This is a genomic window from Brucella sp. NBRC 113783 (assembly GCF_040372265.1).
Lineage (GTDB): Bacteria > Pseudomonadota > Alphaproteobacteria > Rhizobiales > Rhizobiaceae > Brucella > Brucella teleogrylli.
In genome coordinates this window covers 1-57,671 of sequence record NZ_BAABRX010000009.1, presented here as the reverse complement: position 1 = coordinate 57,671, position 57,671 = coordinate 1, and the positions used below count along the sequence as shown (strand labels likewise).

Here is a 57,671-nt window from a genome sequence, read left to right as displayed (position 1 = left end):
GCGGAGATTTTAACGACATTGTTAGGCTGGTAGACGACACTGGTCACACGTGAATCGAGCGATCCAGCCCTTGGCGTTTGTGCTGCGTGGGCGTGCGAAAGGATGGCGGCGGAGAACGCCGCCGCTAAAGGCAAGCGGTTTCTCATCCCTTGCTCCCTTCCGTGACGGTTTCCTGATCCCGCCTGTAATTGTAAACCTGGAAGCCGAGGGGATTTTCAAAACGCCATTCGTTTGTGGCGGGTTCGTCCGTGTAGCGATAGCGCACGACAGCTATATAGTGTCTGGTGATGGCATCGGTATCGGACTTTTCAGTGGTTGAGAAACGAACAAGAGCGGTTGAATCGTTGGGGAAGGTGACAGACTTCACATCGACAAGCACACGCTTGTTTTTCCCGTAGACCTTCGCCGGATTGTTCGGATTCGCAGCGCTATATTGCTCTTGCAATTCGCGAGCGGCATCACCTGTCGACAATAGTGCCGCCGTGCCAAAGTTTGTATCGATCGCGTAAGGATCATAGCCTTCGCGCGTCCTGATATACCGAACGACGTTGGCTTGCGTGATTGCGCGTGAATCGGTCAGATTTTGCGCTTTTGTCAGTCCGCTTTTGGTTTCGATGTAGCCGGTAGCCTTGTCTACGACGACAATCACAGGCTCGAAAGATTTTAGCGGAACCAGCATAACGAGCGCGAGCAATGCGAAAAGCGCGACCAGCCCGAATATGATGGTTACGAACCATGCCACAGCCTTTGAACGTTTTGCTTTCCGGACGATTTCGTTCTCCCAACGATCACCGTCCTGAAAATAACTTCTCAATGCAGCTTCTCTGGAATCCGTCATGATCTGGCCTTTACCTCTTATGAACCTGCAGCATCAGCGAGGCAGGCTGTTGCTGCTTATTCGGTTTTGCATTGCTTCTTTTGCGCCCTGGCTTGTCGGGGAAATCGAGCCCCCGCCGCCGCCAAAACGATTGTAAAGTGAACGTCCGCCTCGGTAGCTCGCACCGATCCCCTTGAAGCCAGCTCGCGCAATCTGCATTGGGGCGGTGACACCGGTCATGCGAGCAATCCGTGTGGCGGCAGCGCCAATTCCAACGGCCAAGCCTCCTGCAATGCCCTGAGCAAGGACCTGGATGTTCAACAGGACGAAAGCGCCTGCGAAACAGAGCAGGAGGAACGCTGAAATATCACTCAGCGTAAGGCGTCGCTCCGCGGCGGCAGCAGATACCTTCGTCAGTTCAGGATCCATTGCGGCAATAAGGAAGGCGGCTACGACAAACACGAATAGCGGGATCAGTGCATATAGAAGAACTTGTTGGAACCACGCCTGCCCAAGACTGCGCGATTGTTCAAACAACATGCAGGCGATGAAGATAGGTGCGGCTCCGATCAGCACCCACAACATCACCTTGGCAAGCACAAGAATTGCGAGAGCAACGGCGATAAAGATTGCCACACAGGCCATAATAAGAAAGCCGACCATAGAGGGCAAAACTGAAAAATAGCCCGATTGCTCAGCAAACGCGGAAGCCGCCTCATTCGCGGTTTTCCAGATCATGGAAAGACCATTTGTCGGTTCGGTAATTCCCGTCCCAGTGGCGGTCAGGATGGCGCGACCTACATCTTCAGGGGTATTGTTCAGCCACTTATAGAAAAAATCGTTGAAGTATCCCCAATTGCTGATCAATGCCAGAATGAAGACCATGCGGAATACGCGTGTAACAATTTCAGCCACGCTAATCCGCGAAGTCCCCATTATTACCTGGATACCGTAATATCCAACATAGGCGATGAACATCACCTTGAGCAGCGGCGTGATTTCAGAGCCAATAATATTGTAAGCCTGCGATGAAAAATTCTCGCCGGAACTATCAATTCTCTCCAAAAGATCGCTCAAGAAATCATGCATAGCGACCCCCGATTATTCCGTTGCTATCGAATTGATCGCAGCAATGGCGGTCGCTGGATCGCCATTAACAAAGGCCATAGGTCCACAGTCTTGCCGAATGTCTTCGGCAAATGACGTGAGATTTGCGGGACGTTTGCAAGGAGCAGTCTTTTCCTTGACCGTTCCGCAGCCGGCAACGCCGGCTCCGATGGCGGCAAAGATAAAACACTTCAGGAAGTTGTTAGCGATGTTAGTTTGCACTGTACGTCAACACCTTCTTGGAATTGGAAATGTCGGTGAGGCGGCGCTGATTATCGGCCTGCAATGACGACACGGCACCGTTCATCACGCCGATCAGTTCATTGATGGTCAGACCTGCTTGGACTTGCAGCTGCGTGTTTTGGTCGATGGAACCTTTAATGTCCTTTGCCTGACCGATACTTTGCCCGGCCTGTTCAAAAGCACTTCGGCGCGTCGTTACCGCCTGTTGCGAACCATTTACGAGTGCGGCGACACCAAGCACAGTGCTGACCATCTGTTCATAGGACTTGTCTCCGCTGAAGCTGCTATTTGCTTGCCCCGACAAGTTCTTAACGAGCTGAAGCCCGTTGATGAAAGTGGACGCCACCTTGGCGATGTCACCGCCCATGCTGCCAAAATTTGGCACTCCGCCGGACATAAGGCTGTCGAAAGAGGGCATTGATGATACGCTAAAGCCATTCCCGACGGCCAGGTTTTGCATCTGGTTCGCATCGCCGCCGCGATCACCGGTAACGGCCTTCAATGTCTCCTCGACCGTCGTCAGGATTTCCTTGTTTGTCCCGAGGATCTTGTCGGTCGTAACCGAGGTTTGCTTGGCCACTTCATAATTGGCAGCGTCGATGACAGGGACGCCACCTGCATAAGCCGCCATGGGAGCGAACGATGCTAGAGCCACGGCAATCGCAGACGCCGAAATGATCAGTCGTTTCATTGTTAGTCTCCCTTATTGAGGAACAAGGTTGAGTTTGATGTTCGCCTCGCGTTCACGCTGTTGAACGCAAGCCTTTTCTTCCGGATTCCATTCGAGGCCGGTACGGGGATCGCAGACGCCGGTCATTTCTCGCGGCTTGTCGTCTTTCTTCTTGAACGAAGCCGATTGAGATGCGCCCGAAATGCCACTGGCTGAAACTGCATTGCGGCTGTTGAGCAAGTTGGCCATTGAATTGCCGAGGACAATCACCTGGTTGACCATTTCGAGGTTCGCATTTCGAGCGCCGGCGTTGTGATCCCAACTGTCCTGAATAGTGCCAGACTGCATACCGCCGAGCTGCGTGAGCCATGAGGCGACGTTGGCGGTACTTTCCTGTGTTGCTTGCGTCGTTGCCATCGAAATGATGGTCGAATCCCGCATACCGGAATATGCGGTGTCACCGCCGCCGTAGTTCATGGGCAGGTCTTTTGAACCGCCGAACGCCGGCGTCCATCGTTGTGTGATGTTTTTGACGTAACCCTGCGTTTCTTTGAAGGGTGGAATGCCGCCGTATTTATTCACGTTGCCCGCACCAGCATTGTAGGCGGCAAGGGCTAGGTTGGCGTTACCGTTGAAACGCTTGAGCTGCTGTTTCAGATAACGAGCACCACCGCGTAGGTTCTGTTCGATGTTGTGAGGATTTACGCCCAGCTCCTTTGCAGTGTCTGGCATCAACTGCGCCAAGCCGATGGCGCCGACGCTAGATTTCGAACACGGGTTGAATTGGCTTTCCTGATAGACGAGCCCAAGAAAAAGGTTCTCATCGACGCCTTCCTCACGAGCGACCCGCTTCACCAGTCCTGCGATCTCCGGATTAGCTTTGGCGGCTGCGACCGGATCATCCTTCCGACCTGGTCGATAGACAGCACATGTTACGCTCTTGTTGAGGGAAAACCGGTCTTTATCCGTTTTCTCGATTTCGGAAGTTTTTTGATCCCGAACTGTTCGTTCGGACAAATTAGATCCGTCAATGACAGGAACGCCACCAGCCCACGCCGACAATGGCATGGTTGCAGACGCCAAAAACATGCATAGACCAGCATTCTTATGCATCATTCCTCTCCCATCCGCAGAATTCAGCCAACCAGTTTTCAGGCTCATCGCCATATCGTTCGCGCAGGGCTGCGCATTCCTCGACGGTCTCTTTTCGACCAGACAGCACTTTGACGAGATCCGGCATGTTTGAGAGATCGAGACGGGCAATGACCGAGTCATTCCCATGCTTGACCAGGAAGGCTCGCTTTTCTGGCGGGGTGTTTTTGATGAAATTGAATTCTTTAACGGTCAGGCCAAAGCGCTTGATGTAGCTCTCTTCATCAGCACGGGGGTTCGGGAAATGAATATTCGTGGCCGACTGTTCGATAAGCGTGTGAGACGCCTTGGCCTTGGCAATATCGGCTGCTGACTGCGTTCCGAAGCCAACAATGCCGTTGAGCTTACGAATGGTTTTCATCTTATCGATGATGAAATGACTGAATGTTTCGTCCATAAGCAGCTGCCAGCCCTCATCCATGAAGAACATGACTGGATCGCCGTTCAGGAGCTCATCGAGACGGTGATAGAGGTACATCAGCGCGGGCGTCCGAATATCCTCGTTGCCGAGGATGCTGGTCATATCGAAGCCGAAAACACTGCGTCCCGAAAACGACAACACATCATGCTGCGCGTTGAAGAGCCAAGCTTTTTCGCCGTCGATCCAAGGACGTAGCCTTGACGCCAAGTCGTTCGCATCCGCACGCGAACGTCCCACCAGCAAGCCCGACAGGTTTGGCAAGTTGCGCTGCGCTGCAGGCTCTTCCATGATACGGGCGATCGCCCGTTCCAGCGTATCTGCGTCCTCCTGGCTGAAGTCGCGGTGATCGCTTGATCGCAACATCGATTTCAAAAGGCGCAGCAGGAAATCACGATTAGGGCCGGAGTTTTCCAGCTGAAGCGGGTTGAAACCACTAGGTGTTCCCGGTGAGAGGACTTCGTAAGCTCCTCCCATCGCACGCACGAAGATCTCGGCACCTCTATCTTTGTCAAAAAAGACAGCTTTCGGCGTTGGACTGACACGCATTGCCTGAGCCAGCAAGAATGTCAGAGCGACGGTCTTGCCGGAGCCTGTTGGCCCGGTGACCAAAAAATGGCCGATATCGCGACGGTGAAAATTGAACCAGTATGGTGTTTGCGAGGTGGTCTCGAGTATCGTTATCGGCGAGCCCCAATGAAGATTGTCAGATTGCCCGGTCGCGAAATTATGCATCGATGACAGGCCGGAGAAATTAGCCGATGACAGCATGGCCTTACGCGCACGATAGCTGTGGTTGCCTGGCAATTGCGCCCAGAAGGACGCTTCAAGATTCATATCCTCCCGCAGCCAGTTGATGTTCATATCTGTCAGGCAGCTACCGAGCTCGGAAACTGCCTTGCTCAAACCGTCAAGGTCGCGAGACAGGCAAAGCAAAGAGAAATGGTGAATGCCAAAAACAGCCTCCTGGTTCATAAGACTGTTCAGAGCAAAGTCGATATCGCTTTCGACCGCGCTACCGGATTCATCCGACGCGGCAATCTGGCGCTGAAGCCGGGTAATGCGCTCTTGCGCAATCGGCTTGTCCGAGATTGTGAAGCTTTGCGTCAGTATAAACTCGTGATTTACCTGTAGCAGACCGTCCAGCATTCCCGGACCGGTGTACGGCGGATATTCCTTTATGGAGAGCATTGCGCCAAAGCGATTGGCTTCATCGACAGCGGCTTGTGTTTGCATTGCTCGCTTGCCGAAATGCAGGCGTGATGTTCCGACGTAATTTCGAATCCCCATCCGCGGCAGTCGCATTTTGCGCGGTACACCGCAGGCAAGGATTGTGTTGATGAATTCGCACGGTTCAGAATATGGCTCCCCATCGCGATAGGTGATACCAAGCTCGCGTGCGCCATACTTTTGCAGCTCACGGGTCATATTGGCGACAAGTTCTTCTAGCTCGGTCACTATTTCCCGGGTTTGCTGATCTCGAACCTCAGCCCCGCCGGATCGCGTGAAAGCGCGGCTTACCACGTCGCTGAGGCCGAGGGCGCCGCGCATATTGGTTCGTACGATGGAGAGGTATATTTCGTTGGCGAACATGCGTTTATGGCGCAACTGGCTCATATACCGGCTGTTTAATTGATCGCAAAACGGGTCATCGAAAGCGCCACCAATTTCGGAATCGACCTGTCGGCGAATTACGGTCGACCAGACAGAGAAACGGCTCGATCCAAGCGCTCGAATGATCGTATTCTGAACATTCGAGCGCATGTTGAGTTCGGCTTGGTCTTCCGTTTGGAAAAAGAGGCCATCAAGCTTAATGACCGACATCAGAGCGCCGTTTTCCAAGCCAATCACAGTATCGGACAGATGCCGCAGATACGGGATATGTGTTGCCATAGGTTGCTCATTGTGAGCGACCTTGCCAAATCCGAGTTCTTCCCTGACGACTTTCAACATTTGCTATGGTCCGTACGAATTAGTTCCCCAGAAGGACTTGTTGCGTGTGCGGGGCGTTTTGCGTGCGGTGACTTCGAGAACATCGAGGATTTTGTTGTCCCAGGCGCAAAGGGAGAACAGGACCACATAGCTGATCGGGGCCAGGAGCAGCGTCCAGAAGGACTTGCTGACCAGCCATGCTATGATTGTGATCCCGATAACAACGACGACCGCCATATACGGAATGCCCCACATGGTAGGAGATCGGGTAAGTCCGATCACCAACGGGGTCAGTTGCGGCTTTACTTCCTCGTATTCGGCCATCGCTAGTTTCCGACCGTGCTGATCAGCTCGTCGACGATTGACGGAGCGCCGAAAACCAGTCCGATGCCGAGGATGACACCGCCTGCAAGAAACCAAGACAGTCGGCCCGCAAAGGCGAGGAAACCAAGCGCCATGACGGCGATGATTGCAAACAGCCGTCCGATAGGGCCGCTAATGAAGTCAACGATAGCTTGGAACACGGTCTGAACCGGCGCGAAGGCACCGCCAACGCCACCTGATTGTGCCATCGCCAAATTTGCCCCGGCAATTTGCGCCGCAGCCAGCAAGCCAAGGCAAAGAGCCAGCTTTGAAGCACTGATATGCCAAACCTTATTTTGTTCGTTGATCATCCTTCTCTCCTTTAAAAATGCATCACGCCACCAACGAAGGTGCCGGTTTTCTTGACTGCTATGACTCCGGATTCAGTGTCGCTCGCTATGACCGGCGAGGATCTCCGACCGCCGCCAACGAGCTTCTTCTTCGGCGCTGGCATAGCCACGCCGAGTTGGTAATTGACGACCTTGGCCACGTAGCCAACTGTTTCTTTGAAGGGTGGGACGCCGCCATACTCATAGATGCGGCTTTCGCCTGCGTTATAAGCGGCGGCAACAAGCAGCGGATTTTGGAACTCGTTCAAAAGAACACGTAGGTACTTAACGCCGCCGTCAATATTCGATGCCGGATCGCAGACGTCGCGGACGCCGAAGCGCTCAGCGGTCTTCGGCATGAGCTGCATCGGACCGCGAGCGCCCTTGTCTGAATTGCGAGAACGGTCGAATTGGCTTTCCGCCCAAGTGATTGCCGTCGCAAACAGAGCGTCAACATGATGTCGACGAGCAGCCTGTTCGACGAGTGATTTGATTTCGTCAGGTGTTAGGGGGGAGGGGCCGCATTCCGGTACGGAAATTGCAGCCTGTTTATCCAGAGCTAAATTACCGAATCGGGACAGTTCACTCGGATTAGAAATATCCGTATTGGTAATATAAGATGGAGAGGTAACGGACACATAGGCGCTCGACATATAACCAATATGGTTACTCGTTGTAGGCTCGTTTCCGCTTTTATCCTCGATGGCGGCGACGCCATTGGCGCCCATAACAAATTCTTTGCTTTCGCTTGGCCAGCGGCGATTGAAAACCGTCAAAAAAGATGGCGAGCCGGCTGCATTCTGAGCTGACGGCTTGACGCCATTATCTTGCACAAATGGCGCAATTACACCGGTTTCTTCTGCGCAAGCGGCGGTAATCCCGAGCGGAGCGTACAGTGCGGCGCTTAGTAGTAGCGCTTTGATTGATAGCCCTTCCATTCTAGCCCTTGTAGCTCTTGTCGCCGACCTCACACGCGCTGTTGAGATTGCGGCGAAAACCGATTAAGTTCATAATATCATGATACCGAATTGGCTAAGTGATACATGCTTTTTTGCAAATCATAAACCCCCTATGAGCAGGGAAAACGAATAAGCAAGACGGTAAGGGCTAGAAAATGAAGAGAACCATCGCAGTGGCAATGAGCAGTTGTATGTTGGCAACAGCCGCAATCGCCGCGCCAGCAATCAACAAGGATTACATCAGGTCGCTGGCATCGCCTGGTAAGACCGTGCTTGTCATTGAATATTATGACGGAGACGGAAAGGTTACAGCTCGAAAGGGGTTTGCATCCGCTTCGGGCTATAAGGCGACCTCACCGACCGAATTTCGGGTTGATGATAAGACCCTTCTAAATCTGTACGGGCTAGAAGCCTGCAAAGGCGAAATGGTTAACCGCAAGGATGATTTTGCTGGTTCTTGCACTGACTACGCCAAGCAGCAGCTGCAGATCATGTTGCAGTCGCCGAAGGTTCTCTTTTGTCGAGCATTTGTAAGTGAAGAGCGCGCACCCAAACAAAATGTGACGTGCTACGGCTATTACAATTACCCCGGAAGCCTGGACACCGTTGATATGCTCGAAGAGCAACTGCTCTCTCTCGGAGCGCTCCGCATTGCGACATCGAAGGACGGGAAGCTAGAGCGTCCCGATCTGGAGAAGGCGCAGAAGATTGGAGAAGACAGCTCCTATGGAATGTGGGCCGATCCGCGGGTGAAGGCCCAATGAAGCTAGCCTTATTATCGCTATGTATGATCCTTTTCTCGCCAACGGCTTTTGCCGCGCCGGAGGGATATTTCGACCTCCAGCCGGGCGTTACTTTGGAATCTGGCGATACGTGGGTCTCTGAAGGTCAGCGCTATCGGCTCTACGGTGTTCAGTCATGCCTTCGGGGAACTGTTTTCACTGATACGACCGGAAGAAAGAAGGACTGCGGCGAGGCATCGCTTGCCGTATTCGCCGCATATATCAAAGACACCACGCCGGTGTGCGCTCCGGTAGCGCAAACTGCCGATACTTCCTATGTCATTTGCTACGCCACAATCGGCGGAAATCGTCTCGATCTAGCGACGGTGTTGATAACGAGCGGTTATGCCTTTGCCGCGCTGAAGGCGGACGGTCTTCCCTATTATCCAGCATACGCAGTGGCCGAACAAGAAGCTCGTGAGAAGCGGGCAGGCCTCTGGCAATTCGAAGACGTTCAGCATCCTGCCATCCTGTTGAGCAAATCGGCAAACGAACGGACGAGGAATGCTCAATAATGAAATATTTGATTGTAGCAATATCATTTGCCCTCGCATCGACACCAGCATTCGCAGCTGATGCTATTAAACGCGCGCCCGCTGCCAACTTACCGGTGCACCCTAGCCAGCCGGTACCGCTTCCAATCTTCAAAGGTCGTGTCGCGGTTATTGATGGTCGAACTCTATGGTTTCCCACTTATGCCCAACGAGTTCGGCTCGCGGATATTGACGCGTGCGAATTGCCTCAATGGGCGTTTGATCCGAAATGGACGAACAGGGACGTTACGAAAGCACCTCCGCCTGTACCTTGTGGCCCCTTTGCAAAAGCTTGGCTCAAAAGAACGATCGGGGCGTCCGCCGTCACATGCGCTGTTGTTGGCTATGATGCTGAAGGCATGGCACGAGCGAGATGCGTATCACGAGGACTCGACATAGCACTCGAAATGCTTCGCGTGGGTTGGGCGAGGGTGGATTCACCATACCTCAGCCATACTCAATATATGGGCTATCAGCGGGCCGCTATGTCGGCACGATATGGCATGTGGGGAGCTTACGTTCTGGATATGAACGAGTGGCGGCGAAAGGCCGTCGACAATACGCTCGATCGTCAGCCAATCGCGGATTTCAACCTACTCGTAGAGCGCAAAAGCGAGATATCTCCCCCGTTCGCCGACGCGCACACAAAACCAAAAAGGACAGACCGATAGTTGTCAGAGATCGCTTATATTGCGCTCAATTTCTCGCGTGATCCCATGGCCTGCTTGTTGCTGGCCATCCTGCTATCGTTTTTGCTCATCATACCGTCGTCGAAAATCTGGTGGGTCCACGGGACAATCGCGGCCCTTTTCCTCACCGTATCGCTGTTTTTCCACGAACAACGGCAAATGTCGTTCGATGCGTTCTTGATCGGCGTCTTTGCCTATCCAGCGGTATGCCGCGATATTCCAAATCAGCTCTTGGTCTATCGCGTTGGTATTTACTGGTTTTCTGCGTTCACACTTATCGCCCTATGCAGCTACGCGGCCGGAGATCTCGTCACACGGTCCCCCTTACACGCCCGAGAGGTGTTGCCTATCGAGTTGATTTCAACAGCTACAATATGAGGATGACCTGAAATGAAGCAGTTTCTGTTTGCACTCGCTGGCCTTGGCACTATCGCCTTGATGCCATCCGCTGCAAAATCGCAGGAAACGGGAGGGACGCCATCTTGGGGTTGCCAGGTCCTTTTGTGCGCAGCATCATCAAACCCTTCGTGGCATGGTGTCCCTTATTGCGTCCCGCCAATGACCAAGTTGATCAAGGCCATGGCAAAGCCGGGCTTCTCATGGCCAATTTGCCATGAAGCTAAGTCTGACAAACCCGGATATCAGCCTTACGAGGATTGCCCGTCTGGTTTCAAGGAAGCCAGCAATATGAGTGATCGCGGCGCAATGCTGTCCAACCGCTGCGAAAAGACAATCAACGCCTGCACCAACAAGATCAGGGAACAGAACAAAGAACTTCAGCAGTACAAGGATGTTCAATATCGAGACATTGGCAACTCGGATCGCGGAAATAGTTGTCGAAAGGTCGTCTCCATTGCTCGTCCAATGCGAAAAGACCCTTACTTTTTCGACATTCCCGATTATCAAGGTCTGAAGGGGCGCTATTGGTTCAACTTGAAACTTTAAGGAGCTCCAATGAATCAGAACGCACTTCTCGCATTGGCAGCAAGCGCCGGCATCGCTGTCGGCGCGGGCGGTACTTGGTTCGTAGTCTCCAACGCTTCGAGCAACGCAACAGCCATTGCAAAAGCCGATATCGTTGCAGCGATCAATGCCGACCCTACACTTTGTCCCGTTCCCGATGAGCCAGCGGCGAGCGCCAAACTCGATGTGCCAACTCAAGCTGAAGCACTGCTTGCCGTGAGGAAACTGGAAGAAAAAAATCCGCTCTTGTGGGACGGAAGTGAACTCGAAAACCTCTCAGTCTCGTTGGCGAATTGTTGGCCAGTCGACGGTGCGACCGGCACGGTCGAGTGCGTTACCAACGTCAAAAAAAATCCGTCAGCGCAAGCTATTGCGAGGACGGTTGGATTTGCCAAGGATCAATCCTCTGGCGAATGGATTGCGACAGATCGCAAATAATGAGGCCCGGAGCGGGCTTCCATAACAGTTAGATATTATCGACACTCTTCAAAACTGTGGCCACTTCGTTTTTCGCGAGGGTTAGCCGTCCTGAGATAATAGAGGCTGCGAGATAGACCAGTTTGCCGATTGCGTCATCAACATCTTGTGGCTCATAATCAACGATCCGGCGAGGATCGTCAGCTAGGGACGATAGTTCCAGCAGTCGCTTTGTCGGGCCAGCATTACATTCGTGAACGCCGCCGCTTTCGTTCTCCCAACTTATCGCATTCCCAATTGCATCCATAATTGCCTCCGAAAGTCATTTTCAGAAGATGGGTGAAGCTCATAAGTGCAATTCTCAAAACTGACGCGTAGGTTGATAACGGCAAGAAGCACACTCACTGGAAGATCGAATGCTTCTTACTGTTCGATGCTCAGTTTCTTACCTCCATGCACCAATTTCTGACGAAACAGCCATCCCAAAATTAAATGATAAAAACGTTGATTAAGGTATCTTGCACGCTAGGATACGAAACGAAGTGAAACGCAACGAAATTTGAGCCGGTAAGAGATTGATAAAAAACGGAAAGTTTTTTTTCGTTCCACCGAACGATGGGAGCGATTTCAAGGAATTGTTCAAGCGCATCGCCGCTGAGGGCGCTGGCCGCCCTCTCGGTAGTGAAGGCGCTCGCAGGGGTCCATGGACGCCCGAGCTACTCGCGGAGGCCATCACGCTTGTCGATCCCAAGCGCGTCGGCGTTGATCTCCGGACTGTACAGCTCTGGTTTCAGGAGAATGAGAAAGGGATAAGCACTACCAACATCGGTTTGCTGGCGAGAGTTTTAAGCTGCGGTGACGCGGCTGCCAGAAGCGAATGGATTATGGAGCTTAGCGCGGCTCAGTCCCGGTTGGTGGCCAAAAGACGCGAGATGAAAAGGGCTGAAAGTGTCGCGCCATCGGAGCCAGGCCGTGGTGCAGATCAAATAGCAATCTCGGAATCCGTTAGAGATGAAGACGGTAAGCGATGGAACCTTGCCAGACACTCTGAGAAGCTTTTCAGCGAAGGTTCTCCCCTGAATCTGTCTGCTTCTGTTTTTGCGGGAATGTCCGCCCTTGGATTCCTTTCGTTCATCATAGGTATTCACAACGTTACATTCACCAGATTCGATGGCGTCATCAAGCAAGTCGGCTTCCTTTGGGCGGCGAACTGGACATTAGTGTTCATGGTTTTCCTTCCGCTGTTCCTAGCCTTTGTTTTTGAACTGGTGAATTCGTGGAAGCACGAAAAACGGAGGGGGCTTGTCAATGGCGCAATCGAGGACAGCGACAGCGCGTGGAAGCGAATTATTGACGCGTCATCCGGTTCATTCTGGGCAGTGTTCCTAATATGCTTGTTATTTGCGGGTGTTTTTCAGTGGATTGGCGTCTGTTTGATGCCTCTCATCAAAGGCGGAGGTAATTACGCCACCGATTGGGGCACAGTCGCGATAGTCCGGCCTGAAATCGTAACGATACCTGTTGCGATCTTTTTCACGGGGCTCGCCTACCTCTATATGTGCCTATCGTTTTATCTTTTTTTCGCCGGTCTTATTCTGCTCTATTCGGTCATCAATGACTTTTGGAAAATCCGCGACGCGGCAAAATCACGGACCCTCTTGGACGCCGGCGATCTAAGCGATACCGGGTTTTGGGTTATGCTGTGGGTTTTCCGCTGCACACTCTTAGGTATGCTGATCGCTACCGTTATGAAGCTGCAAAGCTCTTATCTGGCATCAAACGGCCCGAGCATCGTTGCATGGGTGATTAGCGACCTTACATCGATCCTATTCGAACGTGCAGATGTGCACAGTCGCATTAGCTATCGGATGCCGACACACTACAGCAGCCTGCTTATCGCAATATCGACCAGTTTTGTCTTTTTATATGGAGTGATCCGCGCAGGATCTGGAAGTCGTTTTAAAGTGGCTCTTTGGAAAATGACCGCAGTTGTGGCGCTGCTTTTCGCAAGCTATTTGTCTATCGACGCGTTTTCCGGCTTTACGGTCTTGATGTTTGCCGGGCTCCTAATCGCTATTTACGGTTTATTTGATCCGGCCTTCGGGCGCGGGCGTGCGAGTGAGGTTGGCAATCAAAGTGTTTCATAGTTGGCTTGATCAATGGGATGAGAAACGGGCACGACGCGGAGAAGACGATAAAAAGGCAACGATCGTCAGTCTAGATACAGAACGCGCGTTTCCGGGCGCTGCGAATGTTTCCAATATCGAGGAATTCTGCAAGCTCGGGGTAAAGGCAGCTGCCACGCCATCGTACTTCAGAGCGCCACTCGGCAACGATAATGATTATGAGCGGGCAGGGGATTTCCTCAAATTTCCATCTGACATTTTGACAGACGTTGAGGAAAATAACGTGGTCTGGTCGAAGATCACCGATAGCGGCTCGCGGGACAAGGCACTGGTGATCTTTCATCATTGGAACGCACGATCTCGCAACCGACAGATAGCAGGTTACTTGTCCAAAAGGGGCATCACAGTCGTTGAGATTGCTATGCCTTATCATTTCGAACGCAGCCGTCCGGGGTCCCACTACGCTGATTATATGCTTAGCGCGAATCTCGGTCGAACGATCCAGGCAGTGCGGCAGGCCGTGTGGGATGGACAGAAGCTCATTCGTTGGCTGAAAAGCGAAGGGTATCGAGAAATCTCCGTACTCGGAATGAGCCTCGGTTCATGGGTCGCAGGATTGGTCGCTGCCCATGATACCAATGTTGAGAAAGCCTCGCTGTTTCTCACAGGCGGCAGTCTGGCCGAAATGGTCTGGACCGGGCGAGCAACGCGAGCCATACGCGAGAGCCTTGAACCCACGATAGACCTTTCTCATCTGCACAGGGCTTGGGCACCGCTTGATCTGGGAAATTACGTCTACAGTCTCGCTCGTCCTGATCTGGATATTCAGATTGTTTTGGCAAAAAGAGACAAGGTTGTATTGCCGGAACTGTCAATTGCACTGTTGGAAAGTCTGAATAATGCTGGCGCGGAGCCCGATGTTCTGCAATTAAACTGTGGTCACTATTCACTGGCAATTCCGCCGTACATTATCGTCGCCGGATTGAATCTAAAGCGGTTTTTGTCGCAATCTGACAGTTCAGATCGTCAGATGTGACCTACCAATTGTGAATATTCATCATCAAGGGCAGGGGGCTTGCCCCAATCAAGGGGATCAATTTCACCATTTTCGGAGAGGAATTAATGGTCAAACTGCCTTTGAAGGCCCTGCTTTGTACGAGCTGCGTTGTATTAGGAACGGCAGGTCACGGTTCTGCCGGCGGTCTGGAACGCGGCGGCTATAACATAGATCTTCTGTTCAATCCGGACCGGTTCGCCACGGAGGCGAACTCCACCTATGTCATGCCAAACAGGAAGCTCAACAACGTCAGAGATAGCAGTCCATGGGACGGGCCGGTCGGAGGGGGACGAACCGACGGTGTTAAAGAATCTGAGGCTTACCAATATGTTGTAATGCTGAATTCTGACGAGTTCGAGAAGCTTCAATTCGGCCAGGACTTCAATGTAGAGGATCATGTTCTGCCCACCATCCTCCGGGACACGGAGGATGGTGGACTGTTCGGCTTCCGGTTCAAGTGATCACTTTCGGCCTCACTTCGTGCGTGATGCCACTATGTAGGTCGATCCGTGTCCATTGCGGACGAGGGGTATCGATAGGCGACCAAGCGCCTTCGCCTGAATGGACAACGGCGCTCCAAAATCATGCCGCATGCTTCCACCACTTGCCGTGGTCCGCCATGCCCCGAAGCCTTGGTCGAAAACCAGCGTCACCTTGATGCCGCCTTCGAACGTGATATCCATGTACCTTGCGTGCGGGATCTGTTCGAACTTAACCTTCAGACTCAGGCCTTTCTCCTGCGCATAGGCGAGAATCGTCTGCTCCGCCTCCGTTCCATCACGCCAATCATCGAAGACCCTATATTGCATGTTGTTACGAGGAGCTGGAGGCGAGGTGAGGAGTTCGACAGCGTGAGGTGATCCTTTCATCAGATCAGCCACCGTATCGATGAACAGTTTGGCCACGAGCGGCGACCGGACGTATTGATCACTATACCGGATCGATGTCGCCTTCAGACCTTTTGTGACACCGATCACGGCAACGAGACTCCGGATCCTATTTGCCATCGCAGCACCAAACAGCGTTGCAGGGCGATCGAGTTCGGTCGTGATGGTCTCATACTTCGACCCCGGCGACGGAAGAAGTGCAGTTTCGTTTAGAGGACTAGCGTCACGAGATGTGTTGACCGAGCCTCTGACGATGGGCCGAGCCACTGGGATTCCCCACATTTCGCCTGGAAGCCATGGACTTTCGTCCATACACGCCCAAACCAAGTTTTTGCCGCCGGTATCCACAGCAATGCCGACCATGCTTCCGCTGCCAACGACAGGAGTTTCCCCGACTAGAATGGGGAACGGCGCAGTATTCGTGGAAAACCTCTTGCCCAAGTCATACAAAGCGAGCCGCCCCGCCGTGTCGCTCGCCCTCAAGAACTCCTGAGACACCACAAATTCAATTGTGTGGCCATGTAGCCGCCACCTATCGAGCACGGAAATAAGGGGCCAAGCGGCAAGTTCGCCGGCATCTGTCTGTGCAGGCAGGTAAATCTGCAAGTTCGGCTTCAAGCCTTCCCGCAGCACTCGCTCGACTTCATCTAGAAGGGATGTTGAGATCGCCGAGTCCTTCGATATTCGATCCTCCTGGTTCAATTCCAAGTCAAACGAGAGGTGCTGCCGTACATAACGTAGGGCTCCGGTCCGATCGAGCGAACCTAGCTCGAATGGAGCATCGCGAACTAGGACGCAGGCCGCGCAGCCGCTCGTGCAGCCAGGATTTGAGCAATCAAGTATCTCCGTGGCTTCGAATAGAACCTTTGAGAGATGCCCAGGGATCGAGGCTGCAAAACCAGCACCTCCTGCCGCCCTGTCGAACACGAGCAATGAGGCTGCACGGCCGCCTAGAAATCCTTCCGATGTCTTGGTGGCGAAACCCATCTCGTCCGCTTCGATCCCAAGGACTCGAGCAGTACCTTCGCGGATCGCAATTGCCAGCGCCGTGGCACTCGCCTTGCTCAGAGAAGCCGATGGCTGGATCTCGAATACATCAGTCGTTATCTCGTAGCCAAGTTCCATGTTCCGCCGGACTGACCACGCGTTACTGTTACCTTCGCAAATGAGGGCGTTTTCGTCCTTTTTCCATCGAAGTGGTGCGTGACCTGATAGAGGCGATGGCGTGGCTTGATCTATCTCTCCCGTGTCAAGAACCGGGTGATCCGGCGCGGCTCTACCGCAATGAAGGCAGAGAGCATAGCCATTCTTCATCGAACCGCGATTGCTGTAATAGACAGCACCCTCGCGGGTGCTTCGCAGACGACCGAGTTCGGGAATGGGAAGCGAAACCCAGGGAGCTGCGCGAACGGAAACGCTTGGCTCCTCTGGTGCCACGTAAGAAATCATATCCGTTTCGGCATGAACCTTGTCTCGAACATCGACGGAGAAACCTGCCGGCCGCAGATATTGCGTGCTGGTGACAGGCCCGGCGCATGCTGGGCACGCGGTGAGCTTGGTCCGTCCGGAATCGCTCGTTCCGCAACGTTTGCAATTCCAGTGAAACTTTAGGCTTTGTACATCTCGGATGTTCTCCTCCGTCGCAGGCCGCTTCCAGTTTAGCAGGACACCGGCGGACTTGTGCACCAATCCATCGAGAACGATCTCTGATCCTGGCGCATAGTCCCCGATCGCCAGATCAAGCGACCTCTGAGGGCCGGACAATCTAGTTGCACGTCGACCATCCGTCGGATGATCCGATTTTGAGCGATGGGGAAGAAACGTCACTACCCCGGTAGGGAAGCCGTGGCCAGGAAGGAACCCACGGTCAGCCAGTGCACTGAGCAGAAATTCGTCGCAGAGCCTCTGAAGTTCCATTCCCATTCTGCTGCGACCAGCACCCTTCACGCCCTCATCCTTGGCAAGAGCCTGGAGGCCGTCCCATTCACTCTGGAACAGCTCCTCAAGATCCGTGACCGCCTGAAGGCAGGAGTCGATCATCACTTTCTCGCCTTCAAGCACCGAATGCTTGACCAGACGTTTCAGTTCGATCTCGATGGCCGTTGCCGTCGTAGGTGCCCGCAGCCATTCCTTGAAATGCTCGACCGGACGCTGCTCCAGCAGTAGGCGTCGTTCGCCCACGGCAGCCGGCGCACCAAGAAATGCGCCGATCGTCATCCGGATCGGGTCTCCGCCGCGCCCCACCATGAACCGCCGCAGCAGGAAAGCATTCACATGTCGTTGTACAATGGGACGGCTGCTCAGGGCGACCCGAGGCGCGGCGATCGATCGATTCAGGTAACTGATCGGAGAAACGAATGCCTCCCTGTCCAAGGGACGATCACGGCAGAAGGTGAAGGCCAATGAGAAAGCCTGACCACGTCGACCGGCACGACCGACCCGTTGCTTATAGCTAGCTACGGAAGGTGGCACGTTGGTCATCATGACCGTGGACACAGAACCAATATCGACGCCCATCTCCATGGTCGTGGAGCAGTTCAGGATGTTGACCTCGCCATCCTTGAACTTCTGTTCGTACGTGCGCAGAAGGGCGCTGTCCTGTTGAGCTGAGTGTTCGGCGGATCGTGCATATTCCGCGAAGAGCGCGACACGGTCCGAGATATTGTTCCATGCTCCGGATGCTCGAAGGCCCGTAACAGCTTCCGCCTCTTCGAGCCAATGCCCAATTTCTACCCGGGCGACCGCAAGATCCGTCTCGCCGAGAAGGGGTTTAGGGTGCCGCGGTAATTGGACAGGTTCAGCGAGACTGGGTTTCGACCGCTGTGTGCCCTGTGCGAAAGGACTGGTGCCAAACGGCGCGAAATCGAGAATCCTGCGTGTTGTGTGGCATAGGAATCCGTCAGTAACAGGAGCGACAAAGGATTTCCGCAGGTCCAGCGCTCGTTTATCCGGGTCATCGCTGAACAAAGGCAGGAGGTTGTGCCAAGCCCTGTCGAAGCATTCTTCGATATCAGCCCGGTGATCGGCAAGCGTGATATCAAGCTCAAGACCGTTCAGCAACAACGCTTGCGGCGTTGAGGGCATGGCCAGATTTCGTGGCACACCTGGCCATGCCAGCTTTCGGCGATCACCAAGCGTTTTCGCACCGGGACTCAGGATTCCCTTGGTCTTGGCGCGGGGCGTGATCCAATGCATCAGATCACCATGAACCGAAACTGCCGCGTTACCTCGCATGAAGAATGCGGTGATCGCGTAGAGGAATGCCCGCCAGTCATGGATGGTTTTCCCTCGCCGTGCGAATGGCGTGGGCAGCACTTGCTGGCTATCTATCACCGGGAAACGTAGGCGCGCCATTCCAAGCGTCTCAAGAGATAGGGCTTTTCGCGGACGTCTGGCGAGTTCGCGAAGAAGAAGAAATTCCGCGAGTTCCACGCTGCCACTGAATAGACGAGGATCTCTAGGTACCCACACTTCCTTCAGCCACCGATCAACCTCGCTTCTTTCGCTGAGGCGGCTGACCATCTCGTTCCACGCAATTCCCTCCAGACGCTCGGCACCAGCATCGGCAAGCTCACGCCGCTTGGATTCGAGAATGTTCTGTACCGCGACGATCGGCGTGGCAGCCAGAACCGCTTCCAACCCTGCGATCTCCTCCTTGAGCGCCGTAGTATCAATCTGGGGCACGATAGATATCGAGTGCTGAACCGTATGGTATACAAATGATCTGACGAAGTTTCGCTCGGCTTCTGCCTGCATCTTTGCCGACATCCGCGCAGTACCTTGACGACTATCAGTGAAGGATAGAAGTCGACGCCCCTGTGATGGGACCGAAATATCTACCCGACCAGGATCCACCCCCTCCAGAAGGATCGGAGCCGCGTTGGCAATCATGAACGGCGCACCGAAGCGGGCAGGCCTGAGCAGGCTATCAACACCTCGGGTAGAAGTCTTTCCGCAGCAGGGGCAGAAGTCAGCCTTCTCTTCATACGACACCGTCACGGTGTCAGTGTCTTTGTCCGGCCTGGTCTGCCATCCGTCGGTCGAGAGATGGAGAGGTCGAAATCCCGTTGCCCCCTCAGGCCGCAGAAGGATTGTTCTTCGGACCTCAGGATAGGCTTCGTCGACCGTCTCCTCGTTTTGAGTTTCGTCATCTGTTTCTGGGTCATCCTGATCACGAAGAGCTTCGAACTCGAATTCATCAGAGTCGACGCCGCGACGCGTCGACTGAATCCTATCGTTCGCCGCATCGTCGTGTGCTTCAAGGACTACCTCGCCACATTCCTGGCAACTTATGATTTCAAGCACGGGCGCGGAGCATGTCGGGCACGCGTCTCTCGGGTCGATGAAAACTTCTCCGAATCCCCAGCCTGCCGGTGCGCTCCTGCAGTTGGGATTGACGCAGCTCCATATACCGGGAACGGCACGCTCGAATCCATGAATCCTCATCGGTGCAAGGTTTTCAGACTCGCCAGTTTCCGGGTTGGCCCGTTTTGCATCCGCCAGGAAGCTCATAAAGCGTTCAGCATCGAGTCCCACCCGCCTCGCGACGTTTTCCATTTCCGCCAATGTTTGAGGGCGAACAAACAGCTTGTTCGCAACGAAATCCCACGCCGTGTCATCCGATGCGAGTGCATTGAACAGCTCACCACCGGTCATTGCCTCAAGTTTATCAGAGCTCGGTAGTTTCGCCCGAGAGGCAGGTCTAACTGGAAGCTGCCTTTCGCCCTCGACCACATGCACATTCGCGTCCGCGATCCCGGCGACATCCGCGAGGAATCGTTTCAACTGGTTCTTGATGTCGTCCCCGGATCCGATGGTCGCGGACGTAGCGACGAAATGCACCTGCTCAGGCTTGCAGTCGAATGCCAGAAGGACTCGACGAAGCAGCAAGGCTATCTCCGCCGCTGCGGCACCTACCAGTGAATGCGCTTCGTCTAGGACAATCCACTTTAGCTTACCCTTGGATCTTTCGATGATCGGCTGATCTTCGGCCCTCGCGAGCATGTACTCGAGCATCGTCACGTTCGTCACAAGGATAGGTGGCGGGGTTGATCGGAGCTGCTCTCGATCGATCTGCTGTTCCGGAGTGACGCGCTTCAAGCTTTCGGGCTGCGAGTTCGGCAGGTCACCATTGTAGAGGCAATATCGAATGCTTCCACCGAATGGACGAGTCCATGCCGACAACCGTTCGCGCTGGCTCTCGATCAGAGCGTTGAGGGGGTACAGCATTATCGCCTGCACCCCCTCGATCGTTCCTTTGCCGCCGATTGCCTGCGATACAAGGTCACTTAGGATTGGGAAAAGGAAGCATTCCGTCTTTCCTGAGCCTGTGCCAGACGTGACAAGAACCGACTGCGGGTGGCCTTGCTTCGAGAGATGCTCCCAAGCTTCCAACTGGTGTCTGAACGGGCGTCTGGTCTTCGGAAACCGATAGTCGCTGCCTTCAGCCAGTCCATCTATGGCTTCGACGAAACGAGGATGCAGAACATTCGAAGGAACGCGAGCCATGTTCACCGCGGCCGGAACGAATGGGTGTGCGCCCTCGACTATTGGCTGTTGAAGCAACCCGCCGGCGGCAGCGGTCTCAGCATTGAAAACTTGCCGCAGATGATTGACGAGATGCGTGTCTCGAATGCCGGACTGGGAGATGATTGCTTCGGCGGAGCGACGACGAATCTCGGAGAGAGTGGCAAACGGCTTCAATGTGTAACCTCGAAATGGCGCATGATGTGCGCGTATGCAAATGAAACGTACCTGCCGTGCTCGCGAAGAGCCTTTCGCAGTAGGATGTCGCTGGATAGGGTGATCTTCAGCATTCCTCGAGATGCGGCAGCCAATGCGACAGGCGCTACCACTCCGTCGAAGTCACCGACACTGAAGTTATGGAATATGGTCGGCAGCCTTATTCCTGCGGTCACGACCTGCTCGAGAACTGGATCCCTCCGCTTGGCTGATATCGCAGTGTCGTCGTCAAACATCCTCTGTTCCCGCACGAAATTCTGAAGGACATCCTCAAGCGTAGGCATCGCCGTTTCCGGAAAGCCGAATTTCACGAACACTCGATCCAATCCCGGTTCGAGTGCAAGAACGCTGGCACGCATCGATTTGAGTTGGTCGATAAGCAGGGTCTGTCGCATTCCTTCGGGGAGTATCGAAAGAGCAGATTCGAGCGCATCACGGGTGGTGATGAAAGCTTCTTCCCATGCGCTGGAAGGAATGGTCAGCCAAAGAAACGGCAGTTGTTCCTGCAGATTCCATATAGCCTGGCGTTCACCGTCCGTCGCCGCAGACAATAGCAAACGGAGCAGGGCACGAGGTTGGAGAGCGATCTGTTTCAGCACCTCGAATGCCGATGCCGGAAGCCCGTTCAGTGAGCATACGAGTTCGACTAGGAATCTGACGTCTTCGGTGGGGAGTTGTCCTTTTATCAAGAGATCTACAGCCACCTGCAGTTCGGACACAAGCCTCGGGAACTCCTGCTGTGCAAGAGCGGACTGCAATGGTGTTCTCGGAGCCTGGTCCAGTTGCAAGTGAACAAGCAATGGACGGGATACGACATCTGGACCGTCACGCAAGTATACAAGACAAGGCCCCCTACACCAGTCCGGGATCTCGTACGCGCCGTCTGCCGTGGCCCTTAGGAGATGCTCTCGTTCAGGATTCATGATCATTCGCGCAACGGGCTGTTCGGTGAATTCGGAGGAGAACACCACAGCACCATCGAGCTTACTCGGCCGCCGGTAACGGTATTGCTTCAGGCAGATCGGCTTACGAGAGTCACCAAGGAAATCGAGTTCCAACACTGCATCCTGATCCCCGATTTGTGCAATGAACTCCTCCATCACGCGCTTCAGAGCCGACAAAGGAAATTCGTCGGCAAACTTGAACTGGAGTGAATTTGATTTCGAGACACGAGGAGCGACTGTCAGCGTCGTCGTGTGTGGCGACACCGCAATCGCACCGCGTAGTGCGGTGATATCGATCTCTTGCCCGGCCGCGGCAACTTTCCCATCGCTGAGGATGATAGATGCCTCACGGCCTCTGAGGGTAACGGTGGCCGACAAGGATTGGCCGCCGGATGTTCGCAAAATGACTGCGACTTTGTAGCGGGGCTTTCCAACGAAAGAGAATTTCAATCCCTCGGCGGATTGTTCGGTCAGGTTCATGTCGCCGGAAAGCTCGACGTTCCAGTTGGGCAGGGATTCAAACGTGATCACACCCTCGGTGGCGCTCGTCATCCGACCTTGAATCTTGGCTCCAGCGGGCAGGATTGCAATGCGTCGTCGTTCCAGTTGTATGTCCGCAACCGGATCTCGCCAGGAAACATCGAAAAGCCCGTGCTCTGACAGTCTCCCATCAGGAACTGGCTTCCACACGTCTCCAAGTCGTCGATACTGGAGTTCGCCGCGCCTTGGCTGACGTGATCCGACTGGTAAAGCAATCTTGAAGCTGACCGATCCTTCGCAGAGTTCGAATTCGTCGTCCGTGTGGATCGCAGTCGACGCCGACGACAATATTTCCAGGCTCTCTTGCCGCTCGTCTTTTCCGGCCTCGACGCGGTAGTGCTCTCCGGTCGCAGCGCCGGGTCTGGCGAAGTATACGGTGCCGGATACGGCGTGAAGTGTGTGGCCGTTGTCGACGGACCAAGTCTGCCCAAGAGCCGTCCCTTCGGCTGCCGTCGCGTTCCAGTCAGTTGGCACTAGAACGTAAACGAGAGGAGGGGGCAGACTGGCGGATCCCGTCTTTGCAAGCCTCATCTTCCTGGGTTGTGCCGGATCCGATCCCTCGTCCGGAATGAATGTTGCAATCTGCGACGTGACAGGCGCGCCTTTGGGCCAGACAACGGATATTGCCTCCGATCCACAGGTAAGATTGGCCATTACGCTTTCGTTCAATGGAAAGCCAACAATGAGCTTCCCTAGCGATACCAGCGGACGCACCCGCCACGCATGACTACCCTCAACTGGAGGCTCAAACAGCGCGATCTGGCTTGGAAGGAAGTTCGCAAGGGATCCGGAAGGACTGGCTTTCCACCTGCCATTCAGCGGGATTGCCGCCATCCGGCTAGCTGGCACTTCACCTTCAGCGTTCAAAAGCAGTGCCGGTTGCCATTTTTCCCCATCGAAGCAGAGGTATCGGTCAGCGCCGATCCCCGAACCGGAGATCGCGCCAACCTTCTCGTTGAGAAGGCCACCTAACAGCTTCCGAGCGATCTCATCGTGCTCGGCAGACATGTAGATCGGAAGACTTTCCTTCCAGTCCGGGCTATGCGCATCAAGATATCGTACGGGATCGATGTTCGATGGCGCTTGATCAAGTGCTTTGCGCCACTTGACCAGTTCGACGATGAGTTCGCAGCAGAGGTCGACGAATCCTTCCTGCCGATATGAAATAGGCACCTTCCATGACATATCATGAGCAAATCCACGGATGTGCTCGCGATCGATCCCTGTTAGGGCAAATCGCATGATTGTTCGCAGGTAGTCGGCAAGCCACGTCGATCCCCCATCTGCTAGAAGGTGTGCAGATATCCCTCCTTCTAACGCAAGCGTAAGAAGGAATTCACGACTGGTTTCCGATCGTATCAGACGCCGCTTCCAGTATCCGATGCCAATCCTTGTGAGGTTCCTTTTCGTACGGTCCGGAACGTCGCGGAGAATTTCAATGGCAACAGAGTCCCACTTCAGGAATAATGTCATCGCCTCGCGTCGAAACCACTCCGCGCAGAAGGCGACGAACATACTCGCCGCCGCCCCATCCTCCTGCAGCAACCGTCGGGTGGACACGCGGAGGCTCTCCCTGAGCTCGGCGTATTCCTGATCGGTCATCCGGTACTGGTGGAGTGGCCTTCCATCCGGAGTGTGCAGACCGCGCTTCAATAGGAACGTTGCATTCCAATGTCTTTTCGGGGCCGGTGGAGTTGAGGAGCTGGATGCCTTCCTCAGTCTCCTTAGCAGGCTGAGGACTTCCATGTGGAGTTCGATGGCATCGTCGGAACTTCGAGGTTTCAGCGCACCGCTGATTTCCTCAAGACGAACCATGTCATCGCGGCTGCGATCAAACTCGGCGCGTAGATCGTGATCGGATAGTTCTTTCAGACGCAACTTTCCCCCTCCGTTGCATCAGCCCTGACACAGCAATGGTTACCTTAAGTTGAAAAGGTTCCGCAAGCTGAATTGCGACACTTCTCAACATATTGATCTTGCGAGTAGATACCGCCGGCCGATACCCGAGCGGGCGCGCTTGGGGATGAAGACGGTTTTCCGGCCACGGCGAGATGACGACGGCATTGCTCGATCGTTTGACCCATCGCTGCCATATCCTGGAAACAGGTAATGACAGCTTCCGCTTCAAGGCCAGTTCGGCAGCCGCAGCAAACAAGAAAGGAGAAAAAGCCAATCCCTTGATCAAAACCCAATCATAAAACCATAGTCAGAGGTGGCTCACTTCTCGGTGGAAAAAAACCGGCTCAGTTCCGCATGGAAACCAACACAGAGCCATAGAACCAGAAAGTATCTGAGTTTTTTTGCCAAAAAAGATCATGGTGTGAATTCAGGCTGAAGCGCGACTTTTCGGTATGAGTTTATTCATAGCGATGTCTGTTTGCGACAAGTTTTTGACGGAAGATCTCTGCCGGTGTTTTGTAACCCAGACATTTGCGCGGCGTATTGTTGAGGCGACTGCAAATGAATGTCAGATCCCGGTCAGTTATTGCCAGCGGGTCGATGTCTCTTGGAAGCCAGCGTCTGGTGCGTCTGTTGGTGTTTTCGACAGTGCCTTTTTGCCAGGGTGATTGTGGGTCGCAAAACCATGTTTGCGATCCGATACCGGCCTGCAGATAAGCCCATTGCGTGAACTCGGTGCCTCGATCAAAGGTGATCGACCGGCGTGCAATATGGGGAAGGGGTTGCAGCACGGTAATCAGTCCATTCATGACAGCACGGGACTGACGATCATTGTTGCGCAACAGGACGGTAAAGCGGCTGACCCGTTCGACCAGAGACGTTACATTGGCCTTGCCGAACTTCTTGCGAAACTGGATCAAATCACATTCCCAATGCCCAAACTGTTTGCGTTTGGCCACTACGTCTGGACGGTGCAGGATGCTCAGTTCCGGCGAAAAACGGCGTCCATGACGTCGTCTTGCATGTCGTGGCCGTCGTTTGGTACGGCGCTCGGGCAGATACTTCCAAAGCCCATCTTTCCGACCCTCGGCAGAATAGACAAACTGATAGATCGTTTCATGGCTGACAGAAATGGGGTGACGTTCCAACCGCATTCTGCCGGCAATCTGTTGTGGTGACCACCCATGGCTTATGCGGTCGACAACCGATTGACGCAAATGAGCAAAACGAATGAGCTTGCGTTGCCGCGATCGCCGCTCACGCGCTTTCTGATCCGCAACCGTGCAGTAATAACCGGTCAGATCCTTGATCTCATCATCGTTAAACTGATTGCGCTTGAGCTCACGGAAAATGGTTGAACGGTGACGGCCAAGTTTCTCGGCGATAGTTTCGACAGAAATATTTGCCATACGCCAGCGCGCGATCTTGCGCCGCTCATCCAAGTCAATATGCGAGTAGCTGCGTTGCATGACGGGTTCCTTGCTTGGGATAACTCATTGTTATCGTTCGCAAGTCGCACTTCAAGCTAGAACCCACCCTGTTATAAACAGGAATTGCATAATATTAATTATGGAACTAGAGTCGCGATCGCACTAGTCTGGGCCGAGCCCCAACTCAAGAACTGAAAGATTTGGGAAGCTCACGCCGCTTCGCCCAATTGGCTCTCTGTGGAACCGCGTCTGCGCCCGATGCTAGCTGCGGCTAGGATCGCTATGCATGCCAACCCGAACACTGGCAGAAACGCAATTCTGAGCCCGAAATGCTCGCCCAGGAGGCCAAGCGACGGCGGCCCAACCAAAAACGCAAGGTATCCGATTGTCGCCACCAAGCTGACACGGACCGCACTATTTCTTCCGGAGCTGGCTCCCGCCGAGATAGCAAGCGGAAAGCCAAGGGCAGCTCCAAGCCCCCAAAATGCAACCGCAGCTGCCGCAATTAAAGGATGGGGTGCGATGATGACTAGCAGCAAGCCCACCGCTGCCGATGCTGCGCTCATACGCGCGACGACCTTCTCACCAAATCGATCCACTGCGAAGCCACCGGCAAAGCGTCCAATTGTCATCGAGCATGCGAAAATGACGAATACTGCCGATTCAATCGGCTGCCTGACTCCATAGTCGTCGACCATCAGCAACGGGAGCCAATCATTGGCCGATCCCTCGGCAAGAGCCAAGCCAAGAACGAAGAGGCCGATGAGCATCAACCTCAGGTCTTTGAGTTCCTTGACAATCACCGCGCCGAAAGAGGATTGTTTGCTGGCATGATCTGGCGATGATTTATGAACAGGCACAAAGCGAACGAAATATAGCGTGATGCACAGGGTTACTGCTGCAATCCCGGAAACGTGAGCAACTACTGAGACCGCCAGGTGCGACATCCCCATCCCGATCATGGCGCCCACAAAAGTCCCCAGACTGAAGCAACCATGCAAAGCTGGCATGATCGACTTTCCTGAAATCTCCTCAAGGAGCGCCCCCTCGACGTTGATGGCGACTTCCATCCAGCCCACACCGATTCCGAATAGGAAGAGACCAGCAAAGGCAAGAGCGGCGAGTTCGCCTTCGGCACTCAATGCCGTCAGAGCGAGCCCTGCGGAGAGCGTGAGAAGACCAAGGCGGATGACGTTTCTCGTTCCAAATCGCGTAGTCAGCGCTCCAGATGCCAGGATGCCTGACAGTGACCCAATGGAAGGGCCAAAGAGAATGAAACCCATTTGCTCGGTCGAGGCAGTTAGCGCATCACGGAGCGCTGGGGTCCGAGTTGCCCAACTGGCGTGACCAAGCCCGGGAAGAAAGAACAAAACGAAGAGCGCGAAACGCCGACTATTAAAATTTAGGGGCATATCGACCTCCTTCCTAGATCCAAAAACAGAGGCCAGCTTTGTCCCCGCGTGGATCAAAGCTGGCCATGAAGATGGCAAATGTCTTAAGACTGCTTCAGGAAATGACGCAGGACGTTGGTTGAGAGCGCCGCGACATTGTTCTTGTACTCATTGAAGGCCAGCGATCCTGCCCAGCAAATCGATCCGACCGAGAAGAGTTTACCGCCACCACCCGTATCGATGTACACGACGTCTGCTCGGACATTTGGATTGTGTGTACCGCTGACATTCGGCTCGACCTGCGTAACCGACTCCAGGAATGGGTAGTAGGTGTCGTTGTGCCGCGAGCTGAGAATGATGCGAGCATTGCTCGGCGTGCCGTTTTCAAAGTCGGCACTGTCCAGCTCATCGCCCGCTGCACCGTCCAGGACGTAGCCGAAGTCGCCGATAAGCTTCTCTTCGATGCCATCGAAGAGGAAGGCAATATCCTCGCTGTAGGAGTCGTCGGTCCGGGTGTAGCCCGAGGCGGTGCCCCATCCTACACCAGCAGACGCCACACCAAAGAACAGCCTGCTGCCCTGACCACGGTGCGTATACAGACCGCCGATCTCCCCAGTGGTGCTATGCATCAGCTCGGCAGGATGAGACGTCCAGTTTCGCTCGCCCGAGTATCCGCGACGGCATTCCAGGGTCCGAGTGTCTGCGTTGCCGAAGCTCGTGACCCAGTACCAGCCGTTTCCACCGAGATACATTATCTTCCCGCCCTTAGCCACGAAGGACTTCAGACTGCGCATCTCGCTGGACGTCGGATATTCCGGGTGAGAGCCAGAGACGACTACGTCATATCGGCTCAGCAAACTCTCGCCGAGATTATGGAGGTCCTCGTCCGTAGCAACGTCAAACCCCTGCCCCAAACTCTCCAGCCAGCCCAGGATGAAGAAATCAGCAGCGAAGTGGCGTCGAGAAGCGTTCAGCCAAGTGATGTAGTTGGGCTGAAAGTTCACGACCGGCCGGTTCCAGGATGAGTGCATTACACCACTACTGTCAGCATGCCGGTCGTAGATCGAGAGGCCAAGTTCAGGATGCGTATGGATGAAGGTATCCGTGGCATTCAACTGGATCTTGTCACGCATGCGCTTCTCGTGCGCTTCCCCGCGCTCGCCGAACCCAAGGTGTTCGTTGGCGTAGGCGAGGTAAGTGTTTGTTGGCGCAAGGAACAGAACCTTGTTGCCCGACGAGGCGCCGCCCCGAATATAAAACGGGAGATACTCCGTCGTCCCGTCCTGCTCGACTTTCGCAGCGTAGACGCCACTGTGAGTTCCGTCAGGAATTCGCAACGTGAAGTCTGTCTTCCAATTCGCATCGTTCAGGTCGTCTTCGTGAAAATGGATGGCAGCCCACTCAGAGGGGCTCTCCTGGTACCTGACATGTTCGCCGCTCCAGCTATGGCTTCTAATACCTCTGGCCGGACGGTTGAATAGAACGCCGTTGAGGCCATTGCCGCTGACGTCTGAAATATCAAGGGAGTCTATACCGACGCTGAAGTCCCATTGAGCTATGGCCCGCTGCCCTGAGCCAATTTCTGCAGGCGGCAAGCTGAATATTGCCGGATTTTCGATCCGACCGTTGAAACAGTCGGTTGGGTATCCGGAATTATCGAGACGCGCTCCAATGACAATCCGACGAACCTCGAAGACCTCGACCGCGCCAACAAGATCGACCTCATTGGCCGCAGAAGCTCTTTGCGAAGGCCATTGCCCATCGACTTCGATCTGTAGCGAAGCTTTCGACTGGCCGACACCGCCGGAAACCTTAATCCAAGCACCGGTATGATTTTCAACCGGCACTTTGACGGTGGACTGCCCTGCTCCCAACCGCAGCTCGAAGCCCTCCACTGTAGTGACGACCGACCAAGAACCTCTCGGATCGCTGCCTTCGACGCTGAGCAGGGTCTGACATTCCCGATCCGCGAGCGTCGGAAACACCCAGAGCTGAAATCCGTAGGATGATAGCGAAACAGGCTGCTCCGGCGTCACAAGTCCGTAAGAACCAGGTCGAAGCGGCTGATTGCGTCCCTGAAATATTCCGCCCAAAGCCCCAATCAACTGCTCTTCGCGTACCGGCCTGCCCTCTGCGGTAGTGTCAACTCCACGGAGCCGCACGAACTCGACATTATAGGGCTTTTCGGCTGCGCTAACCTTGAACTCGACCTGGTCGCCCGCTTCGACGCTCAGTTTGTTGGTGTAACCCAGTATCTTCATAATTTTTCCCGTAACCGCAGCGTGGGGCATTTCCCCACGCCGTATGGTCCTCATTTCATCTTCGACTTACTTGCTGCGCTGGTCCCGAGCCAAAAGGCCGTCGGCAGTCACCGCGAGCACAAGCACCGCACCTTGGACGAGATACTTGATCTCGGTCGGAGCATTGACGAGAGCGAGCCCGTTGGTGATCGATCCGATAAGGAGCGCCCCCAGAAGAGCCGCCCAAACGGACCCCTTCCCACCGAACAAGCTGGCTCCGCCGATTACAGCAGCAGCCACAGCCTCCAACAGCAAGGTGCCACTTCCCGACTGTGCGGACACGCCGAGCGTTCGAGACGCAGCGATGATGCCCGCGACACCCGAGAGAGCCCCTGCGGTCATGAACGTGTAAATGCGGATACGAGAAATGTTGATTGCGGCGCGTCGGCTCGCTTCAACACTGCCGCCAAGCGCGTAGAGATACGTCCCAAAGCGGGTCTGCGTGGTGATATAGCCCAGGATCGATAGCAGCACGATCAAGATAGCGACGGGGGTCGGAACGCCGCGATCAAGGTTCAGAACCCACACAACAGCGTTTCCTGCTACCGCAAGGGCAATAACAGGTGCCCAGGTAGCGAGCGCAGAGGCATTGTACGTGCCGAGTTTCTTCTTGTGGCTCGTCGATTGAGCAACAAGAATAGCGGACGCGATGACACCTGCAGCGACCAGGCTATAACCTGCGAGCGGCGGAAGGAAGCTGTTCGCGATCCACTGAACGTCGGTTCCCGAGAGTGGGATCGAGCCGCTTCTCGGCAGAAGCATGAGCAGAATGCCCTGCATCGCGAGTGAGGTACCGAGCGTGACGATAAATGCTGGTGCTCGGAACTTTGTGATGACGATGGACTGCACGAGACCAACGAGAGAGCCTGAAGCGATAGCAGCAAGGAGGCTCCAGTACGCCGGAATTCCGAGCGTCACCATCATGTAGCCCATGATCCCGGCAGACATCGCGCTCAGCGACGCGACGGAGAGATCGATTTCCTTAATGATCAAAACCAGCACCAGCCCCAGAGCGAGCATTGACGTAACGACGATCTGAACCGACAGATTTGTCAGATTTCTCGGGGTGAGGAAGCGGTCGTTCATAGCGTAGAAGAGAACCCAGACCAGCGCGATTGCCAACAGGACCGGCACAAACCGGTACTTTCCGCTGAATCCGTCCAAAATCTGGCGCTTGAGTTCTTTCGAGGAGCTATCGTTTGCTGGGACCAGCTTCTGGTTCGACATGGACATGTTCTTGACCTTTGTCATGAGAGGGTCCTCTAGGCTGCAGAGGCCGTCAGGCCGGTGATTGCGGAAACGAGGTCATCGCGACTGAAGGAGCCTTTCGAGAACTCCGTAACCTTCCGGCCAAGCCGCAGAACGGTAACCTTGTCGGCCATCTCCTGGACGTCCGCCAGATCGTGCGAAATGACGATCACAGCGTGATTGGTGGCCCTGAGCCGGAGGATCAACGACATCACCTCCTTGCGCTGAGCAACACCCAACGCGGCCGTCGGCTCATCAAGCAGCACGACCTTGGGCTCCCAAAGTACAGACCTGCAGATCGCAACCGACTGCCTTTGGCCGCCAGACAGACTGCCAACAGGAGCGGAAAGATCGCGTAGCGTTCGGACGCCGAGTTCGCTCAGCACCTTCTTCGCGTGGTTCTCCATGTCTGCCCGGCGGAGGCGGCGTCCGCTAAGAAGCCCTCCATGCAGTTCACGCCCAAGGAATAAGTTCTGGACGGTATCGAGATTGTCGCAGAGGGCGAGGTCCTGGTAGACCGTCTGGATGCCATAGCCCATGGAGTCTTGCGGACCAGAAATCTTGGCGACTTTTCCCTCGACCCAGATTTCTCCCGTGTCGGGAATATTGATGCCCGCAATGGTCTTGATGAGAGTGGATTTTCCCGCGCCATTGTCACCGACCAGGGCGAGTACCTCGCCTGGCCGGACCGAAATGGAGACATTTTCGAGAGCGACGATACCACCAAACCTTTTGGTGATACCGCGAAGCTCAAGAGCGGGCGTCGAGTTGTTCAACGGTGTCTGGGACATTACGAACTCCACTTATTTTTTGCAGAGTGCGGCTTCTGTCGCGGGGCCCGCGCAGATGTCGGACAGCGACAGGATACCCTTATCGACAAGCTCAGTCTTCACGTTGTCGCGGGTGATGAATACGTTCTCGTTGAAGATCGCAGGGACCTTCTTGAAACCGTTGTCGTATTCGCCGTTGACCATGGACTTCTCTTCCCCGCTCTTCGTCAGAAGGGCGACGGCGAGCTTAATGGCTGTGTCAGCCATCTTCTCGTACGGCGGCACCATGTCGTTCTCGATATTGCCAGCCAGCAGGTGCTGGATCGTACCGGCTTGGCTGTCGTAACCGCCAAATACCTTGATCTTGCCGAGAAGGTTTTGAGCGGAAAGAGCCGCGATCACGCCGTTCGCTGACGAGTCGTTGTGCACGAGGATCGCATCAAGATCCCCTGCCGACTGCTCGATGCATCCTTCGGTGGCCACGCGTGCGTTCTCTTCAGAGAGCTGGAGGTTGTCGGTCTTGCAGACGACCTCCACGGCACCCGAGTCGATAGAAGGCTTCAGGACCTTGTCCGTGCCAGAGACAATTTCGCGGTCGAAGAAGTAGGATGGGTCGCCGGTGATCAGACCGATCCGGAGCGGCTTCTTGTTGAGCGGAGCAAGCTGATCCAACGCGTATTTCGCAACCTGTTCGCCGATTGGCTCGAAGGGAACGGTAACGTAGTAGTCGATGTCGCTGTTGTCCGAATTGAACGCGTAGCCGATCACGGGAATCTTCGCATCGTGGGCGACCTGCACAATGCCCTGGCTCTGGTTCGGGACAGCTGGAGCGAGGATGATGGCCTTCGCACCGTCTGTGATCGCGGCATTTGCCTGCTCAAGCTGGCGTGCGGGGTCGTTGTCAGCGCTCTGAATCACCAGTTCGAGGTTGGGCGCGTACTTCTTGAGCGCCTCCCGCATGCCAGGACCATCATATGCGTCGAAACGGGTGATTTGGGCGTTCGGGGTGAGAAGATAAATCTTCCCAGACAGATCTTTCGCGTCCTGAGCCAACACAACAGATGTGCAGAGCAGGACCCCGGCAGCTGTAGTCAGTGCCGAGTTGAGGTATTTGAGGCAGGTCGTCATCATGATCGCGTTCCCCTTGGTTGTTAGGCGATATAAAGAATATTGGATACAATAAGGGCGAGTGTCAACGTATTTGCTAATGTTTCAATCGATTGATTTTAAGATTTTCAGCCACCCAAGATTGAGGGTGCGGCAAAACGCTCACGCCAGCGTTAAGGTGGCGAGTCGAGGTCCTAAGCAACGGTAATTGTTCAACTAAGCAGCCGAGGAAATCGGCCCTGTCGTCGCTCCAACAATTAGATCTGGACGCAACTTCATGGATGGAGTTCTGGCTTCTGGGTCACGGACTCGTGACATGAGAAGATCGGCCAGCTCTGCCGAGAATTTTTGTTCACTCCAACACAGTCGGGTCGCTAAAGCATCTCGTCGTCAGCGCCAAGTCCGAATTCATTGGCCTGTTGCCCAATTATGGAGACGTCCCTGCCAACCACTAAACCGCGCTTAAGCGCGGCATCGCGAGCAGCCTTGAAAATCGCCATATTCGAGCAGACCAATGCTGTCGGCCACGCGCCACCCTCCAGAGCGTAGGGTCTGCTATTTCCCGCCTGAAGGTCACAGAGAATTCCCACAGAGTAGCTTGCGCCCCGGTGCCCGAATGCGTCCAGCGCCTGCTCCATTCCTTCCGAAATCATAGCATTGCGACCGGGTTCACGCGGATCAACTATAAGCCGAACGTGCCTATGGCCGAGTTGTAAGAGGAACTTGCCCGCTGCTGCCGCCGCATTTGCATGGTCTATGGTCATACCGGCGAAATCTGCGGGAATGTTCCCATCGAGATCCACGATCACCGTCGAGATTAAAGACCGTTCAGTGCGTATGAGCATCTGCGTTTCTTTATTGGGCTGTGCCCAAACCATGCCTTCGATGTCGAGATTCAGGGCATGCCTGTAGAAATTCGCTATGTTTTTATCTCTGAGTGGCGGCAGAAGGACGATCCGATAGCCGTGCAGCGCGAAGCGATCCGAAAGCGATGGAAGGATTTCCACCAAGCTTCCAAATGCCGCCTTCTCTACGGGAAGGACTAGTCCAAGAAGCCGAGGCGCTCCAAGCGCGAGCCTGCGGGCAGCCTGGTTTGCCTTGTAACCCGTCGCCTTAACGGCCTCCAAAACTCTCGCGCGGGTGTCTTCAGAGACTTCAGGGTAGCCATTAATTGCGCGGCTGACAGTTGTCGGTGACAACCCGAGCATCTCGGAGAGTTCTTTCAGCTTTACGGCCATCGCTCGCAACCGCTCAGCTAGATGACCACTCGGTTACCGCTCTCTGCGGACAGCCTGATTGCATCCAAGATCCGCATCCCCGCCACCGCGTTCGCGATGGGCCATGGTTGGTCAGCATCCCCTCGTACTGCACGAGCAAACGCGCGAACCTCATGCTCATACTGGTTGGTCGGATCGAAGCGGATTACTTCAACATCCTGGTCGAATAGGTCGTCCCGTCCTCTGACACGGATGATCGTCTCCTGACTGGCAGACGGCCATACCGCTATCGGGATCTCCATCCAACCTTCGGTACCAGTCACCATGATCCAGTGTGACCAGGCCTGCCTCAGCGCCCCACTAAACAGAAGATTTCTGTAATTTGGAAACTCAAGCATGCCGGACACGGCGATATCGACACCATCCGGCTCGGACTTCTCGAAGACCGCTGTAGCTGCCACAGGCTCTGCCTCGAACAGGAAACGCGCCGCTGTAATAGGATACAAACCGACATCGCCCAGAGCCCCTCCCGCCAAATCCTTTCGGAAGCGGATATCGCCCGGGTTCGAGTTCATCACGCTGTAGGTTGCGTGAACCTGCTTTACCTCGCCCAACCTGCCGCTGCGGATAATCTCTCGCGCCGCAAGCCATCTTGGGTGATAGCGAACCATGATCGCCTCGGAGACTTGGAGTCCCGTGCGGCGCTGTGCTTCTTCAAGGCGCCCAGCGTCGGCAGTATCGATGCCCAGGGGCTTTTCGCAGAGAACATGCTTTCCTGCGTTCAGCGCTTCAATCGCCTCATCGACGTGGCAGCTATTGGGCGTCGGGATATAAACCGCATCGACAGATGGGTCCGATAACAGGTCGCCCAAAGAGGCATAGTGGGAAGGAATATCGAATTCCTCCGCCACAGACGCGGCCCTTTCTGCGTCGCGGGAGCAGACCGCTACCACCTCGCACTCATCAACCGCCTTCATGGCGGGGATGACCCAATCACGAGCAATCTTTGCTGTTGAAACGATTCCAAAGCGCAGCGGCTTCATATAAGTCATCCCCTCCCCTGAATTGACGATTAGAAGCGAAGTCGAGCGAACGTGGACTTCGTTTGCATGAATTCGAGCAGACCTTCGGAGCCATTTTCACGGCCAAGTCCACTTGCCTTCATCCCGCCGAACGGCAGTTGAGGTACAGTCTCCAAGTAGCAGTTGATGTAGACGAAGCCGCTCTTCAGCGAGCGAGACACGGCCATTGCGCGATCCAGGTTGGTCGTCCAGAGACCATTTGCCAGGCCATAGGCCGTAGAATTCGCCAGGCTAATCGCCTCGGCGTCGCTGGAGAACGTGGTTACGCCCAGAACCGGTCCGAATACCTCTTCGTTGAAAATGGTCATCTCAGGCGTGATGCCGGTGAAGATCGTCGGCTCGACATACAAGCCGTCCTTGAGCCGCTCGTCGCCCGGCCGGCCACCGCCCGTCACGAGAGTTGCGCCTTCGTCCTTGGTCTTCTCAATGTAGCCCAACACCTTTTCCTGGTGCTGCTCATGGATCATCGGACCGATGTCCGCGCCTTCGTCAGAAGCCCCGCCAAGCTTGAGAGCCTTCGCTTTGGCAGCGAGTCTCTCGACAAACTCAGATGCGATCTTCTCATCGATGATGAGACGAGCACCTGCGCAGCACTCCTCACCCTGATTGATGGTGAACGCCGCCAATGCGCCGTCGACGGCAGCGTCCAGGTCAGCGTCTGCAAACACGATGTTTGCGCCCTTGCCGCCAAGTTCGAGCGCGACCTTTTTCAGATTCTGGCCACAGACACTGGCGATTCTCCGACCAACTGTCGTCGACCCCGTGAAAGAAATCATGTCGACGTCGGGATGCCCGCAAAGCGTCTCTCCAACATCGTCACCATTGCCCGGGATCACAGAGATCACACCATCGGGAATCCCTGCTTCCTTAGCGATCCTCGCATATTCCAAGGTTGTTCCCGGCGTGAACGTGGACGGCTTGATAACGACCGAGCAGCCCGCAACCAATGCATAGGGAAGTTTCTGGAAGAGCGTGACGGTTGGAAAATTCCAGGGAAGGATCATACCAACCACCGGCAAAGCTTCGTACGTCACCAAGCCAAGCTTGTCCGCGCCCTCGTGGTTGACAACGCGTCCTGGAATGTTCCAGGCCAGCGTGGCAGCAAAGCGAGCCAACTCGATAGACCATTCGATCTCGCCACGGGCGGCGGCAAGCGTCTTGCCCGCCTCATCCGCCTCAATTTGGCTGAGCTTATCGATCTCCGACGCAATCAGATCGGCAAAGCGCTGAATGATCTTCCCTCGTTCGATTGCAGCCATTTGTGACCACGCGCCGTGATCGAATGCCGACTTTGCAGAAGCCACCGCCCTTTGCACATCGCTGACCGACGCCAGGCATACGGACGCAACGACGGCTCCTGACGCAGGGGAACGACGGTCAAATGTCTCATTTGCCTCAGGACGTTCTCTCTTTCCGTCGAGCCAAAGGCCATGGGTTCTAACGGTCATGTCGCACCTTTCATCGATTCTGATAGCTAAAAGCCATCACACCAAAAATTGTCTTATTGTTATATTGCATCCAATCTCCAATCGCGCAAGAACATATTCGGATGCAGTTGAATTCGAGCTGGCTCCATTCGGGGCGCACGACTCCCAAAGGAACATGCGTCTCCATAGCGTTCAGACCAATTGCACCGCGCAAAATTAGTTAAAGTTCCGTTGCGACCAAGTGCGCATTGGGCCGAACGCTATTGACAAGTTCGTCATTTTGTATCCAATATCCTTTATATAAACACCGAAAGGGGAATGCAAATGACAAATCATCGGTATCTCGGAACCCCATCATTCGAAGTCAGTCGTCGCGCTCTACTAACCGCTACGGCAGCGGTTGGTGTCCAAGTCGCTTTTGCGCGGGTTTTTGCCACTCCTGCTCTCGCCGCGTCGGGCGGAGACCTCCAAATCATGGCATGGGAAGGCTATGACCTGACCAAGGAACTCAAGGATTGGCGTGACAAGAACGGCGTCACGGTCGAGACCACGTCCATCGCTTCGCAGGACGATGTTCACACCAAGTTTATTGCCGGAAATCCGCCGCCAATCGACCTCGCTGAGTACAATCAGGCCTACAGCAAGCTGTACGTCGACGATCTCAAGATCGTCACGCCGCTGGATATCTCGAAGATCCCGAACTACAACGCGGACAACCTCTTCCCCGAGTTCTTCGACAAGCCGACGTGGTTCCGCGACGGCAAGCATTGGGGCTCGCCGTATATCTGGGGCTTCAACTCGCTTCTGTACAATTCTGCAGAAATGCAGGAGCCGACGTCCTACAATGACCTGCTGAAGCCCGAGCTGAAGGGCAAGATCGCGATCATGGATGACGCCACCGGCAACTGGCCGCTCATCGCGCGTCTCGCTGGGTTTGGTGACAAGTATCCCCTGCTCAGCAAGGATGAGCTCAAGACCGCTTTCGAGAAATTCGTGCCATTCCGCGAACAGGCTCGCTTGATCGCAGTCAATCAGGGTGATGTCGCAAACTTCGTGGCTTCGAAGGAAGTGCTGGCCGTTCTGGTCGCCGACCCTCAGATCATCCAGCAGGTTACCGCGCAGGGTGTCCCGTTGAAGCTGGCGTTGCCGAAAGAAGGACCGGTTCTCTGGGTCGACGCTTGGTTCATCCCGGTCTCTGCCGACAACATTGAGACAGCCCACGCGTTCATCAATCAGTCGCTCGATCCTCAGGTCCAGGCGAATGTCGCAATGGCGATCAATCAGGCGCCGGTCTCCAAGAAGGCCGTCGAGCTTTTGGATGAGGCCGCACACAAGCGGATCGACTACTCCAAGGTCGACTCCCTCTTTGCCGCCGGTCTTCCTGGCATCCCCCCGGTCGAAGGCGATGGTAACGTGGCGACTTACGACGACTGGATCCAGGCCTGGCAGCAGTTCAAAGCCGGTATGTAATCTTATAGTGCCGGGCCGGTGGCCCGGCCAGCTTCAATTGCCCGGAGGTTGTTCGGTGGTTAGCTCACAAAAGGCTGGCGGTTATTTGGCCGCGCCAGCGGTCGTTTACATGGCCATTTTCTTCGTCGCGCCAAGCCTGCTTTTGTTTTGGTACAGCTTTTGGACTGCGAGTTCGTTTCGGATTGTGCCGGATTTCGTTCTGACGAACTACCTGACGGCCATCCAGTCGCAGCTATTTCTGACCGTAACGATCAACGCCATTGTGATCGGGCTGGTGACAGCTGCTGTCACGGTCGTTCTATCCATTCCGGTGGCCTATTACCTAACCTATGTCACCAAGTCGAAGGTGATATTCTACCTGGTGCTGATCACCTGGTTCTCCAGCTACCTCGTCCGAATTTATGCCTGGCGAACGCTTCTGGGTACCAACGGCCTGTTGAACACGGCACTGCTCCAGCTCGGAATAATCTCCAAGCCCATTGAGGCGTTCCTGTTCAGCCCGTTTGCGGTCGGTGTGACCCTCGTCCACATCTACCTCCCCTTCGCAATCCTGATGGTTGTCTCCGCCATGAGCGAGATCAAGAAGGAGCTGATTGAGGCGTCCCGCGATCTCGGCACCGGCCCGGTCGGAGCATTCATAAGGGTCGTTGCGCCAAATGCCGCCCAGGGCCTGATCGGTGCGTTCATGCTCACCTTCATTTTGGCCGCAAGTGACTATGTGACACCGCAAATGGTCGGCGGCTCATCGGGCCAGACGACAGGTCTCCTCATCGCTGATCAGTTCAGAAAGACGGGCAATTGGCCCATGGGTGCCGCTCAGGCATTCCTCATGTTCCTGATCTCAATCCTGATCTACGTCATCATCAGCGCGATTGCCCGAGCCACAGGGCTCACGCGGTCCCATCGCGCTTCAAAGGAGGCAAAGTGATGTTGCTGCGGTTCATCGTCTATCTCATCGTCGCCTTCCTTCTGATCCCCCTCGCGCTGATCGTTTTGTTCAGCTTCAACGCTGATCAGTCGTTCACCTTTCCGATCAACGGCTACAGCTTCCGTTGGTACGAGCAGATCTTCACTGATCCGCAGCTCACCCGAGCACTGTGGAAGAGCCTGATGATCGCAACGCTCACCGCAATTGTGACCCTCGTTCTAGGTGCGGCCGCCTCCCTTGCTTGGCTCCGTTTCGGCAAGACTGGACGCGGCATCTTGGAAGTTCTGTGCATCACGCCTATTGCCCTTCCCGGCCTTTTCCTTGGCGTATCCTTGCTCGTTCTGGCGTCGCAAGTTGGTGTACAGCTCTCGATGGTCACGATTGTCGTTTCGCACGTTGTCTTGGCCCTCCCGATGTTGATGATCGCCATGCGTGCTCGATTGGCGTTGTTCGATCCGAGTCTGGAGGAAGCGTCGCGTGACCTGGGAGCCTCGCAAATTCTTACGTTCCGACGCGTGACGCTTCCGTTGATCGCGCCAACCTTGATCTCCTGCGCGGTGTTGAGCTTTGCCTTGTCCTTCGACGAGTTCGTGGTCACCGCCTTCGTCTCTGGCACGGAGACAACGCTGCCGATGTACATTTGGTCGATGATGCGAAGGACCGTCACCCCGCTGATCAATGCCATCTCCACGCTCGCAATGATCTTCACCATTGCAATTATCACCATCGCGCTGGTCATTTCCGCAATGAAGCGAGCAGCCAATCTGTCGGGCCGCGAAGCCGCGTAAAGGGAGCAAGACCATGACCAATCCTACTCCGATCATCGAGATCACGAACGGTAAGAAGGTGTTCGGCAAGTTCACCGCTCTGGACGATATCAATATCAGCATCGCAAAAGGCGAGATCGTGACCCTTCTTGGGCCGAGCGGTTGCGGTAAGACAACCCTGATGCGTATCATCGCGGGCTTCGAGAGCCTGACCTCCGGCTCGCTGAAGATCGACGCCAAGGACGTCGCTACGCTCGCGCCTGAAAAGCGCCCGGTCAACATGGTGTTCCAGCGCTATGCCCTTTTCCCGCATTTGGACGTCTTCGAAAATGTAGCTTACGGCCTGAAGGTCAAAGCCATTGGAAAGGATGAGCGCCGCGAGCGTGTCCAGCGCATGCTGAAAATTGTGCAGATGGAACACCTGCAGCATCGCTACATCACGGAACTCAGCGGTGGCCAGTGCCAGCGCGTCGCTCTTGCCCGAGCGCTTGTGAACGAGCCAAAGGTATTGCTCCTGGATGAGCCCTTGGCGGCACTGGATCTGAAAATTCGCCAGCATATGCTCACCGAGATGAAGCGCATCCATGCTGAGACGGGCGCGACCTTCATCTACGTCACCCACGATCAGGATGAGGCAATGATCCTCTCGGACCGTGTAGTGCTGATTGATCGTGGCAGGATTGTACAGATCGATACGCCACAGCGCATGTACAACAATCCTAACTGCCTGTTCTCTGCAAAGTTCTTGGGCGAGACCAATATCCTCCACGGAACTATTGTAGAGGACAACGCCGGACGATCTGCCTTCAAAGCTGCCGACGGCAATTTCTCCTTCCGGTCAGAAACTGCTCTGGCCCGAAATAGCTCCGCGATCATGTCGGTTCGACCTGAAGCAATCTCTCTGTGTTCTGACAAGCCCGCAAACGACAACGCCATTGCTGCGACGGTCACGGATATGCTGTTCACCGGCAGCAGGTCATTCTACAGCCTGCTGAGCGACAACGGCGAGATCATTCGCGCACAGATCCAGAACGCTCCAGGCATCAGTCGTCCTGCAGTCGGTGACCGCGTGCATGTCGCCTGGCCCCACGACGGAGCGGTTGTTCTTCCCGCTCCTCCCCAAAATGAAGCGCGGGCAGCAAAATGAGCGCATCCACGACGGTCATCAAACGACATACCGTTACGGCGACTGTGCTTGAGCTGATCCGAGATCGGATCATCTCCGGCGCCTATCCTGGCGGTCAACAAATCCGGCAGGAGGCGATTGCCGAGGAGTTTGGAGTTTCGCGGATTCCTATCCGCGAGGCTCTGGTTCAGCTTGAGGCGGAAGGCTTCGTTCAAATCCACACCCACAAGGGCGCCATCGTCGCGCAGCTCACCGTCGACGATGCTATCGACATCTTTGATGCTCGCCTCGTCTTGGAACCAAGCATTCTTCGTCAGGCCATTGCGAAGGCATCAGAAGAAGATGTTCACCGGGTGAACGAGGCTCTGTTGAACTACGAGCGAGGGGTCGCGGCCGAGTTCTCTCCTGCACAGCTCAGTGATTTGAACTGGGCGTTCCACAAGGCACTTTCGGCATCGTCGGGGCGGTGGCGCTCGCTGTCTGTCCTGTCCTCACTTTACAAGTCGGCGGACAGATACCTGAGACTGCAGATCGATAGCCGAGAAGCGCGTCAGAATGCTTTGCACGACCATCGCGCAATCGCGGCGGCATTCGAGGTGGGCGATGGCGTTCTCGCCCAGAAGCTCCTTTCGAAGCACATCTCAAACGCACGCGACGACGTCACGAAAAACTTGAAAGCCGCAGAAGTCTAAGGCTCAAATCGGCAGATGCAATTAGGCGACAGTGCTGAACCGTCGTCGAAGACAGAGGGAATTGGAATGCAACTGGATAAAGTCATCACCGTTGTCGGCGCCCATGCCGAGGGTGAGGTTGGCCGAGTGATCACCGGCGGTGTGCTGCCCCCCAAGGGCAAGAACATGTTTGAGCGAATGGAAAATCTTGAGAAAGATAGCGCCTGGCTCCGCAACATGCTCCTGTTCGATCCGCGCGGCAGCGTCAATGCCGCAGTCAACCTCATCACCCCTCCGTGCCGCGAAGATGCAGACATTGGCATGATCGTGATGGAGTCGGACTACTTCGTCCCGATGTCTGGCTCGAACCTTATCTGCACAGTCACCGTTGCGCTTGAAGCAGGCATGATCCCGATGAAGGAGCCGGTGACCATTGTTCGCGTGGACACGCCTGCGGGATTGGTCGAGGTTGAGGCAGAGTGCCGCAATGGCAAGTGCAAACGCATAACCTTCCGCAACATTCCCTCTTTCGTAATGCATCGTGATGCGACCATTGAGGTTCCTGGCATCGGGAATCTTCGTGTCGATGTGGCCTACGGCGGCATGATCTATTGCATCGTGAACGCTGAAGACCTCAAGCTAACGCTCGACCGCAAGGAAGCGAGAATGCTCGTTGAGCTGGGTGAGCGGATCAAGGCTGCAGCCGCTGTGCAACTGCCATCCGTCCATCCTGAAAATCCTGGCATCCACACGATCAATCAGGTCGAGTTCGCCGGACCGCTTCAGGTCATCGATGGCCTCAAGACGTCGAAGAATGCCGTTGTGGTTTCTCCGGGGCGTCTTGACCGCTGCCCCTGCGGCACGGGAACGTCGGCCCGTATGGCATTGCTTCACGCAAAGGGCGATCTCGCGGTGGGTGAGCGCTTCAGACATCTGTCTATCCTCGATACTGCTTTCGAGTGTGAGATCCTGGAAACGGGCAATGCAGGTCCCATCCCTGCAATCACCCCTCAGGTGTCGGGTCGCGCTTGGCTGACAGGTGTTAGCCACTATGGCGTCGATCCCGAAGATCCCTTCCCCGAAGGCTATAGGCTCTCGGATACCTGGTTCAATTAATCGCCGACACGGAGGCAGCTCGATGAAAGCTTTCGACAAGGACTTCACATGGTTCAACGAGCCGCCGAACTCAGTCTTTGAAGGTGGTCACCTAGAGGTGACCACTGGAGAAAAGACGGACTTCTGGCGTGACACGTTCTACAATTTTTGGCGGGACGATGGCCATTTCCTCCACGAACAGGTCAGCGGAGACTTCACGGCAGAGGTCACCATCCAAGGCGATTACACGGTCCTTTATGATCAGGCTGGCCTGATGGTTCGACTCGGCGAGACCCATTGGGTCAAGGCCGGGATCGAATTTACAGATGGGAAGATGTACTTTTCCGTTGTCGTGACAAACGACACTTCGGATTGGTCACTCGTCCCCGTCCCCGTCGGCCCCGTCGGCGTCCGCATCCGCATTACCCGGCACCACGAGGCGATCCGGGTTCAATACCTGGACCACACTGACGGCAAGTGGATCCCAGTCCGCCTTGCATACTTGCCTCCGAGCACGAAGATCGATGTGGGCCTAATGTGCTGCTCGCCAGAGCGGGCCGGGTTCAAAGCAACCTTCACCGATTATATTCTCGGGCCGCCGATTGCGCGTGAGCTCCACGACTAAGCTGCCGATTTAAGCCACGTGGTGTGTCCAATTCGACACCATTAGCGGTTAAGTAGCATATCGAGCGTTTACAACAGTATGACCGCTGCGAAAGCATTGAGTAGATGCTTGCGCAACGGTCACTTTGTATTCAATATACGGTTTTCATCATGATGAGTCCGTAATGAAAGTTGCTCCTGCTATTAAGCGCCAAACTGTCACTTCCTCGGTCCTCGACCTCCTGCGCGATAGAATTATTTCCGGCTTCTATGAAGGCGGACATCAGATCCGCCAGGAGGCAATCGCTGACGAAGTTGGTGTAAGCCGCATCCCAGTCCGTGAAGCTCTGGTTCAGCTGGAAGCGGAGGGACTGGTTGTCATCCACACGCACAAAGGCGCTGTGGTCGCCAAGCTTACGGCCGATGACGCTATCGACATCTTCGAGGCTCGCCTTATGCTGGAGCCATTCATTCTCCAGAAGTCGATGGATCAGGCCAGGGATGAGGATGTGGCCCGAGTGTGGAACGCGTTCCACGACTACGAAAAGGCGCTCGTGGGTGATCAGGGCCCAGCTGCCTTGAGCCAACTCAACTGGGCTTTTCACACGGCCTTGTCTCTTCCGGCAAATCGCCCTCGCTCCTTGTCGGTGCTTTCAAGCCTCTATAATTCTGCAGACCGCTATCTTCGGCTGCAAATTGATGCAAAGGCGGCTCAAACGAAAGCGCTTGCGGAGCACAAGGAGCTTGCGGAATATTTCGCCGAGGCGAAGCATTCAGCCGCACAGAAACTGCTCAAGAAGCACATCACGGACGCTCGGGACGACGTAATTCGCGGTCTGGAGCATAGGAAGCTCGGAGCAGCCTGATACAAGCCCACGCAGAAAAGGCCCGCTTGGCTTCCACCATGCGGGCCTTTTCTGTGCCTGGGAGGTACTAGGCGTATTGCTTCTGGTCGGCGTAAGGCTGCGGTTCACGCTTGAGGGCCGCCACTCCCTTGATACGATCCGAGATTTTCTCGGCAATCATCATCGTCGGCGCGTGCAGGTTTCCGTTTGAGATGCGCGGCATCACCGAGGCATCGACTACGCGCAGGCCCTGCATGCCATGTACACGCCCCTCTTCGTCGACGACCGCCATGTCATCGCTGCCCATGCGGCAGCTGGAGCACGGGTGGTATTGCGTACCCATGTTGTCCTGAAGCCAGGCGAAGATTTCCTCATCGCTTTTCTTCCGGAGGCCCGGAACGACGGCTTCCCCACGGACCTTGTCCCATCCACGCTGCTGAATGATCTCGTCGGTGTGTCTCACGCCATCAATCAGATTTCGGCGATCTTCCATGTCCGTCAGATAGTTCAGGACAATCGACGGGTGCTTGCGAGGGTCGCCGCTGTTCAAGGTTACGGCGCCTCGGCTATTCGGTCGCCCAAGGCAAACCTGGTACTGGAAGCCGTCTTCGATATTGACTTCACCGTGCATCAGTTCGCCCAACATCGGGAGGAATTCATGCTGGATGTTGGCATACTCGATGGAGTCGCTGCTCTTAAAGAACGAGCCGGTCTCCCACATGTTGGTGACACCGATGCCACGGCGCAGGAACATCCACTGAGCACCGATCATCGCCATCTTGAAGATGTTCATTTCGCCTACCGGTGAGACACCTTTTCGCGAACCGCGATACTTCACGGAAACGGCGACATGGTCCTGAAGCCCCTTCCCGACGCCAGGGAGGTCGTGCACCGACTTCACTCCATGGGCAGCGAGTTCGCTGGCAGGTCCGACGCCCGAGAGCAACAACAGCTGTGGAGAGTTGAAAGCGCCGCCGCACAGGATGACTTCGCGTTCGGCCTCAGCTTCAATCACCTTGCCTGCCTGCTCATACCGCACGCCGGTGGCTTTCTTGCCGCTGAACAGTACCTTGTGAACCAATGCATTGAGCTGCAGGTCGACGTTGCCACGCTTCACGGCCGGTCGAAGATAGGCCCGGCCGCCACTGGCGCGGATACCGTGGTCGATGTTGGCCTGGTAAGCGTGGACACCTTCTTGGCGATAAGCGTTGTAGTCCTTGTTGAGCGGATGACCGGCCTGCTGCCCGGCTTCAAGAAAGGCCTGGAAGATCTCGTGATCGGCCTTCAGCGTCGTGATCGCGATAGGGCCCTTTCCGCCACGGTACTCGTTTGCACCGCCATCGTAGGCTTCAAGTTTCTTGAAGTACGGCAGGCAGTCAGCATACGACCAGCTCTTCACGCCGTCTTCGGCCCACCGGTCGAAGTCACGCGGGTTTCCGCGCACATAGACCATACCATTGAGCGAACCGGAGCCCCCGAGCATCTTCCCACGGATATGCGGCACCATGCGATTGTGCAGCGCAGGCTCAGGGCCAGTATCGAATTCCCATGTCCTGGTCTTGTCCGTGAGTGGATAGGACATCGCAGCGGGCATGCGGACATAGATCGAATTATCATGCGGACCAGCTTCGAGCACGAGAACCCGTACATTGCGATCCTCGCCCAATCGGGCCGCCACAATCGAGCCCGCTGCTCCCGACCCGACAACGATGTAGTCGTATTTCCTATTCGGCATTTGATGTCCCCAATTGATGACTCCGAGCAGCCCAGCCACACTTGGCATGAAGCTTACCCCCGCGTTCTCGTTGACAACCAGACACTTGATGACCCGCAACTTCGTCTTAGGCACCCATCAAGGATCACGAGCATCTACAGGATTGACTCGACTAGACCGCCAACCACAGACGATCATTGTATCCAATCTATTATATTCGATATTCGCAGTCTAGTGTCTCCTCAAATTTTGTGGGGACTTTTTGGCGCGGGGTAAACAGAATGTTCGCTGCTATTGGGTGTTCACAGAAAGTCGATCCAAACCGCGCTTGATCTCAGGCGCGTTCATGAATAAGCGCCACAGGAGGCCGGATCGGAAGTTCTCAATCATTGCGACCACCGGTCCTTGGTTAATCGCCAGACGCCACTCGGAGACCCAATTTTGCGAGGGAGCAAACGAGTCCACGAAGCCAAACTCCGTCCAAAGCCGTCCGTTGCCGTACCTTAAAAACGAACGGAGTGCCATTTCAGACTCTTGCGGGACGAAGGGAAAACTAGACAGCGCCGCAGTGGGAGCCAGCACGCCGTGGTCGTTTACCGGGCAACTCACGAGGTAGCCTTTTGGCCCGTCGGACGCCGTAAGACCCCAGCCATAGGTGCCGTAGCCAAAGTGGCCATTGGGGTTCCTGCGGCAGTGCTCAAAATTGATGCGCGAGTGCGCGACCGCCTGGTCCCAATATTGAATGTCGTTATCACGTAACGAACGTGGGTCCAAAGCGCAGAACGAATACTGAGATAAGAAGAGCGGACCGCCAAACGGGACACCAGCAGGTAGCCGGTGGCCGTAGTAGTCAGTACCGTTGCGATGATTCCCCTCGTTCGCCCAGCCTACCCGAAATACCTCTCTATCAATTGGGAATGCCTCGGAGCCAGCTGCGAGGACGTAGGCAACCAAAGCCTCGTTCCACCCGGTTATTGGGGTGTTGAGCGTCCAAAAGTGTTTCGGGCTCCAGTGCCAGTATAGTGAGCGTCGTGCATCCGGCCGCACATAGTTCGCCCATTCGATCAGGCCAACGATGCGATTGACGCCCACTCGAACTCCGATCTCCTCCGGCTCATCGAAAGAGAAAAACTCTCGGGCGCAGATGAGGCCCTGAGCCAGAAGCGCAGTCTCGACAAGGTCGCCGCCATCGTCACACGGAACAAGTGGGACTACTGAGAAGTCTCGCCTGACAAAATGCGGGAAGGCACCCTTGAACCGGGGAACACGCTCCAGAGAGGCAATAGTACGGTCCACGCGTCGTGCCGCCTCGCTGCGAGGGAGCCAGCCACGGCTTGCCATTACGACAATAGCCAGCAGCCCAAAGCCAACACCACCGATAGAAATCAGATCGCTGGAAGCTCCGTCGCGAACGTGCAGCCTGTCGAAAGGCAGGCCGCTATCAGCGTCCGCGCCGGACCAAAAGTAGGAGCCATGGGACCATTGAACAGCGTCGAGCAGCTCAGGCAGCTCAGTTTTGTCAGTGGGACGGAAATTCGGGGGGATAGGATCGGCGGCGTTTGGACCGTCCGGCTCAATATTTAGAACTGACGCAAATGGCATGCTGAGGTTTTCTGTTAGGCCCTATGAAGATGGCGTTCAAGCAAGTTGAAATCCGTGACAAAGCGGGTCACGGTCATCCACGAAGATCGTATTGTTCCCGGTCACCTGCGCCCATCCAGCGACGCTGGGTCGGATCGCTGGCTTACCTGCGACGGTCGCAGCGGCCTCAACCCTGCAATCGAACATCGTTCCGATGATGCTTTCATGCATAAAGGACTGGCCGACCTGAAGATGGCCCCGAGCGACAAGCTGTGCCATCCTCGCCGAGGAACCGGTGCCGCAAGGAGAGCGATCAATCGCCTTCTCGCCATAGAAAACCGCGTTCCTCGCGTCGGCGCGGGCATTTTTGGGCTTGTCGCACCACATAACGTGGCTGACCCCAAAGATGTTCGGGTCTTCGGGATGAACAGGGCTCAGCTTACGCTCTGCCGCTTGACGAACCTTCGGGCTCAGCCTGACGATTTCGCTGACTGCCATCTGATCGAGACCAGGCCAGGCGGCCTGCGGCTCGACGATCACGTAGAAATTCCCGCCGTACGACAGATCCACGTTCAGTGTCCCTATGCCCTCGACGTCAATCTCCACATCCCGTGCATGTAGATAGCTTGGGACATTGAAGAGGCGGACCTGCTCGACGTAGCCTTCCTTCTGAACATACTCGATGTCGACGCGACCGGCAGGTGTCTCAATCGACAATCGACCCTCAGTCTTCGGACGCACCAAGCCGTTCTCTAGCGCTGCGGTCACCGTCCCGATAGTCCCATGCCCACACATGGGCAGGCACCCGCTCACCTCGATAAACAACACGCCGATATCGCAGTCGTCGCGCGAGGGGGGATACAGGATCGATCCTGACATGACGTCATGGCCGCGAGGCTCAAACATCAAGGCGCGACGAACCCAGTCGTGATCCCTGAGGAAGACCTTACGCCTCTCCGCCATCGAGACGTGCGGAAGAACGGGAGCGCCGCCAGCAACTACGCGAACTGGGTTGCCGCATGTGTGAGCGTCAATGCAGAAAAACGTCTGGCGTGTCATTGGGTCTCCGTCTTTCTTTGCTTGCAAACCGGCTGATTGAGAAGGGAGTGAGGTCAATAGTATGAGGTCGGTCAAACAGTAGGTCGCCGACCAGGCGGGCTGTCGTGGCGGCCTGCGTGAGCCCGAGATGACCATGACCAAATGCGTAGATTACACGCGAGCTTTTGGGCGAGGCCCCGATAACTGGGAGACTGTCCGGTGTCGTCGGGCGATGTCCGTTCCATGTCTCGCCGGAGGAGCCCTTCAGACCTGGCAGATAATGCGTCGCAAGTTTCAGCAGGGCGGCCGAGCGCTCTGGATTTGCCCGAGCCTCAAGTCCTCCGAACTCAGCAGCCCCACCTACTCTGAGTCCGCAAGTCAGCGGCGTGACGACAAACTTCTTGTCAGCAAAGATCACTTCTCGCTGGAGCGAGACCGGCGGCGAGGCGATGGTCGTGTTGTAGCCCCGCTCGCTCTCAAGGAGAACGTGATCACCAATTTGTTGGGATAGCCTGGACGACCAAACGCCTGCGGCGATCACGACCTTGTTGAAGACGTTGCTCTCGCCGTTGGCACCCGTCAGTGCAACCGCGCTCTGGCCGGGCGTAATCGCCCTCACATCATCAACCAGGAACGAGACGCCTTGGCGCGACAACCAGCCACGTAGACCTATGAGAATCCGTTTCGGATCTGTCACCTGCGACCACTGGGGCGTGAACACCCCTGCCTGCAAGCCATCACTCAGCTCCGGTTCCAAATCCTTGACCTCTGCAGCCGTCAATTCTTGGACTGTAATCCCGTGCTGGCGCTTTAGGTCCCATTCTCGGCGATCACGCTTAAGTCCATCGACAGACTCGTACACGGTAATCGAACCGGTACGGATGAGCTGACTAACAAGTCCAACCTTCGTTAGCAGCGGCACGAGATCGTCGTAGGTTCGCGAGTTTAAGGTGGCAAGTGCCGACGCAATACGCTGAGTTTCACTCGAACTTCCTGCGCGTGCGAACGCTGCAAGCCATGGCATCATTCGAGGCAAATGAGTAGGCCGCAACGCGAGCGGCCCCAACGGATCGAAGAGCCAGCCGGGAACCTTCCTCCACAGTCCAGGTACCGAAGCTGGCATCACTTCTGTGACGGCAATGCCACCTGCGTTCCCCTCGGAAGTCTTTTCGCCTGGCCGGTCTCGGTCAATCACAGTTAACGATGCGCCGTTGAACAGAGCCTCACAGGCTGCGGCCAACCCAATGATCCCTCCCCCAATGACTGCAATCCGTTGCTTTGAAGCGTGCCTCATTTGTCTGTCACCACGATCCAGGAACCAACATACGCCCTATAAGTTGGCGCCTTTATATTGTAGAATGGATACAATTAATACCCGGAAATGACGATTCTTCAATGCGTTCGAGCCGCTGCAATTTTTTCCCGCCCGGAGCTAGACATCCGCATTGTTTGATTGTAGATTGGATCCAATAGACTAAACGCCAACGAAATGGATGGATACTATGGCTACGTGGACTGGTGTATTTCCCGCAGTGACGACCAAGCTGACAAAGGAAGGCAAGGTTGATATTGAGGCGACCAAGGCGAGTATCGACCGCCTCGTGAAGTCGGGCGTCTCGGGCGTAATCGTTCTTCCGATGCTTGGCGAAAACGCTTCGATGAGCATCGAAGAGCGCGAAACCATTATCCGTGCCGCTGTTGAAGTGGTTGCCGGTCGCGTCCCGGTTCTCTCGGGCCTGGCAGAAATCACGCTCGAAAACGCCAAGAAGAATGCGAAGCTCTATGAATCATTTGGCGCTCAGGGCCTCATGGTTTTCCCGAGCCTGGGTTACAAGACCGACAACCGCGAAACGGTTGAGTGGTACAAGGGCATCGCAAGTGCATCGTCGCTTCCGATCATGATCTACAACAATCCGATTGCATACGGCGTCGATTGCACGGTCGAAGTTCTTCGTGAGCTGGTCGACGTTCCCGAGATCGTCTGCATTAAGGAAGAGACCGGCGATATCCGCCGCGTAACCGACATGTACGTCGACTTCGGCGACCGCTTCAGCATCTTCTGCGGCGTTGACGACCTGATCGTCGAAAGCTCCGCGCTCGGCGTAACCGGCTGGGTCTCCGGTATGACCAACGTTTGGCCGTCGGAATGCGTCGAACTCTTCAATCTCTGCGCTCAGAACCGTTACCCGGAAGCCCGCGATCTGTATCGCATCCTCACCCCGTCGTTCCATCTGGACACCCACGTCAAGCTCGTCCAGTACATCAAGCTGGCTGAGAACCTGGTCTACGGTGCTCCGGAATGGACCCGTGCCCCTCGCCTTCCGCTCGTAGGCGATGAGCGCGAGTTCGTGGTGTCGACTGTTCGCCAGGCAATCAACGATCTGGCAAGCCGCACGAAAGAGGCAGCCTAAACAACAGCCCTATATTCCTCGCCTTAGAAGCGAGGAAGGATCTAACGGGCGTGTCCAAAAGACACGCCCGAAATCGTTTGGAGGAAATATGACGATCACCGGGGACCTACTGATTGGTTTCGACAAGCGCCGTGGAAATAACGGCGAACTTTGGGGCATTGAAGCCTCTACCGGAGAAGGGCTCAAGCCCAGCTTTGGTGGGGCAGAGATGAGCGACCTCGATACAGCCTGCACGCTGGCCGACGCGGCGTTCGACCAGTTCCGGAACAAATCTCCAGACGAACGCGCTCGCTTCCTTGAGCGAATTGCGGACAACATCATCGCTATTGGTGACGAGCTTGTGGACAGGTGCGTGACCGAGACAGGCCTCCCGAAAGGCCGGATTGAAGGCGAGAGAGGGCGTACTGTAGGTCAGCTCCGCCTGTTCGCGTCAGTTCTCCGCGACGGTAGATACCTGGACATTCGCGTCGATAAAGCGCTTCCTGATCGCAAGCCACTCCCGCGACCGGACATCAGACGGCGTCACATAGGCCTTGGCCCCGTGGCCGTCTTTGGCGCTTCCAATTTTCCGCTGGCTTTTTCGGTTGCAGGTGGCGACACTGCATCGGCACTCGCGGCCGGTTGCCCCGTCGTGGTGAAAGCACATTCGGCACATCCGGGCACCTCCGAGCTGGTAGGACGGGCAGTCCAAGCTGCAGTTAGAGAGTGCAATATGCCAGAGGGCACTTTCTCTCTGCTGTTCGATTCCGGCAGAACAATCTCTCAGGCACTTGTCGCTGATCCGCGCATCAAGGCTGTCGGTTTCACCGGCTCGCGGACCGCTGGTACAGCGTTCATGCAAATCGCGGCCTCTCGCCCGGAACCGATCCCGGTATACGCGGAGATGAGTTCGATCAATCCGGTGCTTATTTTCAAGCAAGCACTCGCTCAGAAGGGTGCCAAGATTGGAAAGGATCTGATTGCGGCGTTGACGCTTGGAGCGGGTCAGTTCTGCACCAACCCAGGCCTGGTAGTGGTCCTTGAGGGCGACGGCTATTCCGACTTCATTGCTGCAGCGAAGGAAACAATCGCAGCAGTGCCATCGGCGACGATGCTGACACCAGGAATTTGCCGGAGCTACCGAGCAGGAGTAGACGCCCTTGAAGCTCATTCAGCAGTGACGACGGTAGCGAGAGGCAGCTTTGGCGGCTCTCTTCAGGGCCAGGCTGTGATTTTTGAAACAAGGTCGGCGGCCTTCTTGGAGAACAAGGATCTTCAGGAAGAGGTTTTTGGTGCCTCAACTCTCATCGTTCGGTGCAAGACCGAAGGGGAGCTGCGAGCAGTCCTTTCATCCCTCGAAGGCCAACTGACAATCGCGCTCCACGTTGAGCCTGAGGACTATCAGATTGCTCGATCTTTTGTCCCGCTTCTCGAAAAGAAGGCCGGGCGGCTCATTATCAATGGCTTTGGCACCGGCGTTGAAGTTTCCCACGGCATGGTCCACGGCGGCCCCTTCCCCGCGACTTCAGACAGCCGAACGACGTCCGTTGGTAGTCTGGCGATAGCAAGGTTCCTCCGCCCTGTCTCGTATCAGTCATTCCCCGAACAGCTACTGTCGATGGAACTCATGGATGAAAACCCATGGGACGTTCCACGCCGCGTTGATTAATAAATGTTCCCAGGCGCATAGCGCCCACTTGCCATCGTAGCAGCCTCCCTGGCTACGATGGCTCTTTATTTTCCAGCGCACCGCTGCGAAAATCTCTTTTCAGCAATGGAGGGGCAATGGCGGCACAGTCATTCGATCCAACGGAATTCGTCGTTTGGAGACCAGGCGTCGAGACACGGATGCGCACGTCAGCGGTGAACGGCGCCAAATCGCTTTGTGTTTTTGACCAGCGCGTTGCCCCGAGGTGCGGCGCTCCGCTCCATACCCATACTGTAGAAGAGGTCCTGCGCGTTCAGTCCGGCACTGCCAAGGTGACAATCGGCGACAAACGCATTTCCCTGTCACCTGATGAGGTTTTAGTCATTCCAGCAGGGCTGCCACACGGCTTTGAGAATGTGGGCGAGTCGGACCTCTTGATAACGGCTATCCTCGCTTCGGCTTCATTCGAAGCTGTCTTCGGAGACGCGCAATTCGTTCGCCGCTGGTCCACGGTAGAAGACGAAGGAACTACCAGCGTCGGCGCGGACTGAGGATACATCTGGCAATGCTCGAAGGCCGGTCTTTGACATAACCAGCCTTCCTCTCCTGCTCAAGCGCGGCGTCTGAAATCTGCGACATTGTAGCCACCACCTGGCTCATCGGCAGCGAGTTCAAATTGCGAGATGATCTCACGAAGCCTGGCAGCTTCCTGCGCAAGGCTCAGGCCTGCTGCGTTCGTCTCTTCGACCATTGCCGCATTATGCTGGGTCACCTGATCCATTTGGTTCACCGCACTATTGACCTCCACCAACGCGACTGACTGCTCCTGAGAGGAGATCGCTATTGCGTTCATCTGGGCGTTTATCCCAGCAATCTGTTCTTCGATGGTCTTCAATACCTTGCCGGTCTCGGTGACGAGTTCGACGCCAGTTCGCCGCCCTCGAGGAGCCACGTGATGAACACCACGTGATCACGATTACCGGCCCTGGCAATGCATCCGAGTTGGCGGAACGCTTTCTCTTTCATCTCTTCACACTGAATCGGGTGAAATAGGCCCAAAGCTAGGCTGTCGATGGTCCGGTGATCAGGCATTCCGGTCACATCATCCGAGGCAGACCACACTTCGGGGAGCCTTATGCTAGGCATCGCACATCCAAGATGGGGTAGGTTCAGGATACGTGTAAAAACCGGTCACAAGGCGTTTTTCTGGCCTAATCGGACGCGCTTTGTGATCTCCCCGACGCGGCCGCGGCTTACCCTTTGGCCGATTTTCTCATAAATTTTGCGAATGCTGAAATCGCTAGAGGCGGCAAGGGTTTCGATTTCGTGGATCAGCCAAGGTGCAAGCGGAGGGCGTCCGAGATGCTTGCCGCGCGCAGCTGCCGCTTTCATGCCGGCGGTGACGCGCTCGCTGATCAAAGAGGATTCCAGCTCGGCCATCGCGCCAATGATCGTGAACATTGCGCGCCCCATGGGACTTGCGGTATCGATCTGATCCTGAACGCTGATGAAGCGCACTCCGAGATGATCGAATTCCTCGAGTGCAGTCAGAAGGTGGCGGGTGGAACGGGCGAAACGATCAAATTTCCAAACCAGAACGCAATCGACCTCCCGGTTGCGAACGCTCGCCATCAGCGCGTTGAGCCTGGGACGTCCCTCGCGACGGCCTGAGACGGCGATGTCGCAGTAATCTCCGACGATTTGCAATCCTGCACGATCAGCATAACCGAGAAGGCCGTCATATTGCAGATCCGGCTTCTGATCGGGTGTCGAGACACGCAGATAGAGTGCCGCGCGGTTTTTGGGTTGCATGCGACGGCGGCTCCGTCCGGAAATGTCTTCCTTTTCGGACAACGAATCGCTATCTCCTAACGCCTTCATTTTACGCATGTTTCGCCACCCCTTCGGCGCACCCTTTTCTGGACACCTTATGACAGCTATTGACCGTACCGCCTACCCGCGCTCTGGAGAATGTCTCAGTCGGGAGGAACTGCAGCGCCGGTACTGACGCCCTTCTGTTTGTCAAGCGACGATCCTGGTTTGATTGATCTGCTTCTGGCGACGCATGATGATGCCGAAGACTTCCCGAGCGATGTAACGTTTCAATGCCCGGATTGCATCGAGCTTGGAGTGGCCCGCAGCCATACGGCGAGCGACATACTGCTTTGTCTTGTCATCGGTCCTGAGGCGGCCAATTGCAATGATATGGAGGGCGCTATTGGCAAGCCGGTCGCCGCCCCGGTTCAGACGATGTCTTGTGGTCTTTCCTGAGGATGCTGGCACAGGGCTGACGCCGCAGAGCGCCGCGAAACTTGCTTCTGACTTCAATCGCTCGGGATTGTCGCCGGCGGTGAGCAAAAGCTGCGCGGCGCTGTTGTGTCCAATTGAATTACGTTCGACAAGGTCCGGAGCCAGGTCTTCGACGATTGCAGCGATCATCATGTCGAGATCGGCAATCTCATCATGCAGTTCGAGGTATCTGCGACCAAGCGACTTCAGGGTAATCCGATACGCCGCTTCCACATCGCGATAGGCTGTCAAGTCCGGACGCCAGGCGGCAAGCAATCGAACCAGTTGCATGCGGGTCATGCGACGCAGCTGATCCCGCAACACGTCGGGCGCTGCGATGATCGTATTCTGGATTAATTGCAAGGCTATGCGCCGAGCGTTGACTGCCGTCTTTCGGCAAGCCTTTAAAACTCTGAGAGATTCCACCATGCCGTCCCGGCTTCGAGGTGTGACGGTTCGCCGTTTGGCAAAGGCGGCATGTGCCGCAGCCTGGGCATCGAGATCATCATTCTTACCCCGTCTTCGACGGTCGTGACGATCTGGTGTGGTAACTTCAAGGACCTCCACGCCCGCGGCCTGCATATATCGCAGCAGCCCAGCACCATAACTGCCTGTGCACTCGACACCAACGCGCTGCAACTCTCCGAATGTCCGCATCCAGGCAAGCATCAACCGATAGCCGTTACGGGTCGTCGGGAAACTGCGCGTCTCAAGAACGCGGTCGTAATCATCGACGACCGCTGCGACATGTAAATCCTTATGGGTATCGACGCCGCCGACAACATGACGCGCTGGCTTGTTCTTCTGTTCCATGCCGTAACCTCTGGAGTTTGACCGCTATCGCACGGCTCAACCACGGGTATATGCATGGACAGGACAGTCATGTGACCAACGCGGTCAGGCCCTTCTTGGGTCACAAGCAAACGCCGAGGCAAAGCCTCACCGCAAGGCGCTCCCGGGCGGCTGACAGGTCCAGGGAAAGACACGCTGGTCGATCGGAGTGTGGGTCAAGCCACACCTGGACGCCTTGCAGCGCCAGCCTACCAAGCGATCGATCGGTGTTTGAGACAAACCGCCCGGGAACTGGCTATCATCTTCTGACTATCTGTGTTGAAGATATCCGGCTTGCCATAGCGGGCCAGCGCTTCCTCAACCGCTTCGATGCAGAAGGCCGCTTCCATCGTGATCGACAGTCGCCACGATAAAACCTTGCGGCTGAACCAGTCCACGACGGCGCAGAGATAGACAAAACCACGCGCCATGGGGATATAGGTCAGATCCATTGCCCACACCTGGTTGGGCCGGGTGACCGCCAGCTTGCGCAGGAGATAGGGATAGATTTTGTGCCCTGGCGCTGGCTTCGAGGTGTTCGGGCGGCGATAGATTGCCTCAATGCCCATCTTTTTCATCAGCGTTGCGATATGAAGCCGCCCAGTTTCCAGCCCTTCTCCTCTCAAAAGCCCTTGCAACATCCGACTTCCGGCAAAAGGGTAGTCGAGATGCAGTTCGTCGATCCGCCGCATCAAAGCCAGATCGCTGTCCGACACTGATCGTGGAGAATAGTAGACGCTGCTACGGCTGAAGCCGAGAAGCCGGGCCTGCCTTGCAACCGACAGCTTGTGCGCGCGGTCAATCATTTTTTTCCGCCCAGCAATCCCGCCTTGCCGAGCGCACCGGACAAAAAATCGTTCTCCAGCGTCAGTTCGCCGATTTTGGCATGAAGCGTTTTGACATCAACGGTTGGCCCTGTCGGTTCCGCCTTGTTCTCATCACCGAAAACGCCGGTCGCCCCCTCAAGGAGCTGGTCTTTCCACTGCTTAATCTGGTTGGCATGCACGTCGAACTGCTGGGACAATTCCACCAGTGTCTGCTCGCCTCGAATGGCGGCAAGCGCCACCTTTGCCTTGAAAGCAGGGCTGTGGTTCCGGCGTGGTCGTCTCGTCATGGTATCTCCTGTTCTCGGCATCTAAGCCGAAGTCAGGCAGAAATTCCACTTATCTCCGCTGTCCAGATTTCCCGAACCACCTCTATATGATGAATAGCATGAAACAACTTTCCGCGCCCAAGTGTGGATGCGCGTGCTTCACGTGCGGCTCGGCGTCCTTGCAAAAAAAGCCAGGGTTTAAATTCCAACCGAAGAAAATTATAGGTGTTGTCACGTTAACTGGGCTACAGTTGCCTGCCTGACGGTTTGGGCGTAAATTTTGGCGATGCAGACATCAGATATCATCTTCAAGCGTCACCGTTTTCCGCCACAGCTTATTGCTCATGCGGTGTGGCTTTATCTGCGGTTCAACCTTAGTCTGCGTGAAGTTGAGGAAATGCTGCTTGAGCGTGGAATCGACGTATTATACGAGACAGTTCGTCGTTGGATCGCCAAGTTCGGCCCCCAGATCACACGCAACTTGCGGCGGCGTCAGGCGCGCCCCGGCGATATTTGGTATTTGGACGAAGTGGTCGTCAAATGCGCTGGAGAAAAATTCTGGCTTTGGCGTGCGGTGGATCAACATGGCTCCGTTCTCGAAGAAATCTCGCAGAAGCGGCGTGATAAAAGGGCGGCAAAGCGATTGCTTGTGGCGTTAATGAAGCGCTATGGCTTTGCTCCCAAACGGATCATCACCGATAAGCTCCGCTCCTACGGTGCAGCAAAGGCAGAAGTGGCACCCGGCCTTGACCATTGGTCGCACAAGGGCCTCAATAATCGGGCCGAAAATAGCCATCTGCCGTTTAGGAAACGGGAGCGAACCATGCAAGGTCATCGGTCACCTGGAGCGTTGCAACGGTTCGTCTCCATGCACTCAGCGACCCGCAATTGTTTCTCTGTTCCATCTCGTCGCCGAGCCGCACACACAATTCGCTACCATCGCCTCGAAGCTTTCGATGCATGGAAAATTGCGGCCTGTTTCGCCTGAATATCTACGAGCCCCTGGCCTTTCCGGCCAGAGAAACTTAACGTGACAACACC

The 57,671-nt window shown here is 55.4% G+C and carries 50 protein-coding genes and 2 pseudogenes (1 of these 52 running past the window's edge); 22 read left to right on the top strand and 30 right to left on the bottom strand.

Annotation, left to right across the window (positions count from 1 at the left end; genetic code table 11):
- The 10 genes in view from ABWW11_RS21225 to ABWW11_RS21180 are tightly spaced (at most 33 nt apart) and all read right to left on the bottom strand, a layout consistent with a single transcriptional unit that may run on beyond the window.
- A protein-coding gene (locus tag ABWW11_RS21225) for a TrbG/VirB9 family P-type conjugative transfer protein (RefSeq protein WP_319080606.1) crosses the window boundary here: on the bottom strand, nt 1-146 show its 5' end (the start). 664 nt of this gene lie to the left of the window's left edge; only the first 146 of its 810 coding nucleotides appear in the window; its start codon is at nt 144-146; its stop codon lies off the left edge, out of view.
- Nucleotides 143-838: a VirB8 family type IV secretion system protein gene (locus ABWW11_RS21220; RefSeq protein WP_319080605.1), complete on the bottom strand. Its 696-nt coding sequence runs from the start codon at nt 836-838 to the stop codon at nt 143-145. The genes ABWW11_RS21225 and ABWW11_RS21220 overlap by 4 nt, the downstream gene beginning before the upstream one ends.
- 33 nt (nt 839-871) lie before the next feature.
- A complete protein-coding gene (locus ABWW11_RS21215) occupies nt 872-1,906 on the bottom strand; it encodes a TrbL/VirB6 family protein (RefSeq protein WP_319080604.1) in 1,035 nt (344 codons plus the stop codon).
- 12 nt (nt 1,907-1,918) lie between these two features.
- Nucleotides 1,919-2,146 carry a hypothetical protein gene (locus ABWW11_RS21210; RefSeq protein ID WP_319080603.1) on the bottom strand — a complete coding sequence of 76 codons (228 nt, stop codon included), beginning with the start codon at nt 2,144-2,146 and terminating at the stop codon, nt 1,919-1,921.
- Nucleotides 2,136-2,858 carry a type IV secretion system protein gene (locus tag ABWW11_RS21205; protein WP_319080602.1) on the bottom strand — a complete coding sequence of 241 codons (723 nt, stop codon included), beginning with the start codon at nt 2,856-2,858 and terminating at the stop codon, nt 2,136-2,138. The genes ABWW11_RS21210 and ABWW11_RS21205 overlap by 11 nt, the downstream gene beginning before the upstream one ends.
- Nucleotides 2,859-2,870: 12 nt before the next feature.
- Nucleotides 2,871-3,926, bottom strand: a complete 1,056-nt coding sequence (locus tag ABWW11_RS21200; RefSeq protein WP_319080625.1) for a lytic transglycosylase domain-containing protein — start codon at nt 3,924-3,926, stop codon at nt 2,871-2,873.
- A 16-nt stretch (nt 3,927-3,942) separates the two neighbouring features.
- A complete protein-coding gene (locus ABWW11_RS21195; protein WP_319080601.1) occupies nt 3,943-6,360 on the bottom strand; it encodes a VirB4 family type IV secretion/conjugal transfer ATPase in 2,418 nt (805 codons plus the stop codon).
- A gap of 3 nt (nt 6,361-6,363) precedes the next feature.
- A complete protein-coding gene (locus ABWW11_RS21190) occupies nt 6,364-6,663 on the bottom strand; it encodes a VirB3 family type IV secretion system protein (protein ID WP_171319434.1) in 300 nt (99 codons plus the stop codon).
- Between the two features lie 2 nt (nt 6,664-6,665).
- Nucleotides 6,666-7,013 (bottom strand): TrbC/VirB2 family type IV secretion system protein, encoded by a 348-nt coding sequence (locus ABWW11_RS21185; protein WP_319080600.1) that lies wholly within the window; start codon nt 7,011-7,013, stop codon nt 6,666-6,668.
- An 11-nt stretch (nt 7,014-7,024) separates the two neighbouring features.
- Nucleotides 7,025-7,969 (bottom strand): lytic transglycosylase domain-containing protein, encoded by a 945-nt coding sequence (locus tag ABWW11_RS21180; protein ID WP_319080599.1) that lies wholly within the window; start codon nt 7,967-7,969, stop codon nt 7,025-7,027.
- 176 nt (nt 7,970-8,145) lie between these two features.
- On the opposite strand from ABWW11_RS21180, the gene ABWW11_RS21175 reads away from it, so the two are divergent.
- From ABWW11_RS21175 to ABWW11_RS21150, 6 genes are read left to right on the top strand one after another with little or no spacing between them, the layout of a single operon-like run.
- Nucleotides 8,146-8,754, top strand: coding sequence for a hypothetical protein (locus tag ABWW11_RS21175; RefSeq protein ID WP_319080598.1), 609 nt, complete (start codon nt 8,146-8,148; stop codon nt 8,752-8,754).
- A complete protein-coding gene (locus ABWW11_RS21170; protein ID WP_319080597.1) occupies nt 8,751-9,287 on the top strand; it encodes a thermonuclease family protein in 537 nt (178 codons plus the stop codon). The genes ABWW11_RS21175 and ABWW11_RS21170 overlap by 4 nt, the downstream gene beginning before the upstream one ends.
- Nucleotides 9,284-9,976: a thermonuclease family protein gene (locus ABWW11_RS21165; RefSeq protein ID WP_413464703.1), complete on the top strand. Its 693-nt coding sequence runs from the start codon at nt 9,284-9,286 to the stop codon at nt 9,974-9,976. The genes ABWW11_RS21170 and ABWW11_RS21165 overlap by 4 nt, the downstream gene beginning before the upstream one ends.
- Nucleotides 9,977-10,372, top strand: coding sequence for a hypothetical protein (locus ABWW11_RS21160; RefSeq protein WP_319080595.1), 396 nt, complete (start codon nt 9,977-9,979; stop codon nt 10,370-10,372).
- 12 nt (nt 10,373-10,384) lie between these two features.
- The gene (locus ABWW11_RS21155; RefSeq protein WP_319080594.1) at nt 10,385-10,939 is read left to right on the top strand and encodes a hypothetical protein; all 555 of its coding nucleotides are present in this window, start codon (nt 10,385-10,387) and stop codon (nt 10,937-10,939) included.
- 9 nt (nt 10,940-10,948) lie between these two features.
- Nucleotides 10,949-11,395, top strand: a complete 447-nt coding sequence (locus ABWW11_RS21150; protein ID WP_319080593.1) for a hypothetical protein — start codon at nt 10,949-10,951, stop codon at nt 11,393-11,395.
- A 28-nt stretch (nt 11,396-11,423) separates the two neighbouring features.
- On the opposite strand, the gene ABWW11_RS21145 is transcribed toward ABWW11_RS21150, so the two are convergent.
- A complete protein-coding gene (locus ABWW11_RS21145) occupies nt 11,424-11,681 on the bottom strand; it encodes a hypothetical protein (RefSeq protein WP_319080592.1) in 258 nt (85 codons plus the stop codon).
- Nucleotides 11,682-11,949: 268 nt separating this feature from the next.
- On the opposite strand from ABWW11_RS21145, the gene ABWW11_RS21140 reads away from it, so the two are divergent.
- The 3 genes from ABWW11_RS21140 to ABWW11_RS21130 all read left to right on the top strand — a co-directional run bounded on the left by ABWW11_RS21140 (nt 11,950) and on the right by ABWW11_RS21130 (nt 15,018).
- Nucleotides 11,950-13,521: an RcgA family putative transporter gene (locus ABWW11_RS21140; RefSeq protein ID WP_319080591.1), complete on the top strand. Its 1,572-nt coding sequence runs from the start codon at nt 11,950-11,952 to the stop codon at nt 13,519-13,521.
- Nucleotides 13,511-14,536 (top strand): RcgR family putative quorum lactone hydrolase, encoded by a 1,026-nt coding sequence (locus ABWW11_RS21135; protein ID WP_319080624.1) that lies wholly within the window; start codon nt 13,511-13,513, stop codon nt 14,534-14,536. The genes ABWW11_RS21140 and ABWW11_RS21135 overlap by 11 nt, the downstream gene beginning before the upstream one ends.
- An 86-nt stretch (nt 14,537-14,622) precedes the next feature.
- Nucleotides 14,623-15,018, top strand: a complete 396-nt coding sequence (locus ABWW11_RS21130) for a hypothetical protein (protein WP_319080590.1) — start codon at nt 14,623-14,625, stop codon at nt 15,016-15,018.
- A gap of 12 nt (nt 15,019-15,030) precedes the next feature.
- Here ABWW11_RS21130 and ABWW11_RS21125 read toward each other — a convergent pair whose 3' ends face one another.
- Complete coding sequence (locus tag ABWW11_RS21125) at nt 15,031-21,147, bottom strand: DEAD/DEAH box helicase (protein ID WP_319080589.1); 6,117 nt, start codon at nt 21,145-21,147, stop codon at nt 15,031-15,033.
- Entirely contained in the window at nt 21,144-24,548 is a 3,405-nt protein-coding gene (locus ABWW11_RS21120) for an STY4851/ECs_5259 family protein (RefSeq protein WP_319080588.1), read from the bottom strand. The genes ABWW11_RS21125 and ABWW11_RS21120 overlap by 4 nt, the downstream gene beginning before the upstream one ends.
- Before the next feature lie 161 nt (nt 24,549-24,709).
- Here ABWW11_RS21120 and ABWW11_RS21115 point away from each other — a divergent pair.
- Nucleotides 24,710-24,868 (top strand): annotated as a pseudogene (locus tag ABWW11_RS21115) (ATP-binding protein); the annotation flags it as partial.
- A 159-nt stretch (nt 24,869-25,027) separates the two neighbouring features.
- Here ABWW11_RS21115 and ABWW11_RS21110 read toward each other — a convergent pair.
- From ABWW11_RS21110 to ABWW11_RS21070, 9 genes are all read right to left on the bottom strand, one after another.
- Nucleotides 25,028-26,038 carry an IS30 family transposase gene (locus tag ABWW11_RS21110; protein ID WP_319081047.1) on the bottom strand — a complete coding sequence of 337 codons (1,011 nt, stop codon included), beginning with the start codon at nt 26,036-26,038 and terminating at the stop codon, nt 25,028-25,030.
- 170 nt (nt 26,039-26,208) lie between these two features.
- Nucleotides 26,209-27,411 (bottom strand): MFS transporter, encoded by a 1,203-nt coding sequence (locus ABWW11_RS21105; RefSeq protein ID WP_319081046.1) that lies wholly within the window; start codon nt 27,409-27,411, stop codon nt 26,209-26,211.
- A gap of 83 nt (nt 27,412-27,494) precedes the next feature.
- Nucleotides 27,495-29,651 (bottom strand): N,N-dimethylformamidase beta subunit family domain-containing protein, encoded by a 2,157-nt coding sequence (locus tag ABWW11_RS21100; RefSeq protein ID WP_319081045.1) that lies wholly within the window; start codon nt 29,649-29,651, stop codon nt 27,495-27,497.
- Between the two features lie 66 nt (nt 29,652-29,717).
- Complete coding sequence (locus tag ABWW11_RS21095; protein WP_319081044.1) at nt 29,718-30,941, bottom strand: sugar ABC transporter permease; 1,224 nt, start codon at nt 30,939-30,941, stop codon at nt 29,718-29,720.
- Nucleotides 30,942-30,952: 11 nt separating this feature from the next.
- Nucleotides 30,953-31,729: an ATP-binding cassette domain-containing protein gene (locus ABWW11_RS21090; RefSeq protein ID WP_319081043.1), complete on the bottom strand. Its 777-nt coding sequence runs from the start codon at nt 31,727-31,729 to the stop codon at nt 30,953-30,955.
- Nucleotides 31,730-31,741: 12 nt separating this feature from the next.
- Nucleotides 31,742-32,839 (bottom strand): substrate-binding domain-containing protein, encoded by a 1,098-nt coding sequence (locus ABWW11_RS21085; RefSeq protein WP_319081042.1) that lies wholly within the window; start codon nt 32,837-32,839, stop codon nt 31,742-31,744.
- A 350-nt stretch (nt 32,840-33,189) separates the two neighbouring features.
- The gene (locus ABWW11_RS21080) at nt 33,190-34,053 is read right to left on the bottom strand and encodes a LacI family DNA-binding transcriptional regulator (RefSeq protein WP_319081041.1); all 864 of its coding nucleotides are present in this window, start codon (nt 34,051-34,053) and stop codon (nt 33,190-33,192) included.
- Between the two features lie 17 nt (nt 34,054-34,070).
- On the bottom strand, nt 34,071-35,075 hold the full coding sequence (locus tag ABWW11_RS21075; protein ID WP_319081040.1) for a Gfo/Idh/MocA family protein: 1,005 nt from the start codon (nt 35,073-35,075) through the stop codon (nt 34,071-34,073).
- Between the two features lie 29 nt (nt 35,076-35,104).
- A complete protein-coding gene (locus ABWW11_RS21070) occupies nt 35,105-36,562 on the bottom strand; it encodes an aldehyde dehydrogenase family protein (RefSeq protein ID WP_319081039.1) in 1,458 nt (485 codons plus the stop codon).
- A 453-nt stretch (nt 36,563-37,015) separates the two neighbouring features.
- Here ABWW11_RS21070 and ABWW11_RS21065 point away from each other — a divergent pair, with 453 nt between their 5' ends.
- The 8 genes from ABWW11_RS21065 to ABWW11_RS21030 all read left to right on the top strand — a co-directional run bounded on the left by ABWW11_RS21065 (nt 37,016) and on the right by ABWW11_RS21030 (nt 44,067).
- Nucleotides 37,016-38,011 carry an ABC transporter substrate-binding protein gene (locus ABWW11_RS21065; RefSeq protein ID WP_319081038.1) on the top strand — a complete coding sequence of 332 codons (996 nt, stop codon included), beginning with the start codon at nt 37,016-37,018 and terminating at the stop codon, nt 38,009-38,011.
- A 55-nt stretch (nt 38,012-38,066) separates the two neighbouring features.
- Nucleotides 38,067-38,939 (top strand): ABC transporter permease, encoded by an 873-nt coding sequence (locus ABWW11_RS21060; protein ID WP_319081037.1) that lies wholly within the window; start codon nt 38,067-38,069, stop codon nt 38,937-38,939.
- Nucleotides 38,939-39,727, top strand: a complete 789-nt coding sequence (locus tag ABWW11_RS21055) for an ABC transporter permease (RefSeq protein WP_319081036.1) — start codon at nt 38,939-38,941, stop codon at nt 39,725-39,727. Before ABWW11_RS21060 ends, ABWW11_RS21055 begins: the two co-directional genes overlap by 1 nt.
- Before the next feature lie 13 nt (nt 39,728-39,740).
- Nucleotides 39,741-40,853, top strand: coding sequence for an ABC transporter ATP-binding protein (locus ABWW11_RS21050; protein WP_319081035.1), 1,113 nt, complete (start codon nt 39,741-39,743; stop codon nt 40,851-40,853).
- Complete coding sequence (locus tag ABWW11_RS21045; protein WP_319081034.1) at nt 40,850-41,524, top strand: GntR family transcriptional regulator; 675 nt, start codon at nt 40,850-40,852, stop codon at nt 41,522-41,524. Before ABWW11_RS21050 ends, ABWW11_RS21045 begins: the two co-directional genes overlap by 4 nt.
- A gap of 66 nt (nt 41,525-41,590) precedes the next feature.
- A complete protein-coding gene (locus ABWW11_RS21040; RefSeq protein WP_319081033.1) occupies nt 41,591-42,619 on the top strand; it encodes a proline racemase family protein in 1,029 nt (342 codons plus the stop codon).
- Nucleotides 42,620-42,641: 22 nt separating this feature from the next.
- Nucleotides 42,642-43,223 carry a DUF1349 domain-containing protein gene (locus ABWW11_RS21035; protein ID WP_319081032.1) on the top strand — a complete coding sequence of 194 codons (582 nt, stop codon included), beginning with the start codon at nt 42,642-42,644 and terminating at the stop codon, nt 43,221-43,223.
- A gap of 163 nt (nt 43,224-43,386) precedes the next feature.
- Nucleotides 43,387-44,067 carry a GntR family transcriptional regulator gene (locus ABWW11_RS21030; RefSeq protein WP_319081031.1) on the top strand — a complete coding sequence of 227 codons (681 nt, stop codon included), beginning with the start codon at nt 43,387-43,389 and terminating at the stop codon, nt 44,065-44,067.
- A gap of 67 nt (nt 44,068-44,134) precedes the next feature.
- On the opposite strand, the gene ABWW11_RS21025 is transcribed toward ABWW11_RS21030, so the two are convergent.
- The 4 genes from ABWW11_RS21025 to ABWW11_RS21010 form a co-directional block, all read right to left on the bottom strand.
- The gene (locus ABWW11_RS21025) at nt 44,135-45,781 is read right to left on the bottom strand and encodes a choline dehydrogenase (RefSeq protein WP_319081030.1); all 1,647 of its coding nucleotides are present in this window, start codon (nt 45,779-45,781) and stop codon (nt 44,135-44,137) included.
- A gap of 270 nt (nt 45,782-46,051) precedes the next feature.
- Nucleotides 46,052-47,362, bottom strand: a complete 1,311-nt coding sequence (locus ABWW11_RS21020; protein ID WP_319081029.1) for a glucoamylase family protein — start codon at nt 47,360-47,362, stop codon at nt 46,052-46,054.
- Between the two features lie 36 nt (nt 47,363-47,398).
- Nucleotides 47,399-48,400 (bottom strand): 4-hydroxyproline epimerase, encoded by a 1,002-nt coding sequence (locus tag ABWW11_RS21015; RefSeq protein ID WP_319081028.1) that lies wholly within the window; start codon nt 48,398-48,400, stop codon nt 47,399-47,401.
- Nucleotides 48,372-49,673, bottom strand: a complete 1,302-nt coding sequence (locus tag ABWW11_RS21010) for an NAD(P)/FAD-dependent oxidoreductase (RefSeq protein ID WP_319081026.1) — start codon at nt 49,671-49,673, stop codon at nt 48,372-48,374. The genes ABWW11_RS21015 and ABWW11_RS21010 overlap by 29 nt, the downstream gene beginning before the upstream one ends.
- A gap of 208 nt (nt 49,674-49,881) precedes the next feature.
- Between ABWW11_RS21010 and ABWW11_RS21005 the strand changes: the two genes are divergently transcribed.
- The 3 genes from ABWW11_RS21005 to ABWW11_RS20995 all read left to right on the top strand — a co-directional run bounded on the left by ABWW11_RS21005 (nt 49,882) and on the right by ABWW11_RS20995 (nt 52,968).
- On the top strand, nt 49,882-50,790 hold the full coding sequence (locus ABWW11_RS21005) for a dihydrodipicolinate synthase family protein (RefSeq protein WP_319081025.1): 909 nt from the start codon (nt 49,882-49,884) through the stop codon (nt 50,788-50,790).
- A gap of 88 nt (nt 50,791-50,878) precedes the next feature.
- Nucleotides 50,879-52,438 (top strand): aldehyde dehydrogenase (NADP(+)), encoded by a 1,560-nt coding sequence (locus ABWW11_RS21000; protein ID WP_319081024.1) that lies wholly within the window; start codon nt 50,879-50,881, stop codon nt 52,436-52,438.
- A 116-nt stretch (nt 52,439-52,554) separates the two neighbouring features.
- Entirely contained in the window at nt 52,555-52,968 is a 414-nt protein-coding gene (locus ABWW11_RS20995) for a cupin domain-containing protein (RefSeq protein WP_319081023.1), read from the top strand.
- A gap of 59 nt (nt 52,969-53,027) precedes the next feature.
- Here ABWW11_RS20995 and ABWW11_RS20990 read toward each other — a convergent pair whose 3' ends face one another.
- The 4 genes and pseudogenes from ABWW11_RS20990 to ABWW11_RS20975 all read right to left on the bottom strand — a co-directional run.
- Complete coding sequence (locus tag ABWW11_RS20990) at nt 53,028-53,369, bottom strand: methyl-accepting chemotaxis protein (RefSeq protein WP_413464712.1); 342 nt, start codon at nt 53,367-53,369, stop codon at nt 53,028-53,030.
- A 239-nt stretch (nt 53,370-53,608) separates the two neighbouring features.
- Nucleotides 53,609-54,229 carry a recombinase family protein gene (locus tag ABWW11_RS20985; RefSeq protein ID WP_319081021.1) on the bottom strand — a complete coding sequence of 207 codons (621 nt, stop codon included), beginning with the start codon at nt 54,227-54,229 and terminating at the stop codon, nt 53,609-53,611.
- A gap of 210 nt (nt 54,230-54,439) precedes the next feature.
- Entirely contained in the window at nt 54,440-55,519 is a 1,080-nt protein-coding gene (locus tag ABWW11_RS20980) for an IS110 family RNA-guided transposase (RefSeq protein WP_213507024.1), read from the bottom strand.
- A gap of 269 nt (nt 55,520-55,788) precedes the next feature.
- Nucleotides 55,789-56,651, bottom strand: a pseudogene (locus tag ABWW11_RS20975) (IS3 family transposase); the annotation flags it as partial.
- A gap of 265 nt (nt 56,652-56,916) precedes the next feature.
- Between ABWW11_RS20975 and ABWW11_RS20970 the strand changes: the two are divergent.
- A complete protein-coding gene (locus ABWW11_RS20970; protein WP_353411545.1) occupies nt 56,917-57,618 on the top strand; it encodes an IS6 family transposase in 702 nt (233 codons plus the stop codon).
- Nucleotides 57,619-57,671: the final 53 nt, after the last annotated feature.

Coding starts and splice junctions, on each gene's coding strand:
- ABWW11_RS21190 (WP_171319434.1), bottom strand. CDS start 6,663: ATGGCCGAATACGAGGAAGTAAAGCCGCAACTGACCCCGTTGGTGATC.
- ABWW11_RS21150 (WP_319080593.1), top strand. CDS start 10,949: ATGAATCAGAACGCACTTCTCGCATTGGCAGCAAGCGCCGGCATCGCT.
- ABWW11_RS21000 (WP_319081024.1), top strand. CDS start 50,879: ATGACGATCACCGGGGACCTACTGATTGGTTTCGACAAGCGCCGTGGA.
- ABWW11_RS20970 (WP_353411545.1), top strand. CDS start 56,917: ATGCAGACATCAGATATCATCTTCAAGCGTCACCGTTTTCCGCCACAG.
- ABWW11_RS21175 (WP_319080598.1), top strand. CDS start 8,146: ATGAAGAGAACCATCGCAGTGGCAATGAGCAGTTGTATGTTGGCAACA.
- ABWW11_RS21200 (WP_319080625.1), bottom strand. CDS start 3,926: ATGTTTTTGGCGTCTGCAACCATGCCATTGTCGGCGTGGGCTGGTGGC.
- ABWW11_RS21035 (WP_319081032.1), top strand. CDS start 42,642: ATGAAAGCTTTCGACAAGGACTTCACATGGTTCAACGAGCCGCCGAAC.
- ABWW11_RS21185 (WP_319080600.1), bottom strand. CDS start 7,013: ATGATCAACGAACAAAATAAGGTTTGGCATATCAGTGCTTCAAAGCTG.
- ABWW11_RS21130 (WP_319080590.1), top strand. CDS start 14,623: ATGGTCAAACTGCCTTTGAAGGCCCTGCTTTGTACGAGCTGCGTTGTA.
- ABWW11_RS21050 (WP_319081035.1), top strand. CDS start 39,741: ATGACCAATCCTACTCCGATCATCGAGATCACGAACGGTAAGAAGGTG.
- ABWW11_RS21070 (WP_319081039.1), bottom strand. CDS start 36,562: ATGACCGTTAGAACCCATGGCCTTTGGCTCGACGGAAAGAGAGAACGT.
- ABWW11_RS20985 (WP_319081021.1), bottom strand. CDS start 54,229: ATGCAACCCAAAAACCGCGCGGCACTCTATCTGCGTGTCTCGACACCC.
- ABWW11_RS21030 (WP_319081031.1), top strand. CDS start 43,387: ATGAAAGTTGCTCCTGCTATTAAGCGCCAAACTGTCACTTCCTCGGTC.
- ABWW11_RS21040 (WP_319081033.1), top strand. CDS start 41,591: ATGCAACTGGATAAAGTCATCACCGTTGTCGGCGCCCATGCCGAGGGT.
- ABWW11_RS21090 (WP_319081043.1), bottom strand. CDS start 31,729: ATGTCCCAGACACCGTTGAACAACTCGACGCCCGCTCTTGAGCTTCGC.
- ABWW11_RS20980 (WP_213507024.1), bottom strand. CDS start 55,519: ATGGAACAGAAGAACAAGCCAGCGCGTCATGTTGTCGGCGGCGTCGAT.
- ABWW11_RS21055 (WP_319081036.1), top strand. CDS start 38,939: ATGTTGCTGCGGTTCATCGTCTATCTCATCGTCGCCTTCCTTCTGATC.
- ABWW11_RS21020 (WP_319081029.1), bottom strand. CDS start 47,362: ATGCCATTTGCGTCAGTTCTAAATATTGAGCCGGACGGTCCAAACGCC.
- ABWW11_RS21075 (WP_319081040.1), bottom strand. CDS start 35,075: ATGAAGCCGCTGCGCTTTGGAATCGTTTCAACAGCAAAGATTGCTCGT.
- ABWW11_RS21025 (WP_319081030.1), bottom strand. CDS start 45,781: ATGCCGAATAGGAAATACGACTACATCGTTGTCGGGTCGGGAGCAGCG.
- ABWW11_RS21045 (WP_319081034.1), top strand. CDS start 40,850: ATGAGCGCATCCACGACGGTCATCAAACGACATACCGTTACGGCGACT.
- ABWW11_RS21010 (WP_319081026.1), bottom strand. CDS start 49,673: ATGAGGCACGCTTCAAAGCAACGGATTGCAGTCATTGGGGGAGGGATC.
- ABWW11_RS21145 (WP_319080592.1), bottom strand. CDS start 11,681: ATGGATGCAATTGGGAATGCGATAAGTTGGGAGAACGAAAGCGGCGGC.
- ABWW11_RS21065 (WP_319081038.1), top strand. CDS start 37,016: ATGGCATGGGAAGGCTATGACCTGACCAAGGAACTCAAGGATTGGCGT.
- ABWW11_RS21110 (WP_319081047.1), bottom strand. CDS start 26,038: ATGCAACGCAGCTACTCGCATATTGACTTGGATGAGCGGCGCAAGATC.
- ABWW11_RS21195 (WP_319080601.1), bottom strand. CDS start 6,360: ATGTTGAAAGTCGTCAGGGAAGAACTCGGATTTGGCAAGGTCGCTCAC.
- ABWW11_RS21085 (WP_319081042.1), bottom strand. CDS start 32,839: ATGATGACGACCTGCCTCAAATACCTCAACTCGGCACTGACTACAGCT.
- ABWW11_RS21215 (WP_319080604.1), bottom strand. CDS start 1,906: ATGCATGATTTCTTGAGCGATCTTTTGGAGAGAATTGATAGTTCCGGC.
- ABWW11_RS21205 (WP_319080602.1), bottom strand. CDS start 2,858: ATGAAACGACTGATCATTTCGGCGTCTGCGATTGCCGTGGCTCTAGCA.
- ABWW11_RS21005 (WP_319081025.1), top strand. CDS start 49,882: ATGGCTACGTGGACTGGTGTATTTCCCGCAGTGACGACCAAGCTGACA.
- ABWW11_RS21220 (WP_319080605.1), bottom strand. CDS start 838: ATGACGGATTCCAGAGAAGCTGCATTGAGAAGTTATTTTCAGGACGGT.
- ABWW11_RS21170 (WP_319080597.1), top strand. CDS start 8,751: ATGAAGCTAGCCTTATTATCGCTATGTATGATCCTTTTCTCGCCAACG.
- ABWW11_RS21015 (WP_319081028.1), bottom strand. CDS start 48,400: ATGACACGCCAGACGTTTTTCTGCATTGACGCTCACACATGCGGCAAC.
- ABWW11_RS20995 (WP_319081023.1), top strand. CDS start 52,555: ATGGCGGCACAGTCATTCGATCCAACGGAATTCGTCGTTTGGAGACCA.
- ABWW11_RS21080 (WP_319081041.1), bottom strand. CDS start 34,053: ATGGCCGTAAAGCTGAAAGAACTCTCCGAGATGCTCGGGTTGTCACCG.
- ABWW11_RS21105 (WP_319081046.1), bottom strand. CDS start 27,411: ATGCCCCTAAATTTTAATAGTCGGCGTTTCGCGCTCTTCGTTTTGTTC.
- ABWW11_RS21155 (WP_319080594.1), top strand. CDS start 10,385: ATGAAGCAGTTTCTGTTTGCACTCGCTGGCCTTGGCACTATCGCCTTG.
- ABWW11_RS21095 (WP_319081044.1), bottom strand. CDS start 30,941: ATGACAAAGGTCAAGAACATGTCCATGTCGAACCAGAAGCTGGTCCCA.
- ABWW11_RS21100 (WP_319081045.1), bottom strand. CDS start 29,651: ATGAAGATACTGGGTTACACCAACAAACTGAGCGTCGAAGCGGGCGAC.
- ABWW11_RS21180 (WP_319080599.1), bottom strand. CDS start 7,969: ATGGAAGGGCTATCAATCAAAGCGCTACTACTAAGCGCCGCACTGTAC.